The 57,671-nt window shown below is 65.8% G+C and carries 52 protein-coding genes and 1 pseudogene (1 of these 53 running past the window's edge); 32 read left to right on the forward strand and 21 right to left on the reverse strand.

The features are described from left to right. From NN4_RS26990 to NN4_RS27030, 9 genes are all read left to right on the forward strand, one after another. A partial coding sequence (locus NN4_RS26990) for a helicase-related protein (protein WP_186818657.1) occupies positions 1-800 on the forward strand: 800 nt, incomplete at its 5' end. A 177-nt stretch (positions 801-977) separates the two neighbouring features. Then, positions 978-1,823 (forward strand): DMT family transporter, encoded by an 846-nt coding sequence (locus NN4_RS26995; protein ID WP_147137166.1) that lies wholly within the window; start codon positions 978-980, stop codon positions 1,821-1,823. Between the two features lie 9 nt (positions 1,824-1,832). Next, on the forward strand, positions 1,833-2,417 hold the full coding sequence (locus NN4_RS27000; RefSeq protein WP_147137169.1) for a hypothetical protein: 585 nt from the start codon (positions 1,833-1,835) through the stop codon (positions 2,415-2,417). Between the two features lie 188 nt (positions 2,418-2,605). Then, positions 2,606-4,042 (forward strand): GuaB1 family IMP dehydrogenase-related protein, encoded by a 1,437-nt coding sequence (locus tag NN4_RS27005; protein WP_147137172.1) that lies wholly within the window; start codon positions 2,606-2,608, stop codon positions 4,040-4,042. Between the two features lie 240 nt (positions 4,043-4,282). Continuing rightward, a complete protein-coding gene (locus NN4_RS27010) occupies positions 4,283-5,689 on the forward strand; it encodes a hemolysin family protein (RefSeq protein ID WP_147137175.1) in 1,407 nt (468 codons plus the stop codon). Next, positions 5,682-6,746, forward strand: coding sequence for a hemolysin family protein (locus NN4_RS27015; protein WP_147137178.1), 1,065 nt, complete (start codon positions 5,682-5,684; stop codon positions 6,744-6,746). Before NN4_RS27010 ends, NN4_RS27015 begins: the two co-directional genes overlap by 8 nt. Continuing rightward, positions 6,743-7,642, forward strand: a complete 900-nt coding sequence (locus NN4_RS27020) for a 3-methyladenine DNA glycosylase (protein WP_246181104.1) — start codon at positions 6,743-6,745, stop codon at positions 7,640-7,642. The genes NN4_RS27015 and NN4_RS27020 overlap by 4 nt, the downstream gene beginning before the upstream one ends. A gap of 423 nt (positions 7,643-8,065) precedes the next feature. Continuing rightward, on the forward strand, positions 8,066-9,640 hold the full coding sequence (locus tag NN4_RS27025) for an LVIVD repeat-containing protein (protein WP_147137181.1): 1,575 nt from the start codon (positions 8,066-8,068) through the stop codon (positions 9,638-9,640). 2 nt (positions 9,641-9,642) lie between these two features. Next, positions 9,643-10,302 (forward strand): DUF305 domain-containing protein, encoded by a 660-nt coding sequence (locus tag NN4_RS27030; RefSeq protein WP_147137184.1) that lies wholly within the window; start codon positions 9,643-9,645, stop codon positions 10,300-10,302. A 6-nt stretch (positions 10,303-10,308) separates the two neighbouring features. Here the strand turns inward: NN4_RS27030 and NN4_RS27035 are convergent, their stop codons facing one another. Further along, on the reverse strand, positions 10,309-11,067 hold the full coding sequence (locus NN4_RS27035) for an NAD(P)H-dependent oxidoreductase (RefSeq protein WP_147137187.1): 759 nt from the start codon (positions 11,065-11,067) through the stop codon (positions 10,309-10,311). 137 nt (positions 11,068-11,204) lie between these two features. Here NN4_RS27035 and NN4_RS27040 point away from each other — a divergent pair, with 137 nt between their 5' ends. Next, a complete protein-coding gene (locus NN4_RS27040; RefSeq protein WP_147137190.1) occupies positions 11,205-11,582 on the forward strand; it encodes a hypothetical protein in 378 nt (125 codons plus the stop codon). 160 nt (positions 11,583-11,742) lie between these two features. On the opposite strand, the gene NN4_RS27045 is transcribed toward NN4_RS27040, so the two are convergent. Together NN4_RS27045 and NN4_RS27050 are read right to left on the reverse strand one after the other, a co-directional pair. Then, complete coding sequence (locus NN4_RS27045) at positions 11,743-12,306, reverse strand: hypothetical protein (protein ID WP_147137193.1); 564 nt, start codon at positions 12,304-12,306, stop codon at positions 11,743-11,745. A gap of 851 nt (positions 12,307-13,157) precedes the next feature. Continuing rightward, a complete protein-coding gene (locus NN4_RS27050) occupies positions 13,158-13,898 on the reverse strand; it encodes an SCO6745 family protein (RefSeq protein WP_147137196.1) in 741 nt (246 codons plus the stop codon). A gap of 900 nt (positions 13,899-14,798) precedes the next feature. On the opposite strand from NN4_RS27050, the gene NN4_RS27055 reads away from it, so the two are divergent. Further along, positions 14,799-15,236 (forward strand): DUF2000 domain-containing protein, encoded by a 438-nt coding sequence (locus NN4_RS27055; protein WP_147137199.1) that lies wholly within the window; start codon positions 14,799-14,801, stop codon positions 15,234-15,236. A gap of 355 nt (positions 15,237-15,591) precedes the next feature. On the opposite strand, the gene NN4_RS27060 is transcribed toward NN4_RS27055, so the two are convergent. Genes NN4_RS27060 through NN4_RS27070 form a run of 3 tightly spaced genes read right to left on the reverse strand, consistent with a single transcriptional unit; the run spans position 15,592 to position 18,652 of the window. Beyond that, on the reverse strand, positions 15,592-16,245 hold the full coding sequence (locus NN4_RS27060) for a response regulator (protein WP_147137202.1): 654 nt from the start codon (positions 16,243-16,245) through the stop codon (positions 15,592-15,594). Further along, on the reverse strand, positions 16,242-17,291 hold the full coding sequence (locus NN4_RS27065) for a sensor histidine kinase (RefSeq protein WP_147137205.1): 1,050 nt from the start codon (positions 17,289-17,291) through the stop codon (positions 16,242-16,244). The genes NN4_RS27060 and NN4_RS27065 overlap by 4 nt, the downstream gene beginning before the upstream one ends. Next, positions 17,288-18,652 (reverse strand): serine hydrolase domain-containing protein, encoded by a 1,365-nt coding sequence (locus tag NN4_RS27070; RefSeq protein WP_222595175.1) that lies wholly within the window; start codon positions 18,650-18,652, stop codon positions 17,288-17,290. Before NN4_RS27070 ends, NN4_RS27065 begins: the two co-directional genes overlap by 4 nt. Positions 18,653-18,978: 326 nt before the next feature. On the opposite strand from NN4_RS27070, the gene NN4_RS27075 reads away from it, so the two are divergent. Next, on the forward strand, positions 18,979-20,013 hold the full coding sequence (locus NN4_RS27075; RefSeq protein ID WP_147137211.1) for an AraC family transcriptional regulator: 1,035 nt from the start codon (positions 18,979-18,981) through the stop codon (positions 20,011-20,013). Between the two features lie 248 nt (positions 20,014-20,261). Here NN4_RS27075 and NN4_RS27080 read toward each other — a convergent pair whose 3' ends face one another. After that, positions 20,262-22,349 carry an acyltransferase family protein gene (locus tag NN4_RS27080; RefSeq protein ID WP_147137214.1) on the reverse strand — a complete coding sequence of 696 codons (2,088 nt, stop codon included), beginning with the start codon at positions 22,347-22,349 and terminating at the stop codon, positions 20,262-20,264. Between the two features lie 573 nt (positions 22,350-22,922). Here NN4_RS27080 and NN4_RS27085 point away from each other — a divergent pair. Further along, positions 22,923-23,288 carry a hypothetical protein gene (locus NN4_RS27085; protein WP_246181105.1) on the forward strand — a complete coding sequence of 122 codons (366 nt, stop codon included), beginning with the start codon at positions 22,923-22,925 and terminating at the stop codon, positions 23,286-23,288. Between the two features lie 46 nt (positions 23,289-23,334). Here NN4_RS27085 and NN4_RS27090 read toward each other — a convergent pair whose 3' ends face one another. Then, positions 23,335-23,829 carry a hypothetical protein gene (locus NN4_RS27090; protein WP_246181106.1) on the reverse strand — a complete coding sequence of 165 codons (495 nt, stop codon included), beginning with the start codon at positions 23,827-23,829 and terminating at the stop codon, positions 23,335-23,337. A gap of 379 nt (positions 23,830-24,208) precedes the next feature. Between NN4_RS27090 and NN4_RS27095 the strand changes: the two genes are divergently transcribed. The 3 genes from NN4_RS27095 to NN4_RS27105 all read left to right on the forward strand — a co-directional run bounded on the left by NN4_RS27095 (position 24,209) and on the right by NN4_RS27105 (position 26,919). Next, entirely contained in the window at positions 24,209-25,192 is a 984-nt protein-coding gene (locus NN4_RS27095; protein WP_147137217.1) for a hypothetical protein, read from the forward strand. A gap of 114 nt (positions 25,193-25,306) precedes the next feature. Continuing rightward, positions 25,307-26,170, forward strand: coding sequence for a hypothetical protein (locus NN4_RS27100; protein ID WP_147137220.1), 864 nt, complete (start codon positions 25,307-25,309; stop codon positions 26,168-26,170). A 242-nt stretch (positions 26,171-26,412) separates the two neighbouring features. After that, complete coding sequence (locus tag NN4_RS27105; RefSeq protein WP_147137223.1) at positions 26,413-26,919, forward strand: hypothetical protein; 507 nt, start codon at positions 26,413-26,415, stop codon at positions 26,917-26,919. Positions 26,920-27,075: 156 nt separating this feature from the next. On the opposite strand, the gene NN4_RS27110 is transcribed toward NN4_RS27105, so the two are convergent. Then, positions 27,076-27,774, reverse strand: a complete 699-nt coding sequence (locus NN4_RS27110) for a TetR/AcrR family transcriptional regulator (RefSeq protein WP_147137226.1) — start codon at positions 27,772-27,774, stop codon at positions 27,076-27,078. 103 nt (positions 27,775-27,877) lie between these two features. Between NN4_RS27110 and NN4_RS27115 the strand changes: the two genes are divergently transcribed. Then, the gene (locus NN4_RS27115) at positions 27,878-28,855 is read left to right on the forward strand and encodes an SDR family NAD(P)-dependent oxidoreductase (protein WP_186818658.1); all 978 of its coding nucleotides are present in this window, start codon (positions 27,878-27,880) and stop codon (positions 28,853-28,855) included. Between the two features lie 357 nt (positions 28,856-29,212). Here NN4_RS27115 and mug read toward each other — a convergent pair whose 3' ends face one another. The 5 genes from mug to NN4_RS27140 all read right to left on the reverse strand — a co-directional run bounded on the left by mug (position 29,213) and on the right by NN4_RS27140 (position 33,171). After that, positions 29,213-29,776 carry a G/U mismatch-specific DNA glycosylase gene (mug, locus tag NN4_RS27120; protein WP_147137232.1) on the reverse strand — a complete coding sequence of 188 codons (564 nt, stop codon included), beginning with the start codon at positions 29,774-29,776 and terminating at the stop codon, positions 29,213-29,215. Positions 29,777-30,149: 373 nt separating this feature from the next. Then, the gene (locus NN4_RS27125) at positions 30,150-31,103 is read right to left on the reverse strand and encodes an NAD(P)-dependent alcohol dehydrogenase (protein WP_147137235.1); all 954 of its coding nucleotides are present in this window, start codon (positions 31,101-31,103) and stop codon (positions 30,150-30,152) included. Positions 31,104-31,151: 48 nt separating this feature from the next. Continuing rightward, complete coding sequence (locus NN4_RS27130; RefSeq protein ID WP_222595176.1) at positions 31,152-31,547, reverse strand: hypothetical protein; 396 nt, start codon at positions 31,545-31,547, stop codon at positions 31,152-31,154. Positions 31,548-31,687: 140 nt separating this feature from the next. Further along, the gene (locus NN4_RS27135; RefSeq protein WP_147137241.1) at positions 31,688-32,551 is read right to left on the reverse strand and encodes an alpha/beta fold hydrolase; all 864 of its coding nucleotides are present in this window, start codon (positions 32,549-32,551) and stop codon (positions 31,688-31,690) included. Between the two features lie 146 nt (positions 32,552-32,697). Further along, on the reverse strand, positions 32,698-33,171 hold the full coding sequence (locus NN4_RS27140; protein WP_186818659.1) for a GNAT family N-acetyltransferase: 474 nt from the start codon (positions 33,169-33,171) through the stop codon (positions 32,698-32,700). 362 nt (positions 33,172-33,533) lie between these two features. On the opposite strand from NN4_RS27140, the gene add reads away from it, so the two are divergent. Further along, positions 33,534-34,628, forward strand: a complete 1,095-nt coding sequence (add, locus tag NN4_RS27145) for an adenosine deaminase (protein ID WP_222595178.1) — start codon at positions 33,534-33,536, stop codon at positions 34,626-34,628. A gap of 43 nt (positions 34,629-34,671) precedes the next feature. On the opposite strand, the pseudogene NN4_RS46975 reads toward add, so the two are convergent. Together NN4_RS46975 and NN4_RS27155 are read right to left on the reverse strand one after the other, a co-directional pair. After that, positions 34,672-35,022, reverse strand: a pseudogene (locus tag NN4_RS46975) (ATP dependent DNA ligase); the annotation flags it as partial. An 866-nt stretch (positions 35,023-35,888) separates the two neighbouring features. Next, positions 35,889-36,896, reverse strand: coding sequence for a GlxA family transcriptional regulator (locus tag NN4_RS27155; RefSeq protein WP_246181108.1), 1,008 nt, complete (start codon positions 36,894-36,896; stop codon positions 35,889-35,891). Between the two features lie 1,092 nt (positions 36,897-37,988). On the opposite strand from NN4_RS27155, the gene NN4_RS45205 reads away from it, so the two are divergent. From NN4_RS45205 to NN4_RS27165, 4 genes are all read left to right on the forward strand, one after another. Continuing rightward, the gene (locus NN4_RS45205; RefSeq protein WP_186818660.1) at positions 37,989-38,147 is read left to right on the forward strand and encodes a hypothetical protein; all 159 of its coding nucleotides are present in this window, start codon (positions 37,989-37,991) and stop codon (positions 38,145-38,147) included. A 223-nt stretch (positions 38,148-38,370) separates the two neighbouring features. Beyond that, positions 38,371-38,862, forward strand: a complete 492-nt coding sequence (locus NN4_RS45805; RefSeq protein ID WP_222595179.1) for a hypothetical protein — start codon at positions 38,371-38,373, stop codon at positions 38,860-38,862. A 78-nt stretch (positions 38,863-38,940) separates the two neighbouring features. Continuing rightward, positions 38,941-40,176: a tyrosine-type recombinase/integrase gene (locus NN4_RS45810; protein ID WP_281289410.1), complete on the forward strand. Its 1,236-nt coding sequence runs from the start codon at positions 38,941-38,943 to the stop codon at positions 40,174-40,176. An 81-nt stretch (positions 40,177-40,257) separates the two neighbouring features. Then, a complete protein-coding gene (locus NN4_RS27165; protein ID WP_077121924.1) occupies positions 40,258-40,908 on the forward strand; it encodes a class I SAM-dependent methyltransferase in 651 nt (216 codons plus the stop codon). A 254-nt stretch (positions 40,909-41,162) separates the two neighbouring features. Here NN4_RS27165 and NN4_RS46285 read toward each other — a convergent pair whose 3' ends face one another. From NN4_RS46285 to NN4_RS27175, 3 genes are all read right to left on the reverse strand, one after another. Beyond that, a complete protein-coding gene (locus NN4_RS46285) occupies positions 41,163-41,369 on the reverse strand; it encodes a hypothetical protein (protein ID WP_246181109.1) in 207 nt (68 codons plus the stop codon). Between the two features lie 5 nt (positions 41,370-41,374). Beyond that, positions 41,375-42,151: a hypothetical protein gene (locus NN4_RS46290; protein ID WP_246181110.1), complete on the reverse strand. Its 777-nt coding sequence runs from the start codon at positions 42,149-42,151 to the stop codon at positions 41,375-41,377. Between the two features lie 236 nt (positions 42,152-42,387). After that, entirely contained in the window at positions 42,388-42,945 is a 558-nt protein-coding gene (locus NN4_RS27175; RefSeq protein ID WP_147137247.1) for an RICIN domain-containing protein, read from the reverse strand. A gap of 1,448 nt (positions 42,946-44,393) precedes the next feature. On the opposite strand from NN4_RS27175, the gene NN4_RS27180 reads away from it, so the two are divergent. Then, complete coding sequence (locus NN4_RS27180) at positions 44,394-45,281, forward strand: hypothetical protein (protein WP_147137251.1); 888 nt, start codon at positions 44,394-44,396, stop codon at positions 45,279-45,281. 1,098 nt (positions 45,282-46,379) lie between these two features. On the opposite strand, the gene NN4_RS27185 is transcribed toward NN4_RS27180, so the two are convergent. Next, entirely contained in the window at positions 46,380-48,557 is a 2,178-nt protein-coding gene (locus NN4_RS27185; RefSeq protein WP_147137254.1) for a malate synthase G, read from the reverse strand. 247 nt (positions 48,558-48,804) lie between these two features. Here NN4_RS27185 and NN4_RS27190 point away from each other — a divergent pair, with 247 nt between their 5' ends. The 4 genes from NN4_RS27190 to NN4_RS27205 all read left to right on the forward strand — a co-directional run bounded on the left by NN4_RS27190 (position 48,805) and on the right by NN4_RS27205 (position 52,616). Continuing rightward, on the forward strand, positions 48,805-49,545 hold the full coding sequence (locus tag NN4_RS27190) for an SDR family NAD(P)-dependent oxidoreductase (RefSeq protein WP_147137257.1): 741 nt from the start codon (positions 48,805-48,807) through the stop codon (positions 49,543-49,545). After that, positions 49,542-50,591, forward strand: a complete 1,050-nt coding sequence (locus NN4_RS27195) for an alcohol dehydrogenase catalytic domain-containing protein (protein WP_147137260.1) — start codon at positions 49,542-49,544, stop codon at positions 50,589-50,591. The genes NN4_RS27190 and NN4_RS27195 overlap by 4 nt, the downstream gene beginning before the upstream one ends. Positions 50,592-50,670: 79 nt before the next feature. After that, positions 50,671-51,324, forward strand: coding sequence for a TetR/AcrR family transcriptional regulator (locus NN4_RS27200; protein ID WP_147137263.1), 654 nt, complete (start codon positions 50,671-50,673; stop codon positions 51,322-51,324). Positions 51,325-51,326: 2 nt separating this feature from the next. Continuing rightward, positions 51,327-52,616 (forward strand): acyl-CoA dehydrogenase family protein, encoded by a 1,290-nt coding sequence (locus tag NN4_RS27205; RefSeq protein ID WP_135237076.1) that lies wholly within the window; start codon positions 51,327-51,329, stop codon positions 52,614-52,616. 51 nt (positions 52,617-52,667) lie between these two features. Here the strand turns inward: NN4_RS27205 and NN4_RS27210 are convergent, their stop codons facing one another. Next, positions 52,668-53,357 carry a winged helix-turn-helix transcriptional regulator gene (locus tag NN4_RS27210; RefSeq protein WP_147137266.1) on the reverse strand — a complete coding sequence of 230 codons (690 nt, stop codon included), beginning with the start codon at positions 53,355-53,357 and terminating at the stop codon, positions 52,668-52,670. Between the two features lie 91 nt (positions 53,358-53,448). On the opposite strand from NN4_RS27210, the gene NN4_RS27215 reads away from it, so the two are divergent. From NN4_RS27215 to NN4_RS27235, 5 genes are all read left to right on the forward strand, one after another. Continuing rightward, on the forward strand, positions 53,449-54,579 hold the full coding sequence (locus NN4_RS27215) for an acyl-CoA dehydrogenase family protein (RefSeq protein WP_147137268.1): 1,131 nt from the start codon (positions 53,449-53,451) through the stop codon (positions 54,577-54,579). A gap of 93 nt (positions 54,580-54,672) precedes the next feature. Beyond that, entirely contained in the window at positions 54,673-55,206 is a 534-nt protein-coding gene (locus NN4_RS27220; protein WP_147137270.1) for a DM13 domain-containing protein, read from the forward strand. A gap of 289 nt (positions 55,207-55,495) precedes the next feature. Then, positions 55,496-56,041, forward strand: coding sequence for an HNH endonuclease (locus NN4_RS27225; protein ID WP_147137272.1), 546 nt, complete (start codon positions 55,496-55,498; stop codon positions 56,039-56,041). 24 nt (positions 56,042-56,065) lie between these two features. Then, a complete protein-coding gene (locus NN4_RS27230; RefSeq protein WP_147137274.1) occupies positions 56,066-56,341 on the forward strand; it encodes a WhiB family transcriptional regulator in 276 nt (91 codons plus the stop codon). Between the two features lie 100 nt (positions 56,342-56,441). Next, positions 56,442-57,671, forward strand: partial view of a VWA domain-containing protein gene (locus NN4_RS27235; protein WP_186818661.1) — the 5' portion only. Its footprint extends 438 nt past the window's final position; the window shows 1,230 of its 1,668 coding nt (coding positions 1-1,230); the start codon lies at positions 56,442-56,444; its stop codon lies off the right edge, out of view.

A 57,671-nucleotide genomic window follows, 5' to 3' on the forward strand; every position in this document is an offset into this window, starting at 1 on the left:
CCAAGCACGGTGCGGACCGGCTGGCCAAACAGTTGCGCGGGGCAGGCGTCGCGGCGGGCGCGCTGCACGGCGGCAAGGCGCAGAACAACCGGACGCGCACGCTGGCGGCGTTCGCGGACGGGTCGATTCCGGTGCTGGTCACCACCGATGTCGCGGCGCGCGGTATCCACGTCGACAACATCTCGCTTGTGGTGCACGTCGATCCGCCCGCGGAGTCCAAGGCGTATCTGCATCGCGCCGGGCGGACCGCGCGGGCGGGTGAGGACGGGGTGGTCGTCACGCTGGTGATGGACGAGGAACGGCGCGAGGTCGAAGCGATGACTCGCAAGGCGGGTGTCGAGATCGTCGGCATCGATGTTCGGCCCGGCGATCGTCGGCTGATCGAGATCACCGGGGCGCGGCAGCCTTCAGGCGTTCCGGTGGCCGCGCCCGCGCCGCCCAAGCAGCCTGTGGCGGAGAGTAATTCGGGGACTGGTCGGCGACGCTCCGGAGCCCGGCGGCGGTCGGGTGAGACGCGCGGCGGGGGTGCGCCGGTGCGGGCGGAGCATGCGGCGGCCGATCGGCGCAAGGATGGTTCGGCGAAAGGGTCGTCGCGCGATCAGGGTTCGAAGGGCCGGTCCGGCGCGGGCGGCTCGGGTGGGCGCGCTACGGGCTCATCGAGTGGCACTGGATCGAGCGCGCGTGGGGCCGGCTCGGCCAAAGTCGGGGGCGGCGCGGGCGGACGTGGGCGCGGGTCCGGTTCGGGTGGACGCGGGTCCGGCTCGGCGAAAGCGCCGGGTAGCTCGGGCGGTCGCGGATAGTTTGGATGGTCGCGGGCAGCTCGCACGATCGCAGGGAGCTCGCGAGCTGGGGCGAGCGGCGAGAATCGGGCGTTCCGACGGGACTACCGGCGGCGACACGCCCGGGAATGCACGGCGACGCGCCGTGCGCCCGGAGCACTCGCCGGGGACTCGCAACCGTGGGGCAAACTGACGGTTGTGACCAACCATCCAGTGGGTGCTGTGGCTTGCGCACTGCTGGCGGCGCTGTTCTTCGCGGTGGCTGCGGTCGCGCAGCAACAGGCGGCGGCCGCGGTTCCCGAGGGTGATTCGCTCGTCCGGGCGCTGCTGCGCAGTCCGCGCTGGTGGGCTGGAATAGCCGGCGATGTCGGTGGTTATGCGATGCAGGTCGCCGCGCTCGCGTTGGGCGCGGTGCTGCTCGTGCAGCCGATCCTGGTGAGCGCGTTGGTGTTCGCGCTACCGCTGGCGGCCAAACTCAACGGCCGCCGCATCAGCGGGCGCACCTGGGCGACCGCGCTCGTGCTCACCGCGGCCCTGGCCTGCTTCCTTCTTGTCGGTAATCCGTCGGCGGGCAATACCGATGCGCCCCTACATCATTGGCTATTGCCGCTATTTGCCTTGGCCACGCTCATCGGCGCAGCCACCATCATCGGCCTCCGCAGTGCCGCCCCCGGCCGCCGCGCCCTGCTCCTCGGTGCAGCAAGCGGATCCCTCTACGGCGTGGCCGCCGCCCTCACCTCCTACGTCACCACACTGTTCGAACACGGACTCGCGGACGTACTCGGCAGCTGGCAGACCTGGACGCTCGCCGCCGCCGGAATCACCGGTGTCTACTTGCAGCAGCGAGCATTCCAAGCCGGCCCCCTCGCCGCGTCCCTACCCGCCGTCACCATCGCCGAGCCCCTCGCCGCAGCCTTCATCGGCGTCACAGTCCTCGACGAACGCTTCCGCACCAACACCTTCGGACTCGTCGTCACCGCCCTCGCAGTGGTCGTCATGTGCGCCACCACAATCCGTCTATCGAGCGCCCAAGCCGCCGCCTGATCCGGCATCATGAGTAGCGGGCTGTCAGCGATAGCCGAGGATCAGGGGGAACGCATGCAAGGGTTTCTGGTCGCCGCGCTCGGGGCCTTCGTCGGCGGATTGGCCGGTTTCCTGTCCTCGCTGCTGCTGACCCGGCAGGAAAGGCGAGCCACCATCACCAGTGAGCTCATGGCCACGTTCTTCTCGGATGCGTTTCTCGCGCATCGCATTTCGATCTCCGACCTCTGGTACAAATTCAGGGCCGGTGAGGTACTGGCCGAGGATATCGCCGGTGGGTTCTGGTTCCCCGGCGTCTCCCCGCACTACGTCGGGGACACCTTCGGCACCCTCAACACCCATCAGCACCTCACGGCCTACATCGGCTTCATCGTGCGCCTCGATCACGAGATGACGCACCGTCGGCTGCATCGAGACGAGATCCGCAGCGCATTCGGGATGCAGTTGCACTACGCCGACGAACTGCTGACCCGAGTCGCGCAGGCGACAGCCGCGCAAGCCGAGCGCCACAACGCCCTCGCACCCGCGTGGATCGAAGCGGTGCAGCGCGTCCACGATGCCCTTGTCGTCTCCACCACCTCGATGAACCGCCGCTGAATCCGGTGCGCGGGCCGCACCGCAGTCAGGTTCGCTATGAGCGCGCCGGGACGTTGCGGTAGACCGGTCCGGGGGTGTGGGTTGCGCCGTCCTCCCAGCCAGCGTGCCCGCGCAACGCTGTGAGGTACATCTCCACCGAGTGCTGGAGAATTGCGCGCTACCGACCGGACTTGGTTATCATCGGTTAAGTGCAGTTTCTCCCTGGCCATCAGCCGCCGTATGACCTGACCTACGACGACCTCTTCCTCGTCCCTAATCGGACGGATGTCGCCTCACGGTTCGATGTCGACCTCTCCACCGTCGACGGGTCCGGCACCACCATTCCCATCGTCGTGGCCAATATGACCGCGGTCGCGGGTCGTCGGATGGCCGAGACGGTGGCCCGCCGCGGCGGCATCGTCGTGCTTCCGCAGGATCTGCCGATCAGCGCGGCCGCCGACACCATCGCGTTCGTCAAGAGCCGCTCGCTCACCGCCGACACCCCGGTCACCCTCGACCCGGAACGTTCGGTGTCCGAGGCCGTCGCCCTGATGCACAAGCGCGCCCACGGCGCCGTCATCGTGATCGACGCGGGCCGGCCGGTCGGCGTCGTCACCGAGGCGTCCTGCACCGATGTGGACCGGTTCGCCCGGCTGCGCGACGTCGCGGTCACCGATTTCGTGCAGGCCCCCGCCAGCACCTCCCCGCGCGACATCTTCGAACTGCTGGACGCCAAGCACGCCCAGCTCGCGGTGCTCACCGCCGAGGACGGCACGCTGGCCGGCGTGATGACCCGCACCGGCGCGGTCCGCGCAGGCATCTACCAGCCCGCCGTCGACAACCAGAACCAGTTGCGTGTCGCCGCCGCGGTCGGCATCAACGGTGACGTGGTCGCCAAGGCGAAGGCTCTGGTCGACGCCGGTGCCGACGTGCTGGTGATGGACACCGCGCACGGCCACCAGGCCAAGATGCTCGAATCCCTCAGCGCCGTGCGCGATCTCGGCCTCGGCGTGCCGCTGGTGGCGGGCAATGTGGTGTCCGCGCAGGGCACTCGCGATCTGGCCGCCGCGGGCGCCGACATCATCAAGGTCGGTGTCGGCCCCGGCGCCATGTGCACCACCCGCATGATGACCGGCGTCGGTCGCCCGCAGTTCTCCGCGGTCGCCGAATGCGCCGCGGCAGCCAAGGAACTCGGCGTGCACATCTGGGCCGACGGCGGCGTCCGGCACCCCCGCGACGTCGCTCTCGCGCTGGCCGCAGGCGCGTCCAACGTGATGATCGGCTCCTGGTTCGCAGGCACCTACGAATCCCCCGGCGACCTGCGCCTGGACCGTGACGGCAACGCCTACAAGGAAAGTTTCGGCATGGCGTCCAAGCGCGCCGTCGCGGCCCGCACCGCCACCGACAGCGCCTTCGACCGGGCTCGTAAGGCCCTGTTCGAGGAGGGCATCTCCAGCTCGCGCATGCGCCTGGACCCCGAACGCCCCGGCGTGGAGGACCTCATCGACCACATCTGCTCCGGCGTGCGCAGCGCGTGCACCTACGCGGGTGCCCGCAGCCTGGCCGAGTTGCACGACAAGGCGGTGCTCGGCGTGCAGTCGGCCGCCGGTTTCGCCGAGGGACGCCCGCTGCCCAGCGGTTGGTGAGACACGCCGACACGGCACGACCACCGGCCCACGCGACTCGACGCGTGGGCCGGTAACATAGTGGTTGCCGGTCTCCGGCAGCACATCTTCGGCTTGCGAAAGGATCCAGTTGTCACCCGCGTCCGAGGGCGCAGCACAGGAGGGCTCCTCTACCGAGCCGGGTGACAAACCCGGCGTCCTCCTTCCCCCAGCCCCATTCCCCACCGTGCAGTTCCCAGTCCCGTTCGGCGGGTGCTGACGATGTCCGTCGCACTCACGGTGCTCAGCCTGCTGGGGTTCATCGCTCTCACGGCAGGCACCGCCCTCTTCGTCGCCGCCGAATTCTCGCTCACCGCGCTGGAACGCAGCACCGTAGAAGCGCACGCGCGCGACGGTGACGTTCGCGCCAGGATGGTCCGCCAAGCCCATCGGACGCTGTCGTTCCAGCTGTCCGGCGCGCAGCTCGGCATCACCATCACCACGCTGATCACCGGTTATATCGCCGAGCCCGTGCTCGCGCGGCTGCTAAATCCGGTGTTCACCGGAGTCGGGCTGAGCGACACCGCCGCCCGCGGCGTCTCGCTCGCCCTCGCCCTGGTGCTGGCCACCTCGCTGTCGATGATCTACGGCGAGCTGGTGCCGAAGAACATCGCCATCGCCAAGCCGCTGGCCACCGCGCGCACCACCGCACCGCCGATGGTCGCGTTCTCCGTGATCTTCAAGTGGCTGATCCATTTCCTCAACAACACCGCGAACTGGGTCGTCCGCAGGCTCGGTGTCGAGCCGGCTGAGGAACTGCGTTCGGCGCGGTCGCCGCAGGAACTCGGGTCGCTGGTGCGCACGTCCGCGCTGCGCGGCTCGCTGGACCAGCGCACCGCCCTGGTGATCGACCGCTCGCTGCAGTTCGGCGAGCGCAGCGCCGAGGAACTGATGACGCCGCGGGTGAAGATCGAGGCGCTGGACAAGCTGGACACCATCGCCGACCTCATCGACGCCGCCCGCCGCACCGGCTACTCCCGTTTCCCGGTGATCGACGGCGACCTGGACAACACCCTGGGCGTCGTGCACATCAAGCAGGCGTTCACCCATCCCGCGAACGTGCGCCGCACCATCCCGCTGCAGATGCTGGCCCACCCGGTGCCGATCGTGCCCGCCAGCCTGGACGGCGACGAGGTGCTCGAACGAATCCGCGCCGACGGCATGCAGGTCGCGCTGGTCGTCGACGAATACGGCGGCACCGCGGGCATTGTCACGATGGAGGACATCATCGAGGAGATCCTCGGCGACGTCCGCGACGAGCACGACGAGGAAGAACTCGACGTGCGCCGAGTGGCCGACGGCTGGGACTGCTCCGGCCTGCTGCGCATCGACGAGGTCTCCCGCGCCACCGGATACGACGCCCCCGAGGGCGAATACGAGACGCTCGGCGGGCTCGTGCTCACCCGGCTCGGCCGCATCCCCGAAGCCGGTGACGAGGTCGTGCTGCCCAATCCGCGTTCCCAGCAATGGTCTTCGGGCGAGCAGCCGAGCACCGGCGGCTGGATCGCGCGGGTAGAGCGCATGGACGGCCGCCGGATCGACCGGGTTCGGCTACTTCCGGTCGCCCCCGACGACCTCGCGTTCCGGCAGCTGCAAGCCGAACCAGAGCAGGAGCACAGTCATGGGTGACCTCTTCGGTGTGCTGCTCACCGTGGTGCTGCTCGCGAGCAACGGCTTCTTCGTCGCGGCCGAGTTCGCCCTGATCTCCGCGCGCCGCGATCGCCTGGAAGCACTCGCAGCGCAGGGAAAGCGCAACGCCGACATCGTGATTCGGGCGGGCGAGAACCTGTCGATGATGCTCGCCGCCGCCCAGCTCGGCATCACCATCTGCTCGATCCTGCTTGGTCGCGTCGGCGAACCGGCGGTGGCGCACCTGCTGGAGGGGCCGTTCGATTTCCTCGGCATGCCCGACCAGCTGCTGCATCCGGTGGCGTTCGCCATCGCGCTCGCCATCGTGGTGGTGCTGCACATCCTGTTCGGCGAGATGATCCCGAAGAACATCGCGCTGGCCGGGCCGGAACGCAGTGCGCTGCTGCTTGTTCCGGTGCACCTGATGTGGTTGCGGGTGGCCCGTCCACTCATCGCCTTCTACAACCTCTGCGCGAATCTCACGCTGCGGATGTTTCGGATCGAGCCGAAGGACGAGCTGCAGGCGACCGTCTCCTCGGTGGAACTCGCCGAGATGATCGGCGAGTCCCGCTCGGAGGGCCTGCTCGACGAGGAAGAACACCGCAGGCTCACCCAGGCGCTGGGCACCAGCGAGCGAGTGGTCGCCGATGTGATGGTGTCGCTGGCTACCACCAGGACAGTTCCGTTGCGCGGCAACGGAACCACGCTCGGTGACATCGAAAGCGCGGTCGCCGAGACCGGCTTCTCCCGCTACCCCGTGCGCGCGAGCGACGGGTCGCTGGTCGGCTACATGCATGTGAAGGATGTGCTGGACAAGGTCGCCGACGAGAACGCGGGGCCGACGACACCCATCCCGCGCACCGACATTCGGCCGTTGCCGACGTTGAGCGTGCACACACCGCTGTACGAAGCGCTGGCCAGGTTGCGCCGGACGAACAGTCACCTGGGTCGTGTCGTCGATGCCCGCGGAAATACGACGGGCATTGTGGCGCTGGAGGATCTGGTGGAAGAGTTCGTCGGCACCGTCCGCGACGGGACGCACCGGATCGTCGAATGAACGGGTCGGAAGTCGCCGTCCTAGCCGAAGCGCGGTGGCGCGCACAGGCTGCGGAGCACCTGGATCGGGTGGATCGACTGGTCGGTCCGTATATCGAACGGCGGGCCGCCGGGTCGTCGCATCCGGTGATCGACTTCCTGTTCACCTATTACGGGCACAAGCCTGCCCAGTTGCGGCGCTGGCATCCGGGATTCGGCGTCGGACTGGCGGGGGCTCGCGAATACGACGGCGCGCGGGGCTATCACCGGCTCGCGGCGGATTTTCCGATTTTTACGGCGGACCCCGGCTATCTCGCGCGCCGTCGCGACACCATCCAGTTCGTCGCGAACCTGTTGCGTGCCACCGCATCCCGGCCCGCACAGCTGTCCTGTTTCGGGTTGCACGAATGGGCGATGGTGTATCGCACCGACGATGTCAGGCATCAGCAGGTGCCGCTGCGGTTGGGCCGGGCCGGCACCGACGAAGTCGTCGAGTCGATGTCGCTGCGCTGCACGCATTTCGACGCGTTCCGGTTCTTCACCCCCGACGCAGTGGGTCGGAATATCGAGCCGCTGACTCGTGCCGATCAGGTCAGCCGGGAACAGCCAGGGTGCCTGCACGCGAATATGGATCTGTACAAATGGGGGTTCAAGCTGGTCCCGCTCGTCCCGTCCGCGCTGATACTGGACTGCTTCGAACTGGCCTGTGCGGCACGGGAACTCGACATGCGTGCCAGTCCGTACGATCTGGCCGAATACGGGTACGAGCCGGTACGCATCGAAACACCTTCCGGGCGTGCGGAATACGTGCGGTCCCAGTCCGCGCTGGCAGAGCGATCGGCGGAGCTGCGGCGGGTGCTGCTCGAGGTGTGCGAAGACCTGCTTGCATACGACGTGGCGAAGCTTCCAACGGACTGAACCCCGCACCACACAACGAGTGGCCAGTGATCCCCGCTCGCACTTCCCGCCCCGCTCGCCGCCTATACCCACGCCTCGCATCCCACGCCCCTCGCCGCACCGCGCCGCGCGCCCAGCACCCCCGCCGCGCACTCCACGTCTCGCGTCGTCCAAGCGCCCCTCGCCCCCACGTCCTGCGCTCCATATCCCGCGCCCCAACGCTCCGCGCCCCACGCTCCTCGCCCGCGTCCCAAGTTCCACGTCATGCACCTCAGACGGTGCGCCATGCCGACGACACCGCCCTGATCAGCTAGTTCATCGAATTTCCGCAAAACCTCCCGCATAAGTTAACGGTAGTTACTACTATTCAGTCAGTTCCCCGAGCTGTCCCAGTCAGCGGAGGGATGACAGAGCAACACCTTGATGAAGGTTGGGGAGTCGACGATGCGCTCATTGGCGAGCCTGCGGCGTTTCAAACCATTGGCCCTGGTCACGGTCGGCCTTGCCGCCGTGTTGATGCTGCCCACCAGCGCATCGGCCGACCTGCAATCCGACATCCAGAACGCGGTCCAGGAGTTCCTGGACGTCGGCCGCACCTCGGTTCCTCGGGCCGACTGCGGGCCGGGCTCGCTACCCGAGAACGGCATGCAAGGCGACGTCACGGCGGCCGACCGAGACAGTGGCCGCAGCACCCAGGGCTATCGCTGCAACATGTCGTTCGTGGGCGGCTTCGCCGGTCGCGGTGCGGGCATCACCTCGACCAGCTTCGAGCACTGCTCTTATATGGGTTCCTTCTTCCCGGGCGACCTGATCAGCGAGGGGCGCGGCGTCCAGGTCGTCGACGCGTCGGATCCCGCGAAGCCGCGACCGACCGCCAACCTGACCGAACCCGCGATGCTCGCGGGCACCTGGGAGAGCTTGAAGGTCAACACCGCGCGCAAGCTGCTGGTCGGCACCGGGGTCCCGGTCGGCACGGGCGTCGGCTACCTGTCGGTCTACGACATCTCCGACTGCGCGCATCCGCGTCTGCTCAATCCCGGGCCCGGCACGAATATGCTGATGCCGCTCCCGATCACGACGCACGAAGGCGGCTTCTCCCCGGACGGCAACACCTACTGGGCCTCGGGCATCGCGCCTGGCTTCGTCAGCGCCATCGATCTGTCCGATCCCAGCAACCCGCACGTCGTCTGGCAAGGCCTGACCGGGATCGAGGCGCACGGCTTCGGCATCAGCGCGGACGGCAACCGGATGTACATCTCCGCACTCGGCGGCTTCACCGTGCTCGATATCAGCGCGGTGCAGCGCCGCGATCCGAACCCGCAGGTGTCCCACATCGGCCGGGTGTTCTGGACCGACGGCTGGGCGACCCAGCACAGCATTCCGGTGACCTACAACGGCAAGCCATACCTCTACACCGTCGACGAAGGCGGTTCGGGCGGTGTGAAACTCATCGATATCTCCGATGACACCAATCCGAAGGTCGCCGCGAAGATCAAGCTGGAAATCAACCTGCCGCAGAACCTCGACAGCAATATCGGTTCGTCCATGGGCGGTTCGGCCTTCGCTTACGAGTCGCACTATTGCACCGCGGACCGCCGGGACAATCCGACGGCGCTCGCCTGCGGCTGGATCTCTTCCGGCATCAGGGTTTTCGATGTGCGCGACCCGTTCGACATTCGTGAGATCGCCTACTTCAACCCACCGGCCCGCACCGGCCAGAACCTGAGCCTGTGGAATTCACCGCACGCGCTCGCGTCGATCATCGGGGTGCCGTTGATGAGCGCGCCGCCTGCGATTCGCGCGGTGCTGGAGGGGCAGTTCAATCCGTCGGACGCGCTCACTCCGCGTACCGGCAGGCTCGCCTTCGGCGACGTCTCCACCGACTGGTGCCTCTCGCCGCCGGAATGGCGTGGCTCGCAACTGTATGTCACCTGCTCCGACAACGGGTTCATGGTGTTGCAGCTGGAGAACGACGTGTATTCGCCGCCGGCGGACCAAGAGTCGATCGTCGGGTCGTAGCGATGCCACGCTGGATGCGCGGCGCCGCGCTCGCCTCCCTGGCCTTCGCGCTACTGGTGCTCGGTGCCGCGCTGCGCCCGCTCGTCCTGCCGGAATCACACACGGCCGCACCGGTTCTCAATGCTGTCGAGATCGGTTTCGTGCAGGACATGACCGCGCACCATCAGCAGGCGCTGATCATGGCGCAACGCCTCGACCGCGCCGTCGATCCTGCGGTGTTGCGACTGACCCAACAGCTCGACGACACCCAGCGGCTGGAGATCGGCACCATGCTCGGCTGGTTGCGTTTGGCCAACGCCTCGCCGCTGCCCGCGCGGCCGATGGCGTGGATGCACACCGATGAGGCTCTGCCGCATCAGCATTCGGCGCCGGTCGCGCAATCCGAGGGGAAGAAGTCATCGGATAGCGTGATGCCCGGGATGGCGACCATGGCGGAACTCGATGCGCTCGCCGGCGCGCGCGGTCGTGATGCCGAGATCCTGTTCTTGCAGCTCATGTTTCGCCATCATCAAGGCGGGATTCTGATGGCGCAGGCCGCCGATCATCTGCTGCCGTCCGGGCCGGTGAAGGAGACGGCGCGTTCGATGATCCACGCTCAGGGACAAGAGGCCGGGCTGATGGGTGTACTGCTCTCCCAACGAGGTGCCGCGCCGCTGCCCTGACCCGATTCACTGGGCGACATGCAAGCCGAATCCGGTGGACCCTGGCGCTTCCCGGCCGTGCTCCAATCGCAGGCTTCGGTCGTAGTCGCCGCCACCTTGCGGCCGATACCGAATCGGTTCGAGCTTTTCCAGTTCCGACATCCGCCGACGCAGATCGTCAGCGATCTCACCGAACCGCTCGTCGTCGACCCGAATCGTCCCGTGCACCACGAACGGCGGCAGCACATCCATGCCCGGGTAGTACAAGATTCCGTGCTGAATCGGAAACAACAGATCCTCGATCGGCCCGTTGATGCCCCGATCGGAATAGGACGGTTCTTTCCCGCCAACCGAAACCACCACCATCGCCCGCCGACCCGCTAACACCCCCGCACCGTATCGCGGTATCGCGTCACCACCCGCCCCGTAAGCGAACCCACAGGTGAGGACCCGATCCACCCACCCCTTCATGATCGCGGGCATGCTGAACCACCACAGCGGGAAATGCAGCAGAACAGTATCGGCCCACAGCAACTTCTCCTGCTCAGCGCGAATATCTGCGCTCAGCGTTCCATTTCGATACGCCTCCCCGGAGGCCAACATGAAGTTCGACTCCCCCACCGCCCCGAAGTCCTCAGCATCCGCCTGCGCCTTCCACCCCATTCCATACAGATCAGTTATCCGGACCTCATGCCCATCCGCCCGCAACTGTTCCACCGCAACGTCTTTCAACGCCCCGGTCAATGAGCCGGGCTCAGGGTGCGCGTACACGACAAGTACGTTCATTCCAGCTTCCGTCACACCCCCCTCGCAACACCCCACCCACCACAGGAATTCCAACCCATATTCGCACCCCGAATACTGTTGCAGCGGAACATTTTCCACCCAACCAGGTTGCGATAGCCGATGAACATAAGTTGTCGGTGGGTGCCGGTAACGTGCGGCGCATGCCCTCCTCGGTGCACGAAGCCATGCACTGCCTACCCGCACGCAACGAGTACATTGACGTAATAATGGCCGCACTCCCCGCAGGAGCGGCCCGGCACTTCTTGGAGATGCTGATGATGACCAAATCCGGCCCGTACGTGAGCGCACACTTCAATGAGCTCTACGCCGAAGGCAAGTCCGAGGGCGTCGCCCAAGGCAAGGCCCAATCCTTGCTGATACTGGCCGTCAAACATTTCCCTACGGGCCCTCAGATAGAAGCCAAGGTCAACAGCTGTACCGACCCGGCCCAGCTCGACCAGTGGACCAGACGAGCCATCACAGCAGACTCGATCGAGGAAGTGTTCGCCGACTAGCCGCAGTGCTGCGGATCCAGGGCTCCGGTCGGCCGTCCCCGCTGAGGTGGCGGCCGACCACACGGTTGAGGTCGAGAAGCCAGGATTCTCGCGGAACGACGACCGATACCGACCAAGCGTCGCCCAGAACCGAAGGTGACCGGGGCGAGAGGCGCAGGCGCTAGGACTCTTCGGTGAAGCGGTACCAGTTTCCCTGGAAGGTTTCGTATCCGATGCCGGAGGTGGGGGTGCCGAGGTAGGGCGGGGCGGTGTCGGGGAAGTAGGCGAAACCCTTGGCGGAGTTGGATTCTTCGCCTTGGGTGTAGAAGAGGCAGCCGCCGTCTCGGCGGGTGATGTAGGTGATGGTGTAGACGCCCAGGCGGGTGCGGTTGCCGGGGTTGGCGCAGTCGGCGGCTTGGTTTTGCAGGATGTTGCGGGACAGTTTCCAGCCGGTGGTTTCGGGGACGTCGTACCAGACGAGCGCGACGAAGATGCCGATCACAAGGGGGGCGATGAGGCTGTAGAAGAAGGAGCGGTAGCGGAACAGGCCGATCAGCGCGAACAGCAGCGCGACCGCGCCGAGGATGCCGATGGCCGACCACAGGACCACCTGGACGGGGAAGGTGCCGTCGGCCGCCAACTGCCAGAACAAGGCTAGGCAGCACAACACGATCAGGGCTGTCAGGAGCCCCATCCAGAGAATGAACCAACTCGGGGTGCGGCGCGTGGTTCCGGTGGTGTTCACGGTGCTCAACATACGGGGGGTATACCCGGATGGACCGCGAAATCCCGTTAACCCAACGGCGTTCAGCACACGCCGGGCAGATTCCTGCGCCGCGGGAGGTACGCACCGGAGCTATGCCGGACCGAAGAACGAACACCTCGGCCGCAAAGACTACGGCTGCCAGATACCTGCGCCGAAACGACGCGGGGACGTACACATCAGAATTACGCCGGACCGAAGAACGAACACCTCGGCCGAGAAGACTACGGCTGCCAGATTTCCGCGCCGAGCGATGCGGGACGCCGCACCGGAGCTACCGGGCCGACGAGCGAACCGCTCAGTCGAGAAGACTATGGCAGCCAGATTTCCGCGCCGAGCGAAGCCGGGAAGTATGCCCCGAATCTGCGCCGCGCTGAGGAGTCGGCGAATACACGAACGCCCCGGTCAAAAGACCAGGGCGTTCGCAAATTATCCGTTCAGCGCGCAATCAGAGCGGCGGAAACCCCGACGACCCGGTGGCCATCCAATTCCAGAACATCGCTGCACGATTGGCGAGCAACGCGACAACGTCGAGGACAACGCTTCCCATAAATCTTCCTCACATCCGACAATCTCCAGTGCAGCGCCCAGGGTAGCCGATCCAGCCTGCGCCGACCTGGCCGCCAACGACAATCCCGCCGCCCCATCGCAGTGGACCAGGGATTCCTTGCCGCCTAACGCTTCGCAGGGAGCGCAGCGCTTTGGCCGCGCGGCGACGACGGTGCACAAATCATCGCCGCGCTGGGCGTGACCATCCGCTGCCGCACCCCAGGTCCTGGAAACGGCCGCTGGACGCAGATGAGCGTCGATGGTGCCCTGACGACCCGAGAGGCTCAGCGAGCCAGGGCAACCTGGTGCGCGGCGGAGAGCAAGGCGGCCAGTTCCTGCTGCTCGGACTCGTCGAGAACCTCGAAGTAGGGCTGGATCATTCGATCGGTCAACGCCTCCGCTGCCACCCAGCGATCGCGCTGTTCGGCCGTGATCTCCTCGAACGGTTCCGGCCAACCGAGCAGCCGAGCCTGATCAGGCCCGTCGAGTATGGGCGACCCGGCGATGAGGATCGCCTGCAATGGTGTCAGCAGGTTCGCTGTCAAAGCCATGAAGTGCAGCCCACCACGCAGTTCGCGAAGGAGGTGAACCAACTGCAAAACTCTGGCAGAGCCGTTCTGCGGCAACGGCATTGCGCGCCACCCCGCGAACAGCGCCAACCCGGCGGGCGATGCCGCGGTCACGACCGCCTGCAGCAGTTCCGCCAGCCTGTCCGCCTCCGGGAACGCGACGAGCTTGCGCCGGCCGAAGTCCTGGCATGCCACAAGGTAACCGCGGGCGGCGTCGGCGGGCGGGATCGGTACGGATTCCCAGGCCGACCGGACCCGGTCCGGCGCGAAGAACCCGAACGCCGCGGTGACCACGTCGGCATCCACCTCACCGAGCACGCCGCCGCGACCGCGGGTGTAGGGGCCGTGGAATCCGTCCACCCCGGTTGCACGCCCGAATTCTTTTGCCTCGCGCGACATCATGAACGCCCCACCCAACTCGAGGACGTGCTTCTTGACCGTAACCGCGGTTGCCATATCCGTCATTCCTGCGTCCGATTCGCTCAATCTCACAGGCTATAGTTAACCATAGTCAGAGTGATCAGTCATTACCCAGCGAACAGTGGGTGCCGACGCCGACCGAGGTCGGCAGCGCCGCCGAGTTCGGACTCCGGGAGCGAATCGCCATCTCCCAGTACCGATCCGGCCGATTGCGCTGGGCTGCGAATCGCCGAGTCCTCGACGAGCCACGACACGCACACGGAACGGTTCACCGCCCACAGCGCGACACCACCGTAGGTCGCAGCTCGACCGATGCCGTCGTGCGCCATTCAACGAGCAGGACCCACCGCACCGATGGCCTGCCTGCCGAATGAGTACGCAAGCCCCGAATACCAGGGTGATATCCCTACTCGGCAACGCAACCCTTATTGGAATCCCCCGAAATTGGAAACCCCGAGGGCAGGGTGGTCAGCTTCGACCGCGTCGACATCGGCAATCCGCATGCCGTCGCCTTCGTTCCGGACGCCACCGAGGAGTCGGCCCGCAGGGGTCGGCGCCTGGGCGGCCCGCCACCCCGGCATTCGGTCCGGACGGCACCAACGTGCAACTCTGCATTGCCGTCGACAGGCAAACGTTGAAACTCCAGATCTGGGAACGCGGCGCCGGCTAGACGCTGCTGGCATCGGGCAGCAGCAGCTGCGCGGCCGCGTATAGTGCCTTCCGCGCTGGATACGTCGACAGGTCGGTCACGGTTACTATGCCAGGCGGCGAGTCACGGTGCTCATCGATAACGACCGAATTCATTTACCGGGGCGCTGCGAGTTCGTCGCCCACGGCAGCACGTTCGACAGCTGACACGCAAGGTGATCATCCGGGCGACGGCACCGTCGCCGTAGCGAAAGGGGCGCTCAGATTTCGGATACCGGTGGGGTTTCGGTGGCAAGCGAAATGAAGCTGTATGTCGTGATCAATCGGTTGCTCCGCGAGGACCCCGGCCGGGCGATCAACGTCGCGGCCCACGCGATGGCGGGACTCGTCGCCAAAGCAGCATGCAAGGCGCCCGACTTGCTCCAAGCGATGGCATTCATCGACTACCCCGACGCGTCGGGCACCTCGCACGACTTCATCTCCGCCCACGGCCTGATCGTCCTGTCGGCCAAAACCGGTCAGCTGAAGACGCTTCGGCGCACCTTCACCGAGCAGGATGTCCACTCGATCGACTTCTGCGACGGCATGCTCGACGGATCGACCGACGAACAACTCGCCCGCGTCGCGGCAACTCCCGAGGAAGACATCGTCCCGCTGTGTGTCGCGGCGTTCGGACCGGTGGACACCATCGACCCGCATACCCGCCGACTGTCGCTATGGCGATAGCGCAAGCTCGTCTGCGCGTTTTGATTGTGACGGAACGGCATTCGAACTGATCCAGCAACCGAAGTAGCCCCCGCCGGGTGTCGCCGGCGCGGGGCGTCGAGCTGACAATTGCTGATAGGCGCTTCTTTTCAAGCGCTGGGGTCACTCTCCTTGCAAGGTCACCTTGACCTCGCGGTGACGCCCATGCATCACCGGCCTGGTCTATCCGACCGACCGCGAAGAGAAGTCCAGGGTGCCGGAGCCGATTACGACGCCCGGAATATGCCGGGCGGAGGAGGCATTGGCATGCCTCCCCACCCACTGTCGCGCCCGCCGAAACTGCCGCCGCCCGAACACACCACGCACAGCATCGGCGTCAATAGTCGACGAGCTGGGCTTGGTGCGCGAAGATGGCGGCTTGGACACGGTTGCCCGCCCCGATGCGCTGCAGAATCGCGCTGACGTGTGCTTTCACTGTTCCCTCTGCGATGAAGAGCTGCTTGGCGATCTCTCGGTTGGACAGGCCCTGACCGAGGAGGGTCAGTACGTCGCGTTCCCGTTGCGTCAGACTTGACACTCGCTCGCGCGCGGCGTTCTTGCGTTCGAGGGTAGTGCCGCTGAGCTCGGTGATCACGCGATGGGCGATGCGCGGCGAGAGGAAAGCAGCCCCGTTCGCCGCCGCGTGGACGCCCATGAGTAGTTCACGAGGATCGGAGGCCTTGAGCAGGAACCCTTTTACACCGGCGGCGAGCGCACGCGCGACATAGTCGCCCTCGTCGAACGTGGTCACGATGACCACCGCGACCTCGGGGTGGGTTTCGCGTAGCTCGGCGGCGGCACCCAGCCCGTCAAGCACTGGCATCCTGATGTCGAGCAGCGCGACGTCGGGCTGGTGCACCTGCGTCAGTGCGACGGCCTCCCGCCCGTCCGCGGCTTCCGCGACCACTTCGATGCCGGGATCGCTGGCCAGAATCGCACGCACCCCCGCCCGAATCATGGCCTCGTCATCGGCCAGCAGAACCCGGATCACTCCGCCCCCGCCCGAACCGGCATGCGGGCGGTGACTGTGAAAACCGATCCGTCGTCGTCGACCTGAAGCGTCCCACCCAGCAGCTGAACTCGTTCGGCGAGACCGAGCAGCCCACTGCCCCGCCCATCGCCGGTTCCCACGCTGCGCCCAGCACCGCCGGACTTCACGTCACGACTGTTACGGCCGCCGGTTGCCTCGGTACCGATGCCGACTGCCTGCGCAGTGATCGGGTTGGTGACTACGAGGCCGAATTCGTCTCCGTGCTGCTCGATTTCGATCCGCACGCCGGCGCCGGGCGCGTGTCGGGCGGCGTTGGTCAGCGTTTCCTGCACGACGCGGCGGAGAGCCGATTCGACCAGGGGTGGCAGATGGTCGCGTAGCTCGCTCTGGACCAGGTCAACTGTCATGCCGACGGTCCGGGCGCGGGCAATCAGCGCCTCGACGGACATGCTCGGTGGCTCGACGGCCACGGTGTGGTCGGCTCGGAGCATGCTGACGGTTCGGCGTAGCTCGTCGGAGGCGGTCACTGCGGAGGCTCGTAAGAGACTCGCAGCCTGGCGGTTCGATTCGTTCAGGTCGGCGCTGAGCTCCAGGGCGCCTGCCTGCACAGCGATCAAGGCCAGTTCATGGCCGAGGGCGTCGTGCATGTCGGTGGCGATGCGGGCCCGTTCGCGTAGGCGTGCGCTTTCTTCGGCCAGCACCTGGGTCTGCTCCAGGTGGCGGATTCGTTCCTGACCGACTGCGAGCAGTTCGGCCTGTTGCCGCCGGAACCTGCCGATCACCCACGGCAGCGCCACGAACAGCGCCAGCGACATGACCGCGCCGACGGCCTCGGCGACATCGACCACCGCGATCAGCGCCGCCGCGGCGAGAGCGACCAGTAGCACCGGCCCACCGTGCCGCTCCGGCAGGCGCCGGCCCTGTATGTAGGCGGCGGCGAAGAGCGCCACGAACAGCAACTGCCGCCAGCCTGGAAGCCCCTCTGTCGCAAGTCCGTTCAGCGCGCCACCCACCGCCGTGACCGCGAGCAGAGCGCTGTACCTCATTCCGCCGACCTTACCGAGCGCAGCCGGACCAATCGCAACGCCACTGTCGCCGTCCCGGCAGCCGCGACCACGAACAACGTGATGGTCAGCGGCGCAGCGAAGTACGTGAGCTGAGACCAGGTGACCGTCCTGCCTCCGCTGATGAAAGAGATGATGGCCGGATAAACGGCGAACACCAGAACCGGAACTGCCAGGGGCAGCAACCGGAGCGCGACCCGCCACCACGCGCGGCCGCCGTGCCGCCAAGCCCATCGGCGTGACCGCAGGGCTCCGAGCATGCCGAGTCCGATGGCGCCGAGTGCGATCAGGCCGAGAACCAGCTCGAAAATCTGCCGCCGACCACCGACCTCGCCGGGCGCTTCTCCCCTGCTGAGCGCCACCAGTCCCTTGACGATGTCGTAGGTGTCGTCGTGCAGCGCGGCGCTGTTGGCCAGCACCGCGAACCCGTAACCGCTCACGGGATCGATGGCTTGAAACGCGGAGTAGGTGAACAGGTTCCCGCTGTGCACGAGCATGGCAGGATCGGCCCCCATAGGCTCCGGCGACCAGCCCATCGCATATTCCGCGACCGGTGACGAGGTGTGCGTGACGTCGAGGCCCGCCTGACTCAGCAGCCGCGGACCGCGGCCATTGTGGGCGATCAACCACTTCCCCATGTCCGCGACCGTGGTGATGACACCTCCGCTACCACTGCCGTCGAGAAACTCGGACAACTCGGGGCGGGACACCCAGGCGCCGAACACCGAGTTGTAACCGTCCGCCGGTGTGATCCTCCCGGCGCTCACGGCACTGTGCGCCATCCCGAGCGGCCCGAACACCCGCTCGGCGAGGAAGTCCCCGAAACTCTGACCACTCGCGACCTCGACCAGCCGAGCCGCGACGTTGTAGTTCACATTGCAGTACTTGAATCGCGTGCCGGGATCCGTCGCGAGCGAGGCAGTATCCAGCAGGGACACATACTGTTCGAGCGAACGGGCCTGCCCCAGCCTGCCGATATCGACGGTCGAATCGGTCAGCCCCGAGGTCTGATTCAACAGCTGGCGCACCGTCACCGAGCCGCCCCGCGAGTCACCCGGAGCGAACCCGGGCAACTGCTCGGAAACGGGGCGATCCAGCGACAGTCGCCCCTGCTCCACCAACACCAGCACGGCCGTCGCGGTGAACGATTTGCTGAGCGAGGCGACCCGCATCGGCGTATCCGCGGTGACCGGCCCGCCGCCGGACTCATGGCCGTAGCCACCCGCATGCACAACCCGATCACCGCGCGTCACAACGGCTGCCAAGCCAGGCAGCCCGGTGCGCTCGAGCGCGTCCTCGAGATATTTGTCGATAACAGCCGGAGTCAATGGAGTATCAGGCATGGCATGCGCCGTAGCACCAGGTGCCAGAACGACACCGGCTACGAGAGCGAGGGCGGCAATAAATCTGACCATGCCCACGACGCTAGGGATCGGCGCCGCCTGGCGGATCTGTCGATCGACCGCACCTACCCCTGACGAAAGTTATAGACCCCGAGCGCTATCGGTCCCCGATTCGCAGCTTGCAATGGCGACTGCCCGCCCCGGGCCCGCGCGGCGGAACCTGTTGAAACAACAGGTTATCGACCGAGTTCCGGCTATCATGAATCGGCCGGAGACGCTCCGGCAGATACAGCGATGCGCTTCGCCGACGACGTGCGAGGAGTCATGTGGCGGAAGAACTGGCAACCCTGCGCTCCACGACCAGCGTCGCGCTTCTGGCCGAATACGCTATGCGACGGGGTTTGCCGCGGTCGGTGATCCTGCGCGATACCGGCATCAAAGAAGGCCAGCTCGACGATCCCGCAGGCGAGATCACGCTCGGCCAGGAACTGGCCCTGATGAGCAACCTCACGGCGGCGATCGACGACGAACCCGGGCAAGGGTTCATGGCCGGTCTGCTCTGCCACCCACCGAGCTTCGGAGTTCTGGGCTTCGCGTTGATGACCAGCCCAAATCTGCGGCACGCCTTGGAAATCGGACTGCGCTACGTCGATCTGTCGTTCACCGCCGCTCGCCTGGACGTGTGCGACCACGGTGCCGAGGTGTGGATCACGCGCGACGATCGAGCGCTACCGGTGCATATCCGCCGCTTTGCGCTGGAACGTGATCTGGCGGCGATCTCCACCATTCAGCAAGATCTACTGTCCACGCGGATCCCGGTAACCCGAGTGGAAGTGCCCTACGAACCGCATCCGATCTATGAAACGTTCGCCGCCATGCTCGGCGTGGAGAAAGTCGTGTACGGCGCCTCAGGCACGACATTGGTCGTCCAGTCGAGTGCGCTGCAATTGCCGCTGCCGCAGGCCAATATCGCCACCGCGCGATTCTACGAACAACAATGCGCCGAGCTCATCGACCGCAGGCGCAGCCGCATGGGCATCAGCAAGCAAGTCCGGCAGCTACTCCTGCGCCAGGGCACCCTGGCCGATCAAGCGCGCGTCGCTGCCGCCCTCAACCTCAGCGTGCGCACCTTGCGACGCCGATTGGCCGAGGAAGGCACCACATTTCGCGAATTGAGCAACGAAACACTCGGCCTCCTCGCCGAAGAACTCCTCATGGCGGGCCTGACCGTGGAAAACGTTGCCGACCGCCTCGGCTACGCGAGCCCCTCTGCCTTCACCACAGCATTCCGCGGCTGGCGCGGACTGTCCCCGGGAAACTTCGCCCGCGTAAAGCGCGGACTCGCACCCGTCGGCGCTTGAACGCAACCGATGTCGAGTTCCGCGCACAGGGGTCGGCCCCCGCTCTCCGCGGTCCTGCTCTACGCCATCCTCATGGGACTACGTCTGCCGCTGCTCGCAGGAACCGATCCCGACCCCGTACAGACCACCACGCCGACCGCACCCGTCTAATGCACTGGGTCACTCAACCGATAGCAAATGCTGCCTGTTTCGGGGACGATCTCCGGCGACGTCGATATGAACGGGCACGAGAAGGCTTAGCTTAATTTTCACCACCATTGAGTGATCTCGCCGATTCGGCGGCCGAGTTCAGGTGCCAGGGACCTGGCGTAGCTGGCAGTGAGGTGGTGCTCGTCGCGGTAGATCAGCACGTTGCCCTCGGCGGCGAGACAACGGTCGGGGCGGCAGATGGCGTCGGACAGATCCAGCGGGAAGATGTTGGGATGTCGCGATGCCGGTAGCTCGGCGGGGTTCTCCGGATCGAGCGCGGCCGCTCGGTCCATCCCGCAACTGTAGGGAGTCCCCCGCTGTGCCAGGCAGTCGACGGCACGGTAGTGCACCTCGCCTCGACGCAGCCACGGGACATCGCGGATCGCGAGGACGTTGAGTCCGCGGTCTGCCAGTGCAATCCAGGTATCGATGAATTCCGTTGGTACGTAGTCTCCTTCGCCCCAGCGGGGGCGTGTGCCGATGGTGAACAGCCACTCCGGGCGGTGTTCGGCGAGCAGGTCGAGGACCTCGATGGACCATTCGCGGCATTCGGGGAACGGTGCGAGGGCATAGGAGGGCTGGTCGGCCAGGGTGAGCGGACAGTTTTCCTTCAGATATGTCACGATGCGGAATTGATGCTCGCTCGCAAGGAGTTCCAAGGCCGGCAGCCAGTGTTCGGAGTGTGAACCGCCGACCAAGGCGATGGTGCGGGCGGCGTTCACGTCACCATAGGTGCAGACACGGACTTCTCGGCTCGAGGTGATACAGCCGTCGGAGGTCGGTGCCGGCGCGTCGAGCGGGCCTTCGAACACGGTCGGCCGCATCGGCTCCGGTGCGACGGCCAGCTCCTCGAAAAGCGCTGCCGCACCGGGATATCGGTTGACGGCCAGCTCAGTCGCCGGGTGCGCGGGGTTCGCCCGGACCACCGCTTGCCAGCTGAGCGCGGCAACCAGCACGCCGACGCCCAGTACCGATACCGCCGCCCCGATTCCGCGCTTATAACGCGCCGCCACACCGGACCCGGTACTGGTCGGGCGCAGGCGCAGCGGTGTCTCGATCAGCCGCTGCGTCGCCACCGCGAGGACGAGCGAGACGGCGATGACGAGAATTCCGCCACCGATGCCGGGACTACTCTCGCCGTATTCGGTCAGGTAGAAGATCAGCACCGGCCAATGCCACAGGTAGAGCGAGTAGGCCAGCGCGCCGAGTTCGACGAGCAGCGGTGCCGCCAGCAGCCGGTTGATCCACGGCCGCGGTGCGGTTCCGGTGTTCATACCGGACACGATCAGCGCGGCAGTGGCGAGGACGGGATAAAGCGCGGCGGGGCCGGGGAATTCGGTGCCACCATCGATGAGCAGCCCACAGGAGATCACCATGCCCAGACCGACGACCGCGAGTATCGCGCGCACCGGCTTGGAAATCGAAATCCATGGTGCGGCAACGGCCAATGCCGCACCGACGAGCAGTTCCCAGGCGCGGGCGCCGCTGTCGTAGTACGTCCACGCCTGATGCTGTGCCGATCCGGAGGCCGCGTAGCAGAACGAGACCACGCCGAACCCGGCCAGCCAGGTCAGCAACCGCCCACGAAATCGTAGAGTCCACGACCAGATCCCGACGATCAGCAGCATCAGTAGATAGAACTGACCGAGTACCGCCATCGACCACAGATGTTGCAGCGGACTGACCGAGGGATCGGGTGCGAGGTAGTCCAATTCCGCCCCTGCCAGATACCAGTTCTGGTAGTACAGCGCCGAGGCGAGAGTCTGGGCCGAGATATCAGCCCAGCGCGTATAGGGCTGGGCGATCACCGTGGCGGCCAGCACTGCGGCGAGGACCAGACACAGCGCGGGCAACAGCCTGCGTACGGTCCGGCGCACGGTGTATCCGAGACCGATCGCATCGGTGGTCTCGATGCGGCGCAACAACATTGCGGTGAAGAAGAATCCCGACAGGACCAGGAACACGTCCACCCCGCCGGAGACCCGGCCCATCCACACGTGGAACACCACGACCAGCACTATCGCCAGGCCACGCAGACCGTCGAGGTCGCGTCGATACCCGGTGCCGGCCGCCGCCCCGGTCCGGTCCGCCTCGATCTCGTTCGACACCGACCTCAGGCGCACGGCGCCATGAACCCAAGTCAACATGCGCCGCCACCTCGTACACCGTCCACCGGCTTCGCCGACCTCCGCGTGAGCACCGTCCGACTCCCACCATCGCTGTGACCGACCCGCCGCCCGGGCCGGGTTGCCGACCAGACCTCCCGGCACTCCGCCCGCAAACCATGCCGCAGCAGGCACCGTCGAATCAAACCGGCAGCAGCACCCAGCGCTGGATGATGCGGTTCGGTTGCCTTGGCGCCGAGGATGTTCACGGTCTTCGATACCTGTCGGGTACTCCATCGCTGTCCGCGTCGTAGGCTTCTTGTTCGATGATGACGCGATAAACCCGGTTACGGAACCGCAGCAGCACGGTGGATGGCAGTGCGGGTGCCGGCTGTGGACCATCGTCGTCGCGGGCGTGCCGTGCCCGCTGCGATGAACCTCCGCAGTGAAATAGATCGTCCGCCGCACCTCCAATCGTGAGCGAAATCGGTGATTACCCCGATGTGGACACTGCCCGGGCGGCATAAAGTTTCTTCGCGGGGGCGCGAAACATCAACGCGCCAACGTTTTTCGAACAGTCCGGGGGGCGAGGTGACAGGTATTCGTCGGTGGTCGATGACCGCTGCCGCGCTGTACACCGTGTGGGGTGTGCTGCACATGGGGCTCGGCGTCTCCATGGTGATCGGTGACCTCGCCGACGGCGCGCCCGGCACCGAGTTGGCGGCCGAAAGTCTGCTGTACTTCATTTGCGTGACCACGCTTGGGGCGCAGGCCATCTTCGTCGCGGTGACCATGAACAGGGTCAACAGTCGCCTGGGTTTTTGGCTCAACGCCGTGGTACTCGGCGTGGTCGATCTGGCCTTCTCGGTGCTGCTCGCGGCGCCCGGTTACGTCGACCTGATCGGCGCGATCGTGGGACCGGTCGTCTGGCTGCTGGCCACCGCGTGCGCGGCCGTCGCATTGCGACAGCCCTCGACCTGACAGCGGCGTCCCCGGCGGCATACCTGCCGGGGACGCCGCCGCGTACTCAGCCGAGCGTGAACGTCGCGCGGCCCGCGATGTGCTCCAGATCGACATTCTGCGGATAGACCTTGGAGTACGTGTCGATCCACGCCTCCACCTTCCCGGCGCCCGGCCCCATGCCCATGCCGGTGATCACGTTGTCCGGCAGGCCGACCACCGAGGTGCCTTCGACACGTTGCGACTGCCCGCTGGTCCGGCCGGTGTCGAGGTTGCGCCAATGCACGGTGACGAAGTAGGCCCCGCAGAACTCCCCGGTCTGCGTGATCTTCACTCGAACACCGAACACACCGGACTGCGGCTGCGGCACCGTCTCGGCACTGATGATCGCGGCACAATCGGTCCCCGGCACCCGCGTGAGAGTCGAGGAGAACTGCGTAACCGGATCGTCGGGGTTGGCGGCGGCCGACCCGGCGAATCCGCTCACCGCGGCAACCATCGCCGTCGCGACCACACCCGTGCGGAACATAAACCGTTGTAGGAAAACATTTTTCAGACTCATACCCCCTCTTTCGCCCGGCACAGCGGCGACGTTATCGATCTTCGAGCCCTCAAACTCAGGGGCTCGACAACACCGCCACTCGGTGATGGACGGGCCGAAGCGTTCGATTCCTCGAGGGGTCGGCGAATCCGATCGGTCGCGCTGGACCAGGCGAACTCCGCGCCCCGTCCCGCATGAGCGGCGTGCCGGTTCGGAGTCGAGTCTCTAACGAGTCCCTACCAGCCGCCTGCTGTTTCGTTCATGAGCTGTCGGAATCCGCTGTGTCGCACGGGGTTCGACGTGCGAATCTCGACCATTCAGCGGGTTTGGCGGTCGCGGATACCCGACAATGGTGAACACCGGCGTTTCGTTGCCGGTGGGTGGCCGATAGGAGAGCCCGATGACACAGCTCGAATCCCCTTCCACCGCACCCGATTCCCCCAAGCCCGAGCAGCCCGTAGCAACCAGCGTGTTCGTCAACGGATACATTCCGCGGCGGCGTGGGCTGATCCTACTGCTCGGTGTGCTCGCCGGGTTCCTGCTGACCGTGGTGTGGTCGGCGCCGTTCGTGGACACCACGATCGGTGGCACGGTAGCCGACGGGCTGCTCGGCCACGACGCCAAGGAAACCGCGATCACCGGCGTCGGAGCGGGCATTGTGTTCGCGTTCGTCTCCGGCCTGGCGGGCACGTTCACCGCGTGCAATATCGCCGTCTTCGGCGCGGTGGCGCCGCTGGCGGGCAGCGCGGGCGGCTGGTGGAACCGGGTGCAGGCGGTGCTGCGGCCGCTGCTGTGGATGGCGGTCGGCATGATCGTCGTGTCCGCCGCCTACGGTGTCGTGGTCGGCATCTTCGGGACCGACATGCCGCAATTCGACACCGCGCCCAGCCAACCCGGCCAGATCTCGCCGCGGCTGATCCAGTCCATGGTGGTGTTCGGCGTGATCGGGGTGATCATGACCTACCTCGGGCTGGCCGTCCTGGGTCTGGTGCGCGACCCGTTCGCCCGCATCGCCGCCCGCTTCCCGAACGCACCGCTCGTCGTCTTCGGCGCCCTGATCGGCGCCTTCCTCATCGGACGCCCGTTCCCGTTGTTCCGCAAGCTGTTCCGCGACGCCGCCGAAGAGGGCAACATCCTCTACGCCGCCAGTGCCTTCGTCCTGCAGTCCATCGGCAACATCATCATCCTCGCCGTCCTGCTCATCCTGACCGTCGTCGTCGGTGGGCGCTTGCAACGCTGGTTCCAAACCGACCCTCGCCGCGTCAGCATTCTCAGCGCCACCGCCCTGCTCACCGTCGGCGTCTTCACCTTCCTCTACTGGGATGTCCGCCTGCTCGCCATGCGCGACATCATCCCGTGGTATCCGGTGGCGCCCTGGGTGTAGGCGCAGGAGGGACCACTGCGCCTCGACTGGTTGTCAGACCGAGTGGTTAGAATCGGCGGCTGAGTTCACGACTCGGCGGGGCGGCCCCGTCCAAGCCCGGGAGGGGTTCTAGGCATGACTGATCCGCCGCGCGAATCCAGCGATCAGCCGAGCGCGGGCAGCACTGATTCTGCTGCGCGACAACCGGATCCGCCGACAGCAGGCTGGGCACCCCTGGCCTCCGGCCAGCACCAGCACGGCAGTCAGGGGCATTGGCCACCGCCTCAACCGCTACCACCGGCGTATCCGTCGCCATCGGCCGGCCGCGGCAAACCGCTGCTGATCGTAGCCGGAGTCGCCGCATTGGTGGTGATGCTGTTGATCGGCGTCGCAATCGGTTTCGTCGCCAGGGGCCGAGACAGCGTCGGTATCCCCGCCGACGCCTCGCCTGCTACCCCACAGGGACCGAGCACTTATTCGATGAGCGGCATCACCAACGCATGCGATCTGGTCGATCCGACGCCATTGACCAAGTGGGCGTCGGCACCGCGACTCGATCCCGAACACGAGGAAACGTCGCAGTCCGGCACATTCGGCGTCCTGCGCTGCAGTGTCTACTACGGCAATTCGACCGGTGACAAATTTCCGATGAATATCGCCGAGATCAGCGTCCGGGCCGATGTCACGGACGGTTCGGCTGCCCGCAAGTACGACAATTGGAAACGCACCGCCGCCGACCTCGCCGACGACGGATCGGTGGTGACGTCCGGGGAGTTCACCGGCGTCGGCACCCAGGGCTACTGGCAGTTCGAAGCCGACAACTTCGGTGGCATCGTGGACTCGAAATACGTTGTGTGCGTATGGGACGGTGGCGTCGCGGTGCAGGTAACCATCGACCTCTCCCGGGAAAAGGAATCCCCGGTGGTAGACAGGGACGAACTCGATGCGGTCGCCAGGTCCCAAGCCCGCAAAGTGCTGGACGGACTGCGACAGAAATGACCGCTTCGCCACCACCCCAGCCTCTCGCACCGCAGCAGCCTTCCCCCGGTAAGCCAGTTTTGGTCGCGGCCGGTGCCGCCGGGCTTGTCGTAGCGCTGGGCGCTGGTGTGGTGATCGGAATCCTCATCGCCGACGGCGACGGCGGCGATCAGTCCCCCGCTGTGGCGGCCTCCTCGAGTGCGCCGACGACGTCATCCACGACCACGACTCCACGCCCAGAACCTGCACCAGGAATCTATTCGATGGATGGGATCTCCAATGCGTGCGACCTGGTCGACCCCACCCCGCTGCACAAGTGGTCGTCCACACCGGACCAACCGCCCTACCATCACGAAACCGCACCGAGCGCCCATTCCCCCGGTCGCCTGTCATGCCAATTCAGCTACAAGAGCCTCGCCGGCGACGGCGCCCACTGGAATCAAGCGGCCATCGACCTCAGCGTCGAGTTCACAGCGACTGGAGCCGAACCGACCTACAACCAATGGAAACACAAGGACACCAACGGATCTGGGGTGGACTTCGGCGACATCACCGGCATCGGCACCCAAGGTTACTGGCACACCGCGGTATCGGATTCCAGCCACACAACGGGAACCGACTACGTCGTAGGTGTGCAGGACAGCAATGTTTCGGTGCGAGTACGAATTCCCATCCTGCGCCAGCACGGCGAGCCCCCGGTAAATTTGGATGAGCTCGGCGCAATCGCCAGGAACCAAGCCCAGCTGGCCCTGGACGGACTGAAGAAATAGCCGCCACCGGTCACGTTGAGATCCTCGGATCGCCGCCCTGCGCTCGGCGCCCGCGGTTCGGGTGGCAGACGTCGAAAGCTTCCGGGTTGGTGTCCTAACCGCGTTCGGTCGCCACCGCAAAGCAGTCGCCCGCGGTCGTGAGCCCATCGACTGGCCCTAACCGCCCGATGTCGGTCCTCGGCGGTCGCGGACTGCGTCGGCTCTGTGGGAAGCCGGTGAAGCGGAGTGGCCGGTGGACTCGGGTATGTCCAGTGATTCCACGCAGCGCAATGCGATCTCAGCCGCGTGTTGCATTGCGGCATGGGTCCGTTCGGGCGGCTCGCCGCATTGCAGGCTGGCGACGGCGGCGGCGCTTATCGCGCCCATCAGCGCGCCGACGACGCCGGCCGCGGTGACCTCGTCGAGTGCGTCCGGGTACGCCTTGCGCAGTGCTGCGGCGATTCGGGTCTGGCCGGTGAACATGGTGTGCAGCACGCGTGACTGAACGGCGGGTGTGGTGACTACCAGCCGGGCACGAAGCGCCGCAAGTCCTTTCGGCAGGTCACCGGTGGCGGTGTTGGCGATCATGTTCTGCATGGCTTCGGCCAATGCGTCACTGATCGGCGTGTCGGGTCGCCGTTCCTCGATGGCCCGCACTGCCAGGTCGACCCGCGTGTGGCTATCGGCCAGCAGCACGTCTTCCTTCGTGGGGAAGTGCAGGAAGAACGTGCGCTTGCTGACGTCGGCGGCCTCGGCGATATCGGCCACGCTCGTCTGGTCGTAGCCCTGTTCGGTGAACAGGCGGACGGCCGCGTCCACGAGCGCCTGCCGGGTGAGCTGCTTTTTTCGTTCGCGACGTCCGACTTCATCTGGCACTGGATGAGCATAATCACTATTCCTATCAGTGCACACGGTGTATTAGTATACTGAGTGCATTTATTTTCGGTAGTACGCGAGGCAAGAGGAGAGCGGCGTCGTGATGGGCGAGTTGACGGGACGAACGGTGTTGGTGACCGGTGCCGGACGCGGGATCGGCCGAGCCGAGGCGCTGTATCTGGCGGCCAGCGGGGCGAATGTAGTGGTGAACGACCCGGGGGTCGATATCGATGGGCACGGAGGCGACGAAAAGGTGGCCGCCACCGTGGTCGACGAGATCCGCGCCCGAGGCGGGCAGGCGGTCGCCGACACCGGCAGCGTCGCCGATTGGGCGGATGCTCAGCGCATGATCGAGCTGGCCGTCACAGCGTTCGGCGATCTGCACGCGGTGGTCAACAACGCTGCGATCGAAGTCAACAAGGGGCTCGAGCGGCTGACCGAAGCGGAGTTCGATGATGTAATCGCGGTAAAACTGAAAGGGACCTTCGCGCTGAGTCGCTGGGCCGCCGCGTACTGGCGGGGCCGGGTGGCCGACGGAACGCGCACCGACCGCGCCATCGTCAACACCGCCTCAGGCTCCGGCCTGCTCAACCCACTGCCCACGCAGACGAACTATGCGTCAGCGAACGCCGGAGTCGCGGCCATGACCACCGTGCACGCGCTGGAACTGCGGCGGTTGGGGGTTCGGGTGAACTGCATCAGCCCATCGATGGTTCGCACTCGACTGACGAACCCGGTGCCCGGCATGGACCAGGCAGTGCTGGACGGAGAACTGGACCCCAAGGACCCTTCCGTGGTCGCTCCCCTCGTCGCATACCTGGTCAGCGAGGATTGTCCACTGACCGGACAGGTCTTGTCGGTGCGCGGCGGCTCGATCCAGGTCAACCACGGTTGGTCGCGTGGCGCGCAGGTCAACAAGGAGGGTCAACTCTGGACCGTTCCCGAACTCGCGGAAACACTGGCGGCTATGCAACTGGAGGACCCGTTCGACCGGCTTGCGACCGCGCTCGGTGGCGCGCTGGGCATCCACGGCCGCGATGAATTCGAGACGATGATCAACGCGGAACTCGATAAGAACTGAGCGGTTCAGCCTATGCAAGTGCATCCTCGACGGGCCGAGAAAGGCGGAGGCACGTCCTCTTCCCCTCAACCCGCCGAGCTTGAATCACAAAACGACCCAGAAACCCACAGCCCGACAAGACACACACCTGTCAACCTTGCTGCCTGTCTGGCGAGTATGTCGGCGTCGCTTTCCAGTTCCAAGGGTTAGTACGGACCGTTCGCCGCCACGCCATTCCACTGTTCGCCGGGCGGTCCGGCCAACCGCTGATCGTGGTCGTCCGAACGCGCGTCCAGCGACTAGGACACGCAATCGACAAAATTCGCCTGCACCTGCTCGAATTCGCGCAGAGGCGATGGCACTACCGCCGAGTACGGGTCAACCGGTTTCGACCACCTCACGCAGCGCGCGGAATTCCGCGGCGAGGGCGTCGAGTGTGTAGTGGGCGTTGAGCCCGCTGGGGTTGGGCAGGACCCATATCGCGGTCTCACCGATCCGCTCGGTTTGCGGGCCGATTGTGGTGCGCGGGCGACCGAAAGCCGTGCGGTAGGCGCCGATACCGAGTACGGCCAGTACTCGGGGGCGATACTGCTCGACCCGATCGACCAGGGCGCGTCCACCGGCGCGCAGTTCGTCGGCGGTCAGTTGCTCGGCTTTGGCGGTCGTGCGGGCGGCCACATTCGTGATCCCCAAGCCCAGCCCGAGCATTTCTTGCTGTTCGTCGGGCCGCAACTGACGCGGTGTAAAGCCGGACCGATGCAAGGCCGGCCAGAACCTATTTCCCGGACGAGCAAAGTGATATCCGGTCGCCCCGGACCACAGGCCCGGATTGATCCCGCAGAACAGCACATGCAAGCCGGGTCCGATCACATCGGGAACAGTCTTGTCCTGCGCCGCGGCCAGATCCGCGGGCGTCGGCCGCGCTGACGAACCAGAACCCATTCCCTCAGTCTGCCGAGTGCCCGGCCGACCACCCGCTGCAGGGGGACATTCCACCGCGTTTCCAGCAAGCCGGATCGCGGGTCAGCTTCGACAACCGACTTCCACCTCGTCAGCGACTCCAGTAATGGAAGAGGCCCCGCGCCGGGCGTCTCCGGTGCGGGGCCTCAAGCTGAAAAGAGCTGCTAGGCGCTACTTTTCAGCAGTGAACGTCACTCTACTTCAGACCTCCTTGGCCTCGCGCCGAGGCCGATGCAGAATCGGATCGGTGTCACAGCCCAATCCAATCAACCCAGCTGACCTGCATGGACACGTGGAACCTCACGCTGTGTGACCGCTTTCAGCAGGCCAGCCCTGAAGCACCAGGACCCGCAAATCAGCGGATCTGGACCACCACTTTGCCCAGGGCGCGTCCTGTACCAACGTGGGACAGCGCTTTCGCGGTCTCGTCGAGCGGGAAGGTGTGGTCGACGTGGATTCCGATCCTGCCTGCGACACACGCCCCCGCGAGGGGTGTGAAGTGCGCGGGCCCTTCCTGCACCGCGAGGACTCCGAGAGAACGCCCGGTCACCAATCCGGTGAGCACGCCGACCGTCGCCATCCGGAGCAACGCGCTTGTGGTGCCGCCGACGCAGCGGTACCGGCCGCCGCGGGCGACCGACCTGCGGTAGGCGAAGACCGACCGGTAAGCGACGAGGTCGAGTACTCGGTCGTATGGTCCGGTTCGGGTGAAGTTCTCGACGCGATAGTCGATAACCTCGTCGGCGCCGAGCGTGCGCATGAACGTCAGCTTGTCGGCGTTGTCGACCGCGGTCACGTGCGCCCCGGCGTTCTTAGCCAACTGGATCGCGAACGCTCCGGATCCGCCGCCCGCTCCGTTGATCAACACCGACATTCCGGCAGCGATATCGGCCGTGCCCTGTAGGGCGATCGCCCCGGCTTGGGGCAGGGTCGACGCTTCGGCGAAGCTCAGCGACGCCGGTTTGTGGGCCAGCGCCGATGCAGCAGCCACGGCATATTCAGCGAATCCGCCCTTGAGCATCAGATTGTCGCCGTAGACCTCGTCACCGGGCGCGAACTGGGTGACCTCGGTGCCGACGGCTTCGACCCGTCCGGCGATATCGGATCCGAGAACCCGGCGACCGGGAGTCCGGAGCCCGCCGATGCGCGAATACAGCGGCGTCCCCCGCAATGTCTCCCAGTCGGAGAGGTTGATCGACGTCGCATACACCTGGACGAGCACCTGTTTCGGCGCCGGCGACGGCGTCGGGATATCCGCGATCGACAGCACCTCGGGGCCGCCGTAGCGGTCGTACACGACGGCCCTCATGCGATACCGGAGCGGAGGATCGAGCGACAGCCTGACACGTGACAAAGCCTAGTCGGCGGGCCGCTCCGCGGGCGGCGAACTGTGCGCCCGCCTTACCGGGCCGAGCCCGACGTAATCGCTTGCGGCGACGGCGTATCCGGCGCCAAGGAAACGAGGCAGGTCCGGCGTGTGATCAACCGGCCCGACGGCACCGCCGTTCCGGCTCGCCACGCAATCCTCGGTCATCCCGGAGATACCGTCCCCAGTAAACGACCGGCCAGCCACGTTGCGGCTTCCCTCGGGCACGTAGACCATGCCCCCGCTGATCACCGACCCTTCGCTCTGCCCGGTCGTGCGATAGACGAGCCGAAAACCGCTGCCCGCGTGCGGAATCAACTCGGAACCTTGCAGTAGCGCAGGGTCGACCACAGTTCCCGGCGCCATCAGATCGCGCAGGCCCAACACACTTACATGGCCCTGAGGCCAGTGTCGAGTAGCCGCTGGGCGCGCTGACCGAAGCGGTCACGTGGAAGTCGCCGGCGTGCCAGAGCCGTTGCGGCTCAGGACATCCGATGGTGCCGACGACAGCATGGGTACCGCGACACCTATCCGAGGAATCGGATAAGGGTTTCGGCGAGTTGAGCGGGGTTTTCCTCGGCCATGTGGTGACCGGATTCGATGCGAGCGGATGTCAGCTCGCCGCTGACCCAGGATCGCCAGATGTCGGCGGGGTCGCCGTAGAGATCTTCCATGTCGTCCCTGGTGGACCAGGCGACCAGGGTGGCGCAAGTGATCGTGCGTCGTGCCGCTCGGTCCGCCTCGTCGTTTGCGCGATCGATGGTCAGTCCGGCTCGATAGTCCTCCAGCATGGCGCGCACGGTGGCCGGATCGCTGACCGCGCGTGCCATATCGCGGTAGTTCTCGTGCCCCATGGTATTCGCGTCGGGCCGATACCAGGCGAGGGGATCGGCGGTGATCACACGCTCGGCGTGCGGGGCGGCACCGAAGAAGAACCAGTGCCACCATTTCGCGGCGAACCGGGCGTCGGCGCGTTCGAGTGCCTCGAGGATCGGCACACTGTCCAAGACGACAAGGCGGGTGACGGAGTCGGGATGATCGAGCGCGGTTCGGTAGGCGACGTAACTGCCGCGGTCATGGCCTACCACGGCGAATCGGTGATGACCCCGGCTGCGCATCAGGGCGACGATGTCGGCTGCCATGGTGCGGTCGCAGTAGACCTCGTGCCTTTCGTCGGGGGCAGGTTTGGACGAGCGGCCGTAGCCGCGCAGGTCGGGACACACGACGGTGAAACCCGCCAGAGCAAGCTGCGGGGCCACTCGGTACCAGGTTGTGTGGGTCCGGGGATGTCCGTGCAACAACACCACCGCCGGCCCCTGACCCCCGCTTCTCCCATGAATGGTCACGGAGCCACCAACGGAGACGTCCCACTCCTCGAAGCTGTCGAACACCGCACCATGGTCTCACCGTCGAGAACCGACCGCTCGAGCCGCGCTCAGTGGTGAGATCCGGTGCGGCGCACAATATCCGCAAGCCGACACGCGCCCCGTCTGGGTGAGACGAGAGCACCCCGCGTGGGGACACCGAATCGAGCAGGTCAGAGCATCATTTCGAGGATCAGTTCGTCATGGATCTCGATGCCGTAGTTACCGATATCGGGAATGCTGGATTTGAGGGTGCGGGCGCTGTCGACGGCGCCCGGCGTTACTGCGGTGATCCGCATGCCACGGCGTTGATAGAAACGCAGGGCGTCGAGGTTGTCGTTGGTGGTGACCAGCCAGACCCGTCGAGCGGCGGCCTCGCGTGCGCACTCGGCGGCCGCGGTGAACAGGGCGGTGCCAATTCCAGAGTGCTGTTCGCTCGCGTCCAAGGTGATTATCTCGAGGCTGTCGCCGTCGAGGGTGTAGGTCAGCAAGCCGACGGCGCGACCGTCTCGTTCGGCGAGTAGCGCCGGTAGCCGAGAGGCATCGTAGCTGGTGCCGTGGGCGATCACGGTTGTGCTACTCCAGGACTCGGTCAGCAGAGTGGCGACGGTGTCCAGATCGGTAGCGATGGCGGGGCGAACGAGCATGCGTGTCATCGTGACGTCGGTCGGGGTTTGTGGTCACCTGAATTTCGGTGTCCCCACCATAACCGGCGATCGCCGCCGAGCCGAACGCACTCTCTTGCCGCTGTGCGCGCTGAGCGAACCGGCCACGCGGTGGGGGCCGACGGGCCAGACCCCGGTGCGGCTCAGAACATCCGATAGTGCCGACGAGCGGAAGTCCGCCGGGCGCGGAACTCGGTTGTGCGCGAAGAACTCCGCTGCGTCGCCGTCTGTGGGCGATACCGCAGCACGGATATGGTCCTGAATCAGACATCCTCTACGGATACGAGCAGGGCGACAACTTCACCGCAAACTGATGGAAATGGATTCGATCTAGGTTCGGGACCATGACATCGCCGCATCGCGTGCCGGGCGCGACACCCAACCGCCGAACTGTGCTTCGTTACTCTGGGATGGCCGGTGCGGCGTTGGGCGTGGGTTTGTTCGCCGGTTGCGCCGAGGACTCGCCGGCCGGCTCGGACACAAATGCTTCCCGGGAGGCCACGATCACGATTCCGCGCTACGAGTTGCACTGTCACCTCGACGGTTCCGTTCGTCCTGACACCGTCGCCGCGCTCGCGCGCGAGCAGGGTATCGCGCTGGACAAGCCGGTCGAACAGTTGGTGACCGCCCCGCCGCGCTGCGATAGTTTGAAGACTTTCTTGGGCTATATCGATTTTCCGCTACAAGTTCTCCAGACTCCGGACGCGCTGACCCGCACCGCCAGGGAGCTGGTTCAGGACTGGCACGCAGACGGTGTCGTGTACGGGGAAGTGCGATTCGCCCCGCAACTGCACGGCCGCAACGGTATGAGCATCGACGACGCCGTGCGGGCTGTGGCTGCGGGCTTGGCTCAGGGGCGTACGGACACGAGCGTGCGGACCGGTTTGCTGTTGTGCTGCCTGCGTCACCAGAGTCCGGATCAGAGCCTGGCCGTCGCTGAGGCCGCGGTCGGTAACCGCGGGGTGGTCGCCGGGCTCGATCTCGCCGGTGACGAGGCCGCCTATCGCGCCGGAATCCACCGGGAGGCCTTCGATCTCGTGCATCGGGCGGGCGTGCCCGCCACCGTGCACGCCGGTGAGGCCGCCGGCGCGGAAAGCATGTGGGAAGCCATCGATGTGCTGGGCGCGCGGCGTATCGGTCACGGGGTGCGCTGTGTCAGCGACCGAGCGCTCGTCGAGCGGCTCCGCACCGAGCGGATCGCGCTGGAGATGTGCCCGACGAGCAACGTGCAGACCGGAGCCGTGGCCGGTCTCGACGCCCACCCTGCCGTCCCACTGCTCGGCGAAGGGCTCACCATCACCATCAGCACCGATACCCGGACCACCTCGGCGACCACCCTGAGAGGTGAATTCCAGGCGTTGCGCGCCAACCCGAAATGGGCCGAGCCGTACGAGGCTCTCGCTCAGGACAACGCGGCCTACGCCGCCTTCGATCACTGATCCCACACTGGTGTGCGACATTTCCGACGACTGTCGTGCCGGAGAACTCCCGATACTCCACGGACCCGACGAGGAGGGGCGTGACCCAGCGGACGCCGCGGGCCCGGGCCGGCGCGAGATCGAAGGGGCTGTCGGGTCGAGCGAGCTCGTCGAGCTGTTCGCGCAGCGCCTGGCGCATCGCACGAGTGAAACCCGTGCCTACATGGCCCACATAGACGAATGCCGAATCCTCGGCGTAGGCTCCCAGCACCAACGATCCGACGCTTTCGCGTAGGCCGCCGCTGGTTGGAATCCAGCCTGCCACAACAACTTCCGTCGTCTTGCGCAGCACCGATTTGATCCACAGCCGGCAGCGGCGGCCGGGTTGACAAGCGGAATCGAGGCGCTTGGACACGATGCCCTCGAGTCGTGCTGGCGGGCCACGTCGAGCATGGTGTCGCGTCCACGGTCCAGTAGGGCGGGGTCAGCACCAGCCGCCCGGACAGTGCGAGATCGTCGAGGATCTCGCGGCGGGCAACGTAGGGCATGCCGATCAACGACCGGCCTTGATACTCCAGCACATCGAAGGCAACCAGCTGCACGCCGACGCTGCGGATCAGCGCGGCGGCTACCTCGGGAAACGAGCCGGTCACCTCGTTGCCGTTTCGCGAGATCAATTTCAGTGTGTCGGAAACGTATGCGGCAGCGCGGATTCCGTCGTATTTCACCTCATAGTCCCTTCTCTGAACTAACGGGCCAGCGACGGCGTCGAGCGCACCCACGCGCTCAACCACCCACGCCCCCACACCGGCACCGGATATCCACGATTGACCACCTCGCCCAACGACCCGAAGCGGCCTCATCCGAGCGCGGCTGTTCAATCCGGTCGCTGTGGTTCGCGGATGAGTAGCGGAGGACGCCCTGTCGGGCCGCAGGTCTCGCCAGCTGGTGCCGGTAACGCCCACGCCGCCAGAGTTGACGAAGCCAAGCTCGTCAGCCTCGGCTGTAGTCGAACCGAATGCATGGACCTGAAGAACTACAACACAGGCACCCCGGTAACTCTGGAGGGTTGCGACCACTCCACCAACGGAAGTAACAAATGGGGACGGGCGTACTAATAGTCGAAGGCCCCCACCTCGGCAGGCCAGATTGAGCCAGCGAGTTCCTGTTCGGGCGTCGTTACGGTGCGGCGCTCGGTCCCGCACGCCCGTATCAGGACGGGTGGCATCGGTCTGACCGAGCGCCGCTGCACCACTCGATGACGCATTCCACGTTACGCATTCAGATGTAGTGCTCCGGAGTGTCTGATCCGGTAGCAAAAGTGCGGCGGTAGGAGGTCGGTGTCACCCCGAGGTGCTGGCGGAACTTCGCGCGCAGATTGGCGGCGGTGCCGAGACCGCAGTGATGGGCGATGCGGTCGACGGGCAGGTCGGTGGTCTCGAGCAGTCGCTGGGCATGGGTGATACGTTCCCGCGAGAGCCACTGCTGCGGGGTCATCGAGGTAGTGGCTTTGAACCGGCGGATCAGGGTGCGATGACTCAGTCCGGCACGGCGCGCCAAATCCGCCACGGTGAGATCCTCGGCGAGACGTTCACGCGCCCACCGCAGCAGCTCAGGCTCCGACGGCCCGTGGTCGCCCTGTCGTGCTGAAGCCGGCACAAATTGGGCTTGCCCACCGGAACGATGCGGCGGCACCACCATGCGCCGCGCCACTTCCGCCGCGACCCCGCCGCCGTGGTCGCGGCGGATCAATTCCAGGCACAAGTCGATTCCCGCGGCAGTTCCCGCGGAGGTCCAGATGTTGCCTTCCTGGTGGTAGAGGACATCGGCGGCGACACTAACATCGGGGTATCTCTGGGCCAGCGCGGTGGCGTGCATCCAGTGGGTGGTCGCGGTGCGGCCGTCGAGCAGCCCAGCCTCGGCCAACACGAAAGCACCGGAGCAGATCGAGGCGATGCGAACGCCGCGCCGGTCGGCCTCGCGCAGCACGGCGAGCAGCGCCGACGGTGCGCCGATCCCATCGAGGGGGTTCGCGCGCCCGGTCACGATGATGGTGTCCAGGTCAGCGAGGTCTTCGAGGGCGCTGGCGTGCGCGGCCATGAAACCCACGGTCAGCGGGGTGCTGGGCTCGGTGGGGTGCACGCTGAACCGATACCACGGATCAACCAGATCACGACGATGAATGCCGAAGACCTCACACACCAGCGCGGCCTCGAAGATCGGGGTTTCCGGTACGACAGCCAACCCGATCGAATGCCCACCATCAGTCATGGCGAATTCGTGACGCATCGTGTCAAATCCTCCACTCGCCCACAGTGATTCGGGTCGTCAAGCTAGAACGTGTGAACTTCCTGCCGGTCCGGCCCCGACGTACCGCCATCGCGACGGATCCAGTGACGAGAAGGAACTCGAGCTCTCGCACGAGACCTGCGCTCGGCATGATCCCTGAGCCAGCAAGGCAGGCGCATCGAGGATCTCGCGGTCAGTCGTGCCTCCACGATGTGCAACGAATCGCGACATTCAACCCCCCAGCGTCCGGTCGTTACCCATCAACGTGACAGTACGAGTACGAGATCGCAACCACACGCAACTGGGGTCTTGCTCCCCACCCGCAGCAATCAAAACTCGTCGAATACTGACCTGGCCGACCGCCGAAAAGTCCTGTGCCACCGCATCCCAACAGGGGCATGGGCCGCGAACCCTTTGCCGTGAACGTCAATGAAACATGGAGAAACTCATGTCGAACCCCATATCGAATTCCAGCGACAAGCCCGAACTGTCCCGTAGAGCCGCGCTTCGCGGAATCGGTGCCACGGGCGCAATCGCTCTGGGCGGTGCCGTCGTTCTCAGCGGGACGAGCACGGCCCACGCTACCCAGAATTGGTGGGGCTGGTGCAAATTCTGCGAAGGCTTGTGGTACTCCAGAGGCGGTTCGGGAAGACCCTGCCCCGGCAGCTCTACGGGACACACCGCCGAAGGCAGCGGCAACTACACACTCAAGTACAGCTCCGACGGCGGCGGTGGACAGAACGGCTGGCGCTGGTGCTCGAAATGCCACGGCCTCTGGTACAGCGGCAACGTCGCTGGCAAAATCGTCTGCCCCGACGGCGGGGGCGCTCACTACGCGCGTGGAAGCGGCGACTATCTGCTCGACTACAGCCCCAACGGTGGCGGGCAGGGCGGCTGGTACTGGTGCAGATTCTGCTCAGGCTTGTGGAGTGGCCTCAGCCTCGGCAGAAATGTCTGCCCTGCTGGCTACTCCCACAGTGCCAAAGGCAGCGGCGAGTACATGATTCGCATCGGCCCCCAGTAGAAGGTGACTCCGCCTCGTCGGCTTCACGATTCCGACTGCCAACGGCCTCGCCGCGGCGAGGCGCGGCAATGGTGCTCGTCGCGGGCACTGATCAGGTCGGAGCGACGGCGCCCCTGGACGTGGCGAAGCCTGTACGGATCGAGGACCACGATCTCACCATCGACAGCGAAGGGCTGATCCGCAGGCGCGAGCCCAGCCAGTTCAGGCCACACGGCATCGGCGCGTAACGCGGCAGCCCGCTCACGCCAGTCTCGCCGCCGCCATGGTCGCCCTTCCGATGAGGTGAGGCCGGTTTCTGGCAATTAGCTGGATAATTCCGATTGGCTGCCCGATGTCATCGATCCGGCCAACGCAGTCCGCGACCGGTCAATCCCGTGTGCCGGTTGTCGCCCCGTCGGCGACGCGACGGGGCGGGGCTGGAGGCGGGAAGCAGGGCAGTGCGGGGCGCTCATGTCGGGAAAGCTCGGCAGCCTCAGATCCACCGTCGTGGCGCGGCGGGGGCGCTGGTCAAGCTGGTTGAGTTTGTCCTGGGCAGCGGCCAGGCTCACCCGCAGGCCCTCGACCTCGCCGATCCAGCCCGCCTTTTCGGCCTCGGTGACGCGTGCGGTGAGGTTGTCGCGGATTTCGACCAGCCGCGGCCTGCGTGAACGCCAGCCGTCCCTGGACTTCGCCAGCATCGACGCGGTCTCGAGGACGCTGGCCGGCCTGTTCTGGGCCCGCATCGAGACACTGTCTCCCGGCATCGACACCCTGCAGATCCCTCCGGAGGTGATGCGTTCCTGGAAGGACGCCCTCGGCACCATCGAACGCACCACGATCAGCAGCAACGGCGAGCGGATCAAGGTGCCGGTGCCGCGGCTGAACCTGAAAGATGAACTGATGCGAGTGCGGGCCCTCTACCTCGACATCGCGCACTGGGCTGTCGAGGACCCAGCTTGTTGAGGACCATGGGTTGCGCCCTGCCCAATCACCAACGCCGAAATTCAGAAGGCCAAGGAACGCAAGCACCGCAAGGCACGCATGGACCAGCGCACCCGGGAACGGCTGCCCGTCCTGCCTGTCCTCGTGCGCACCGTCAACGACCGGCGTCTCGCTGCGGCCCGAGTACTGGCCTCAGCCCAGGCGGCAGAACCTGGGGCGATCGTCGACGGCACCGACGGAAAGTGGCGAAAAGCTGTTGTTCCCCATGCGATCGGGCGATTCGTCTGGGCCGAGGACGTCGCTACTGGCAAACGCCGCAACCTGTCCTACGAGGAAGAGGAGGCGTTCTGGGCGTTCGCGACCATCGAGGTCTTGCGCCTGACCGGCATCCGCTGCGAGGAACTGCTCGAACTGACCCACCACAGCATCACCGAATACCGGCTGCCCAGCACAGGCGAGCTGGTGCCGCTGCTGCAGATCGCACCGTCCAAGACCGACACCGAGCGCCTGCTCCTGGTCAGCCCCGAGCCGGCCGACATTCTCAGCACCATCGTCCAGCGCTTACGCAACCCGGACGGCTCCATCCCGCTAATCGTCTCCTACGACGTCAGGGAGAGAATCTGGAACCCGCCGATGCCCGTGCTGTTCCAGCGCGGCATCGGCAACGAACGCCGCGCTTACACCCCGACCGCGATCCGCAAGCTGCTCATCAACACCCTCGCCGCAACCCGGCTCACCGACCCGAACGGCGACCCACTGATTTTCAGCCCCCACGACTTCCGCAGGATCTTCGTCACCGACGCCATCATGAACGGCCTGCCACCGCACATCGCACAGGTCATTTGCGGGCACAAAAGCATCGACACAACCACGGGTTACAAGGCCGTCTACCCTGCAGAAACCATTGAGGCGCACCGGGCGTTCATCGCGCGCCGCCGGTCCGTTCGGCCCGGCGAGGAATACCGCACTCCGACCGACGAAGAGTGGGACGCATTTCTGTCCCACTTCGAGAAGCGGAAAGTGTCGGTCGGGACATGCGCGCGGGCATTTTCGACGCCGTGTATTCATGAGCACGCATGTGTCCGATGTTCACTCCTGAGGCCGGACCCGGCCCAACGAGCCAGGCTCGAAGAGATCCGCGTCAATCTCGAAGCCCGCATCATCGAGGCCAGACGCGAGGGCTGGCTCGGCGAAGTCGAGAGCCTGCAGGTCAGCTACAGCGGCGTCAACGACAAACTCGCCCAGATCGACGCCACGCCCCAGCGAACCACAGCAGGGACCGAACTCGGCATCCCCGGATTCGATGCGATTTTCGGAAGGACTGCTGCCCCATAGGGATTAGCTCAGATGCTCCTCAATCCAGCCGCCGCAGCGTCGGTCAACGGCGATTGATGGTTACGGACTACCCTGCCGTTGATGAGCGCAGACGACTGGTTGACCGATACCCGAATCTCCTACGACACTGTCGCGCTGAGCTATGCCGACCAGGTGCGCGATGCCTTGGCTGGACACCCATACCTCCGTGCAGCTCTGGCATTGTTCGCGGACAGCGTGCGGGCCGCTGGCGGCGGGCTCGTAGCCGATGTCGGGTGCGGTCCCGGACACGTTACCGCCTACTTACACGAGCTGGGTGTTGATGCTTTCGGTGTCGATCTTTCCCCTGGGATGATCGAGGCAGCTCGGCGTGACCACCCCGGACTGCGGTTCGAGGTGGGTTCTATGACGGAGCTGGACTTCCCGGCAGCCTCGATGGCCGGCATGCTGGTTTGGCAGTCGTTGATCCACGTCCCCGACGACGAGGTCCCGGCCGTGCTGAGGCACTTTCATCGAGTACTGCGTCCCGGCGGACCACTGCAATTACTGTTCCACGTCGGCACCGAGTCGCAGTTGAAGACCCAAGGCTATGGCGGTCACCCGATGAATGTCCATGTCCACCGTCGGCAGCCGGACCTCATGACGACCTGGCTGCGTGATGCCGGATTCAAGGTCGAGGCTCACATGCTGCTCGCCCCGGAAGAGAAAGCTTCGCAAGCAATACTTTTCGCACGTCACCAGCCCTACCAGTAGTTCAGAGAAGCAGCTGTGCTCGTGCTGGCAACTTGTTCCATAAGCACGCCCGCAATCACCGAGAGCCAGTTTGCAACGTTCGAAATGGCCCGGGAACTCCTCCTACTCGGTATCGGTCGGGGTGCGGTACTCCTCGCCCGGGCGCAAGGCGCGCCAGGCGGGCAATGAACGCTCGAAGGGCTTGGATCGTTTCCTATGGGTAGATCGCCTTGTTACCCGTGGTGGTGTTAATGTCCTTGTGCCCCGAAAAGAACTTATGCGCTATGCGGAGGCATGCCGTTCACGATCGCCTCGGTGACAAAGATCCGGCGCAGGTCATGCGGCTGGAAGTACAGCGGCTCGCCCGCAGCGTCGGTCATCGCGGTCTTGTCCAACAGCTCGATCGGCGCCGCGCGAACCAGCCCCGCGGAGACCCCGCGTCGCTGTGCGCCGGAGCGCCACTGGAACAGCAGCGGCGCCAAGGCGTTTAGGTCCGGTCGGCCAAATCGTAGAACGGCACCAGCGGCACCCGCCCGTCACGGTCGCGGACCCGGGATACGATCGTGGCCAGCACGTCGGCCAACTCCGGGCCCACCACCAGCAGTCGCGCCTCATCGCTCTTCGACGGCGCGATATGCAGCAGCGGCACGATCTCCCCGGTACCGGGCAGCCGGTACTGGATGATGCTGTGGTGGCTGATCTCGAGCATTTCCTCGATCCGAGCACCGGTATGGCGCAGCACCTCCACACTCGCCCACGCCCAGAACGCGCGATTCTCCAACTCGTGCAACCGAATCCGGCGACCATCAGAGTCGGAGATGTGCGGGATAGTCTCGGTGCAGGCCTCGGTCCACGGCTTGGAGCGGGTGTAGACGCGCTCACCGAACTCGAAACTGGCACCAGCGGGTGCGGCCACAGCCGCAGCGACCAATGCCTGGGCATCGCGCATCCGGTGCTCGGCCAGGCGCACTAGCTGTGGCCACACAGGCAGCCGCTCACGCGTGCGCTGATCCATGCGTTCCTTGCGTCGGCGTTCGAGCTTTTTCGCGCTCGTCTCCGCGGGGCTGGTCGGGCACGGTGCCACCCACGCAGCCCAGCGTGCCGGATCGGTAGCCGCCCATGCCGCCAGGTCCAGGTAGAAGCGGCGGACCGAGGTGAGCAGGTTGATGCTGATCAGATAGTTGCCGCTGCCGACGGCAGTGGCCCTCGCACATACGACACCAGCGCCAGTTGTCTTGGGCAGCGTGCGGCGTGTTCGATCCATCGAGGGCCTACGGTGCCGGCTAAGGCAATTGCACCCGTGGCTCCCATTCCCCGAAGCATCCCCTGCGAGACAGCTCAGGCGTGCCAGGTCAGGCATAAAGTTCGACATAGTTTCCCATGGCGTGAGTTCTATCCCGGCACCCTCCTATGGGCCGCCTGTTCATTGAAGTGGGACGACACCCGGCTTTCGGGTTTCAGGATCCATATTCAGCTTCCGAAACCGGCGGAAGTGAAGATTCATGGCTGGTATTTGTCATCCCAGAAAGCGTTGCGTTGACCTACGCAATCCCACTGTTGCGCCACCGCTCCGTTTGATTGGTTGGCGTCTGCGATTTCTAGGCACTTCCCGCTGTGAAGATTGACGAAGAAGGAGCGGTATACGCCGTCGATTCGATCGTCTTTCCATCTCCAGTATGCGTTTGCTTGCCCGACGCAATCCCATAGTTGAGCCTTGGCGCCGTTTTGCTTGCTGTAGTCGGCGATCTCCAGACACTTGGTGGGATGCGACACTGGCGTAAAGAAGTAGAGATTCTCTCCGGTGCTGTCGTCATAGTGACTGGTCCAATACGCCGAATCCTGATCTTCGCATTTCCACTGTTGGACTCGCGCACCGTTACGGCCATCATTGTTACTCACCTCCAGGCATTTACCGGTAGCGTGATTGACGAAATATAAACCACTGCCTAGGGATTCGGGAGGCCGGCTGACTCCATCTGATGCCTGAGCGGGAGCTGCCATCGCTGCGGTGCTCGCAACTGCCATTCCGACAACAATCGCTCGTAATCTATTGTTCACGATTCCAACCTTTACGTGGGTTTGAGACACATGTTCTTACCGGCGGGATTTGCTTCGGTGCGACCTTGGCCGAGTTGGGTGCGGCGAATCACTGACAGAGGTAGCGCTGACGCCTTGACTATGGTGCCGCCGAAACGTCACTCGACTCGGGCTCGAACGCGCCCGCAATATAGTCGTGACCGTCGCGTTGTCAACCGCAGTTGATTCGCTCCGAGCTTCTTCTAATGGGCGGAAATGCCGATGATTATTTCACATAGAAGTGTTACATCATGTCAAGTCTGACGGCAGCCCTGGTATCTGGGGCAATACCCAGATACCAGTAGGCTTGGGGTTGGCTCACCCGTCTGGGAACCTGACCCGCAGGGGCCTGATCGTTATGGGGTTGAATGTCACGAATGCATTCACCGTCGGCAGGCGCGCCGTCCGGGACATTGATGCGCCCGCCCGAGTCGCCGCTTGGGCGTTTCTGCCCCAACTGAGCAAGGATCGCGTGTCCTTTTGATCACCGCACACGAGCTCAGTGCAGATGCGCCTGCTCCCGCAGGGAGGAGTGTTGGGTTCATGTGCCCCAGTGTGCCGCGCTCAATACTGTTGGGCGAGTAGAGAATTTGACAAGGTGCGTAACAAATTCGCCACCGACGACCGGAGGAGATCCACCCGGCGATCGGAACGCCAGGCGGATCGACTGGGCATCCGAGGAAGAGGCGACTCCGACGATTGCCACAATGATCAACGTGGGGATCAACCGCAGTACACCCAGCACTGCCGGACCGATTAGCGACCTGACTGGCGGGCGGGCTTCGTCGCTGCTGCCAACGCTGCGGTCTGGGCATCAGTAGTGCTTGCGGTACCAATCACCGGGGTCACCGCGCCCGAGGGCCGATCCCGACGTCAGCGTATGTGCCCAGACCCGCGCGTCTGAAGGGTGAGCCGCTGTGCATGACGCAATCAAGGCTGCTCCCCACAGCGCGAATGCGGCGGGCAACCCGCGCAATGCGACTGCGAAGGCATCATTTGGGCGGAAATCGTCCTCGAAACGTGCCAGCGCTGCCGAGATCGCACAGCTCTTCGAGCGGCTGAACATCCGCCCTTGATCGTCCGGGTGCGACTCGGACCGACCTCCTGCCCCTCCGGAAGCGAACGACTGCGCGGTTGCGGCTGAACCGAGGGTCGGCCTCAGTTGACGACCGCAGCGAACTTCCTGACACAGTGAAGTCCCCTTCCCCTGACGTGGCGACCCACTATATGGCGCAACTGGAACGAGACTCGCATCCGCCTAAGCGAGGTCGGCGACGTCGTGGAGGGTCCAAGTCTGCGGGCCGCCGGACCACACCGAACTAGCGTTGTCTGATCTGATCGATCATCCGTGCCCAGCCTACGTTGCGGTCAGCCGGCGCAGAGGAAGCCAGTATCATAGTATTTCGATTGTCATGAATCGAGGGGTGCGGATGGCAGGTCAACGTGCGCGATTGCAGATCATTTCCCTGACCGCCGCCATTGTTATCGGCACCTTAGGAATAGTCGGAAATTCGGCGGACATTCTCTCTCTTTTTACAACGATTGGTCTCGTCGGTACCGCCGCAGTCCTGGCCGCAGCAGTCGGTATTGCGGCCTTCATCGATATTTTTCGCGCTCGACACTACCCCTCTCCGCAGGAGAGTCCTCGGTCCGAGCGGGCCATCGTTGCGGAGAAGGCGATCGGCGTGACGGCTACAGTGATGGCGGTCGTTTTGGCTACGCTCGCCATCTTGCAGGCACCGGCGGGACAGGGAAATGACAACCCCGGAGCGGCTGCTTCGACGACGAGTAACGACCAACGGCTGCCCATCGGTACTACGGCCGCTACCCCGGTTCTCGGTTTCGAGTTCTGGCAGGACGGTGCCCGCCCTCCAGTCCGAACCAGCCGTGACCCAGGCTACGATGTAGCCCAGGTCAGGCTGCAGCCGAAGCCGTTCGAGATCCACCTGCCTCGCCGTGGGGCGGACGTAGGAGTCCGTATTGTTGCCTGGCTCGACCGATCGATCTTCGATCTGGCAAATGGACGTAGAACCGCCGACACATCATATTTCCGACCAGGTACCGGTTACGCGGACCATTCTTATGGCGAGACCGGACTGTTCCTCGGCAAAGAAGGCCACAACCATTTCGCCCGTGACCGGATTGTCGATGCAGTGGGGAATTCGCCACAAATGGAGAAGTTTTTCGTCAAATCTATTCGCGCGCCCCAGAGCGAAATATTCCCTCCCGGCGTCGCGCTAACGATATTTATAGACAAAAACAGCAACACTACCATCGACGATGGCGAATACGAGTATGCCGAGCTCGAGTTCCAATGAAGGGCATCGTACTTCCGGGCACGACGTTTCTCTCCCGCTGTCGAAAGTGATGTTCATCGGAGAGCTCATCGTGTCGTCGGATTCCAGCTCAACCAGTCGATGACAACCCGGCATCCGCAGAGAACTCGCGCGGGTCGCTCAAAGATCGCGCTCGTCGGCGTACAGGACGATCTCGGCGGTATCGGCAGGGAATATCGGGGATAATCCGCTGCGGAATCGAACAAGGCCCCATACGGTCACAGGGCACCACGTTGACCAGCGAGGTGAAGCTGAGCCCCAACCCTCGGGTTCGCTGATTCTTTAGTCAACCGAGCACTCTCAGGGGCAGATTCGAACCGTAGTTGCCCCTGTATTCCCCTGCGGTACCGCCGTCCTGGTGCCCCGCAGAACCACCGCAGCCGAACTGCGACACCATCGCCCGCCATTCAGGGGTGGTGAGCGAGGAACACGATAACGGCGGGCTGTACAGATCGTCACCGCCTGCGACCGGTGACAGCATCGAAGGCCAGCACGCTGCGCAAGAACATCTACAGCGTGCCGTTTGCCGCGAGATTGCCAGACGCAAAAAGGGTCACTCGATCGCCAGGAACCTTTTCGCGAATGGACTGCGCCCAACGTCCAAGCAGCCGTCCGCAGCGACCAGCGCCGCAACTGCCGCCACAGGCATCGGGTATCGCCGCCGAGCCACCGACACCGAATCCGTGGTGTGGGGGCCCGGTAGCGCATAACCGCCGGAGGCGACCGAACCATTTGCATCTCATCCGCGCTGGGCCGGGGCGATGGACGTACATCCCGGCGCCCCTGGGCCAGCGGGTCACTGACTGACGCGAGCATTGCGTCCGACCCACCAGTTCGGTCATGAGACCTACGATTCGCACCACCGCAGGCGCAGCCCGAAGGGAGGGGCTACAAATCCGCTGGTAGGCAAGCTTTGGTGATTGTGGCGGCACACCCCGTTTTGTGACCGGTTTGGGCGTGACGAACCGGTATTTCCGCTGAGCTCCAGTAATGAAAGAGGCCCCGCGCCGGGTGTCCCCGGCGCGGGGCCTCAAGCCGAAAAGCGTTGCTAGGCGCTACTTTTCAGCACTGAACGTCACGCTACTTGCAGGCTTCCTTGGCCTCCCGCCGACGCCGATGCAAAATCGGCTCGGTGTACCCGTTGGGCTGCTTGGTGCCCTCGAGGATCAGTTCCTTGGCCGCCTGGAAGGCGATGCTGCCCGCGAAGTCCGGCGACAGCGGACGGTAGTTCGGGTCGCCGTCGTTCTGCCGGTCCACCACCGGTGCCATCCGCTCCAGGCTGGCCACTACCTCGTCGGCGGTGACGATGCCGTGGCGCAGCCAGTTCGCCATCAGCTGGCTCGAAATGCGCAGGGTGGCACGGTCTTCCATGAGGGCGACGTCTTCGATGTCGGGGACCTTGGAGCAGCCGACGCCCTGGTCGATCCAGCGCACCACGTAGCCGAGGATGGACTGGGAGTTGTTGTCCAGTTCCTGCTGCTTCTCCTCGGCGGACCAGTTCGGCGCCGCGGCGAGTGGGATCTCCAGGATCTGGTCGACGGTCGCGCGCGGGCCGCCCTTGATGATCTCCTGCTGCCGTTCCAGCACGTTCACCTGATGGTAGTGGGTGACGTGCAGGGTGGCGGCGGTCGGCGACGGCACCCACGCGGTGTTGGCGCCCGCCTTCGGGTGCCCGATCTTCTGCTCGAGCATGTCGTGCATCAGATCCGGCATCGCCCACATGCCCTTACCGATCTGTGCCTTGCCGGGCAGTCCGGTGGCCAGGCCGGTGTCGACGTTCCAGTCCTCGTAGGACTTGATCCACTGCTGGGCCTTCATGTCGGCCTTGCGGACCATCGGCCCGGCCTCCATGGAGGTGTGGATCTCGTCGCCGGTGCGGTCGAGGAAGCCGGTGTTGATGAACACGACGCGGTCGGCGGCGGCCTGAATGCAGGCCTTGAGGTTCACCGTGGTGCGACGCTCCTCGTCCATGATGCCGACCTTGAGGGTGTTGCGCGGCAGGCCGAGCACGTCCTCGATCCGGCCGAACAGTTCGTTGGTGAACGCGACCTCGTCGGGGCCGTGCATCTTCGGCTTCACGATGTAGACCGAGCCGGTGCGGCTGTTCTTCAGCTCGGTGTCGCCGCGCAGCGAGTGGGTGGCGACGAGCGAGGTGACCAGGCCGTCCATGATGCCTTCGGGCACCTCGTTGCCCTCGGCGTCGAGGATGGCATCGCTGGTCATCAGGTGACCGACGTTGCGCACGAACAGCAGCGAACGACCATGCAGCACAAGCTCGCTGCCGTCGAGCGCGGTGTAGACGCGGTCGGGGTTCATGGTGCGGGTGAAGGTCTTGTCGCCCTTGCTGACCTGCTCGGCGAGGTCGCCCTTCATCAGGCCCAGCCAGTTGCGGTAGCAGAGGACCTTGTCCTCGGCGTCCACGGCCGCCACCGAGTCCTCGAAGTCCATGATCGTGGTGATCGCGGACTCGAGCACCAGATCCTTGACGCCCGCGGTGTCGGTGCTGCCGACGGGCGACTCGGGGTCGATCTGGATCTCGATGTGCAAACCGTTGTGCTTCAACAACACTGCGGTCGGCGCGGCCGGGTCGCCGAGGTAGCCGACGAGCTGCGACGGATCGGCGAGGCCGATCTCGGTGCCGTCTTCCAGGCCGACCTCGAGCTCACCGTCGACGATCTTGTAGGAGGTCGAGCCGACGTGCGAGCCGGTGATCAGGGTCGCGGAGTCGTCGAGGAAGTTACGGGCCCACTCGATGACCTTGTCGCCGCGAACCTTGTTGTAGCCCTTGCCCTTCTCCGCGCCGTTGGCCTCGGAGATGGCGTCGGTGCCGTAGAGCGCGTCGTACAGCGAGCCCCACCGCGCGTTGGCGGCGTTGATCGCGAAGCGGGCGTTCATCACCGGCACCACGAGCTGCGGGCCCGCGGTGGTGGCGATCTCGGTATCCACGTTCTGGGTGGCGATCTGGAAATCGGCGGGTTCGGGGCGCAGGTAGCCGATTTCGCTCAGGAAGCTCTTGTAGGCGGCCTTGTCGTAGTTCGCGCCGGGGTGCTCGGCGTGCCAGGCGTCGACCTTGCCCTGGATCTCGTCGCGTTCGGCGAGCAGCGCGCGATTGCGCGGTGCGAGATCGTTGATGACCTGCTCGGCTCCGGCCCAGAACGCGGCGGAATCTACGCCGGTTCCGGGGAGCGCCTGGTTCTCGATGAACTCGTGGAGAACGCTGGCCACCTGAAGCCCGCCGACCTGAATCCGCTCTGTCATCTACTGCCTCACTTCTGAGAAAGCCGGGTGGGAAAGACGCATCCATGTTACCCGTGGGTAGTGATAACACCCCGTACCGGGTCGAACGCGGCCTCTCGCCGTGGGAATTTCGGCACGCCGATCGTGAGGGGATCGATCAGTCGGCGCGTCGCGGGGTGTCGGCGGTCGGCCGGACAACCCCTTGATTGTATCGCCGCCGGGATTTAATGTACTGATCGGAACATTTTCTGATCTGGCGGGAGTGTGCGTGTCGCTCAGGGACAAGGTCGTCGTGGTGACCGGCGGGAGCCGTGGCCTCGGCAAAGAGATGGTGCTGGCGTTCGCCGCGGCGGGTGCGGACGTGGTGATCGCCAGCCGCAAACTCGACAGTTGCGTGGCACTGGCAGAGGAGGTGCGGAGCACCCACGGCCGGCGTGCGCTGCCGGTGGCGTGCAATGTCAGCGACTGGGCGCAGTGCGACGCACTGGTGGAGACCGCTTACGCCGAATTCGGCCGGGTCGACGTGCTGGTGAACAACGCGGGCCTCTCACCCCTCTACCCGAGCCTGGATCAGGTCTCGGAGGCCCTGTTCGACAAGGTGATCGGTGTGAACCTCAAAGGGCCGTTCCGGCTCTCCTCGCTCATCGGCACCCGGATGGCGGCCGACGGCGGCGGGTCGATCATCAACATCTCCTCGATCGAGGCGGTCCGGCCTGCGCCGTTCGCGCTGCCCTATGCCGCCGCGAAGGCCGGATTGAACACGCTCACCGCGGGTCTCGCGCAGAGCTTCGGACCGACGGTGCGGGTCAACACGATTCAGTGCGGCGCCTTCGCTACGGACATCTCGAAGGCCTGGACCGAGGAGATGCGCACGCACCTCGACACTCTCAACGCCCAGCAACGAGTCGGTCAACCACACGAGATCGTGGGCGCCGCAATATTCTTCGCCACGGACGCCGCTGCCTTCTGCACCGGCGCCACCCTCGCACTGGACGGCGGTTGGCGATGAAAGCACTGACTTACCAAGGCCCGCGGCAGATCTCGTACTCCGACGTGCCCGACCCCACCCTCACCGCGCCGGACAGCGCGATCATCCGGGTCACCGCGACCGGCATCTGCGGCAGCGACCTGCACATATACGGCGGGCACGGCTTCACCGACAAGACCGGCTACAGCGTCGGCCACGAAGCCGTCGGCGAGATCGTCGAACTCGGCCCGGAGGTGCGTCGCCTCGCGGTCGGCGACCGGGTGCTGGTGGCCGCGTCCGCCGGATGCGACCGCTGCGCCAAGTGCCGGGTCGGCATCGTGGCCGCCTGCGAGCGCACGCCCCTGGCGATCGATGCCTGCTACGGGCTCGGTGGCGCACTGCCCGGCGGGCAGGCCGAGCTGCTCGCCGTCCCGCACGCCGACGGAAACCTGGTGCGGCTGCCCGAGGAAGTCAGCGACGCCGCCGCGGTGGTGCTCACCGACAACGCGCCCACCGCGTGGTACGGCGCCCGGCGTGCGCGCATCGCGCCCGGCGAGACCGTCGTGGTGATCGGCCTCGGCCCGGTCGGGCTGATGGCGATCCAGTCGGCGTTCGCGATGGGTGCCGCGCGGGTGCTCGGCGTCGACCTGATCCCCGAGCGCCGCAAACAGGCCGCCGAACTCGGCGCCGAGCCGATCGAGGCCGAGGACCCCAAGCTCGCGATCCGCGACATGCTCGACGGCGGCGCCGATGTCGCGATCGAAGCCGTCGGCGCCGACGCCACCATCAAGCTGGCCACCAGCGCGGTCGGCCATCGCGGCCGGGTCAGCGTCATCGGTGTCAACCAGAACCGGGCCTACCCGTTCCATATGCCGCTGGCTCAGGTCAAGGAGCTCGAGTTCCATATCGGACTGTGCTCGATCCAGTACGAGCTACCCACCTTGCTGAAGCTCACCGCGGCGGGCCGGTTGCGCCCGGAAGCTATTGTCACCCATCCGCTTCCGATGTCCGAGGGCGCGGACGCCTATCGACTGTTCGCCGAGCGCGCAGACGGGGTGAGCAAGGTCGTGTTGGACCCGGCCCGATGAGTCCCGCATCGTGCTCCACGCGGGGGGAATGAGGCGCCCCCGACATCGCGCGGACGCGACCGAGCGCGGTGGTGAGCCGATGACCCGGTTACCCGATGTCGCACCGACCCGCCGTCGCGGCCGCCCGCCGGCCGCCGAATCGACGGCGGGCGACACCCGGCAACGCATCGTGCGCGCCGCAGTGGAACTGTTCGCGGAGAAGGGCTTCCACGGCACCGGTGTCGCGGAGATCGGTGACCGCGCCGACGTGCAGCGCGGCGCGCTGTACTACCACATCGGCTCCAAAGAGGAACTGCTCTGGCAGATCCTGCACGACTACATTCAGCTGATGCTGGTCGACGCCGAACGCATCACCGCGAGCGCCGACGACCCGATCACCAAGCTGCGCAAGCTGATCCACAGCCACGTCGGCCTGATCATCGATCACCGCCGCGAGGTCGCGATCCAGCTGCGCGATGTCACCGCGCTCAGCGGTGAACGCGGTGCGCAGCTACAGGAACTTCGCGACCAGGTACAGCAATGCTGGCAGCGGGTGATCGACGCGGGTCACGCCGCCGGTCTGTTGCGCACCGACGACCACGTGGTCACCAACAGCGTGCTCGGCATGCTGAACATGGTGACCTTCTGGTATCGGCCGCACGGCGAGCACTCCCCCGCCGAGATCGCCGACATCCTCGCGACCACCTTCCTCGACGGCGTGGTGAGCACGTCCGACAAACACACGAAAGGCTGACCATGGCTTGGGATTTCGAGACCGACCCGGACTTCCAGCAGAAGCTGGACTGGGCGGCGGAATTCGTCCGCACCGAGGTGGAGCCGCTCGACCTGCTCTACCCGAACCCCTACGATCGCACCGACAAAGAGGCGATGGCGCTGATGCGCCCGCTCAAGGAGCAGGTCAAGGAGCAGGGACTGTGGGCCTGCCACCTCGGCCCGGAGCTCGGCGGCCAGGGCTACGGGCAGATGAAGCTGGCCCTGCTCAACGAGGTGCTCGGCACGTCGTTCTGGGCGCCGTCGGTCTTCGGTTGCCAGGCACCGGATTCCGGCAACGCCGAGATTCTGGCGCACTACGGCACCGCGGAGCAGAAGGCGAAATACCTGGAGCCGCTGCTGGCCGGCGAGATCGGCTCCTGTTACGTGATGACCGAACCCACCGGCGGCTCGGACCCGACGACGTTCAAGACGCGCGCCGTGCGCGACGGCGACCACTGGGTGATCAACGGCGAGAAGTGGTTCAACTCCAACGCCCAGTTCGCCAGCTTCCACATCGTCATGGTGGTCACCAACACCGAAGTCAGCCCGTACCAGGGCATGTCGATGTTCATCGTGCCCGCCGACACCCCCGGCCTGGAGATCGTCAAGAACTTCCACGTGCACGGGTTCAGCGAGCACGAGGGCCACCTGCGCTTCACCGATGTCCGCGTCCCCGCCGACCATCTGCTCGGCGCCGAAGGCCAGGGCTTCATCGTCGCGCAGACCCGCCTCGGCGGCGGCCGCGTGCACCACGCCATGCGCACGGTCGCGTTGGTGCGCAAGGCCTTCGACATGATGGCCGAACGCGCCGTCTCCCGCCCGATGCGCAAGGGCCCGCTGGCCGGCCTGCAGATGACCCAGGAACGCATCGCGGACAGCTGGATCGAGATGGAGCAGTTCCGCCTGCTCGTCCTGCGCACCGCGTGGCGCATCGACAAGGAACAGGACTATCTGAAGGTGCGCAAGGACATTGCCGCCATCAAGGTGGCCATGCCCAAGGTGATGCACGACATCGCCCAGCGCGCACTGCATCTGCACGGCGCGATCGGCGTCAGCACCGACCTGCCCTTCGTGGACATGATGAACTACGCCGAGGTGATGGCGATCGCCGACGGCCCCACCGAGGTGCACAAGATCACCCTCGCCAAGGAGGTTCTGAAGGACTACGCGCCAGGCGATCCCGTCTACCCGAGCGGCTACCGCCCGGCCCTGCGCGAAAAGGCCCGCGAGCTCGTCGCCCAGCGCCTCGAACACATCGTCGGCAACCTGTAGGACGCGCGGCCCGGACCTCGACCAGCCGGTTCGAGGTCCGGACCGACCCGCTCACGAAGCGCGCGAAGCAAAGTCGACGGGCACCGAACCGGTGTACGGCGCCATCGGGCTCAACCGGAGCACCGACGGCATCCGGCGGGTCAGCGCGGACGGTCCGGCGAAGGACAGCCGCCCGGTCCGAATCGCCTGTATCACCGGCAATCTGCCGAGCCACACCAGATACAACGAGCCGACGTCGGAGATGATGGTGACGTCGACCGGATAACCGGGATCGGCCGCGCACACCGACGGCACCCCGGACTCCACAACGATCCAGAATCGGTGCGGCACATCGGTGAAGCGGACGGCGAGGACGTGTCGCTTACCGGGAAACGACGAGGTGTCCAGGCGCGTGTGCATCCACCACACCAGCACCGCCGGATCCAGCTCGGCCTGCTGCGGATCACCGAAGGCCCACCGCGCGCCCCACTCGCCGAGACCGAACAGGATCGGCTCCAGTTCCCGGCCCGCCGCGGTGAGCAGATACGCCGAGCCGACCTTCTCGACCAATCCGGCCCGCTCGAACTGACGCAGCCGCTTGGCCAGCAGACTGCGCGACAGTCCCGGCAGGCCACGGGCGAGATCGTTGTAGCGCGCCGTGCCGAGCAGCAGATCACGCAGGATCAGCAGCGACCAGCGCTCACCGAGGACGTCGAGCGCCCGGGAGATCGGACAGTACTGGCCGTAGCCGGGTGTCGTCATGGTCACCTCGCGATCAGGGGTCCATTTCTTGGACCGGAAGAGTCCACTTTCTGGACTATTCGGTTATCGCGGCCGTTCCTACCTTCGAAACATGACGACAACATCCGCTCACCTCACCACCGACTGGGTCGCGCTCGCGCGGCAGGCTGGCGAAGCCCTGCGCCCCGAAGTGGCTGTCCGCGACCGCACAGGCGAGTTCTCCCCCACCGCGTTCGAGATGCTGCGCATCACCGGACTGTCGGCCGCGCTGGTGCCCGCCGAATTCGGTGGCGGCGGCGCCACGCACCGCGAGATGGGCGCGATCCTGCGCGAACTCGGCCGCCACGACCCGTCCACCGCGGTCGCGTTCGCGATGCATACGCACCTCGTTGCCGCGCAGGTCTGGCGGCACAACCACGGCATCGACGCCGCACCACTGTTCGGCAAGGTGGTCGACGGCGCGATCCTGATCAGCACCGGCGCCGCGGATTGGGTCGGTTCCAGCGGCCGCGCCGAGCAGGTCGAGGGCGGCTACCGGGTGCACGCCCGCAAGGCACCGGCCAGCGGCGTCGAGGCGGGCACCCTGCTGGTCACCAGTATTCGCTGGGACGACGCGCCCGACGGCGCGCAGGTGCTGCACTGTGCCATCCCGGTCGGCGCACCCGGTGTTCGTATCGAAAAGACCTGGGACACACTCGGATTGCGGGCCAGCGGCTCGCACACGGTGATTCTCGATGACGTCTTCGTGCCCGAGGCCGCCGTGTCCCTGCTGCGCCGCGCCGACGCCTGGCCACCGCTGTTGAACGTCGTGATGGGCGCGGCGATGCCGCTGGTGATGGCTGCCTACCTCGGCATCGCCGACGCGGCGGTCGACCTCGCCACCGCGCTGGTGGCCGACCGGGCCGACGCACCCACTTTCCAACTCGCCGGCGAGATGGCCAACGCGCACACCACCGCCGCCGACCTGATCGAGGCCATGTTCGCCGGCTCGGACAACCTGCACTTCGACAACACCGACAGCTACGCCAGCCGCACCCTGAGCCGCAAGACAGCGGCCGCGGACGCGCTCATCGCCACCGTCCGCCTCGCCATCGAAACCGTTGGCGGGCTCGGCTATTCGCGCGCCTGCGAGCTCGAGATGCGGTACCGGGATGTGCACGGCTGTCTGTTCCATCCGCTGCCGAGGGCCAAGCAGACCCGGTTCACCGGGCGAGTCCTGCTCGGACACTCGCCGATCGGTTAACAACGCGGCTGTCTGCCCCCATGACCAGGTGGGGGCAATATCCCCCGCAGCGGTGTTGAATGAGACACAACGGCCGTCCCGGAGGAGGAAACCATGGTGTCCGTCCGCAAGATCGCGCGGTCCCCGATCACCTGGACGCTGGCCGTGGTGCTGGTGATCGGGCTCGGCGTGGGGCTGGCACTGACCCAGCCGTGGCGACTGTTCACCAACACCACCGTCAACGAGGCCGCGCCCTCGGTCACCGCTCCGGCGGCGCCCGGCGAGCCCGCCCAGCCGCGCACGCTCGCGCGCGGCAGTCTCATCTCGCACGAGCACCAGACCTCCGGCACCGTGCTGATCGTGCAACTGCCCGACGGCACCCGGGTGCTGCGGCTCGAGGACCTCGACACCTCCGATGGCCCCGACCTGCATGTCTGGCTCACCGACGCCGAGGTGCTCGAGGGTAAGGCGGGCTGGTTCGTCTTCGACGACGGCAGCCACACCGATCTCGGCAGTCTCAAAGGCAACAAGGGCAGCCAGAACTATCCCATCGCCGCCGACACCGACCTGTCGGCGCTGACCAGTGTCTCGATCTGGTGCGAGCGATTCCGTGTCTCCTTCGGTGCCGCCCAGCTCCAGAGCGCCTGACCCGCTGAGCCGGTCCGGAAATAAATGACCCGACAGCGGTAGGTCCGTTATGTCACCATGGGATTCGACGATGATCACCAGGTAGCGGTGATCCACGAGCGTATGGAGAGGAGGAGGTGGCGATGATTCCGATCAAGGCGAATGACGCTGCGGTGCAACGATTGTCGACCGGCAAACCCGCATTCGACCGACAGCTGAGCTGCGGACATGAAGACGGCCACCTCCCGGCCGATAGCTGACCGCCCTCCTCGCCCGCCCGCTCGATCTCTCCCGAAACATGGTGATTCCCATGCCCTTTCGCCATGCCGCCGAACCTGCGGCGCTCACCCCCGACAACTGGATACGCACCGGGGTGCTGGTGCTGAACGCCTCCTACGAGGCGCTCGACATGGTCAGCGCCGACCGGGCCGTCGTGCTGCTGCTGGCGGGCGCCGCGGAGTCGATCGCCGACCGGGCGCCGCACTTCCCGGTCCGGTCGAAGCACTTCGAGGTGCTGCTGCCGGAGACCATTCGGCTGCTGCGCTACGTGTACATCGAGCACAGCGCGCGGGTACACGACGAGAGCAGGGCCACGCTGGCCGGCGTCCTGCGCCGCGACCGGAACCGGTGCGGCTACTGCGCCGCCTGGGCCCGCACCGTCGACCACATCCGGCCGCGCAGCCGGGGCGGACCGAACACCTGGAGCAACCTCGTCGCCTGCTGCGGGCCCTGCAACACGACCAAGGCCGACCGCACTCCCGAGGAAGCCGGCATGCGGCTGCTGTGGCAACCCAAGGCACCCAACCACCACCTCAAGCAACAGCGGCAGATCTGGAAGCAGCTCGCCGCCACCTGACCCACCGAGAAAGGAGTAATCGCGATGACCGTTCGCAACCAGACCGCCGCGGTCGTGGAGCTGACCCTGGCCGAGCTGCTCCCGCTCTCGGACTCCCGAGAGTGGCATCGGGCGGCCTGCCGTGGTGATCCGCATCACGAGGCGTGGTTCCCGTACCCGTCGCAGGACTTCGACTACGCCCGCAGCGTCTGCGCGGGCTGCCCCATTCGCGCAGCCTGTGCCGAATTCGCCGCCCGCACCGGACAGTCCGGGGTTTGGGGTGGTCACGAGTTCGACCGCGGGCAGCTGATTCGCCCCTGAGCACCGCCGCCGTGCCGCCATGGCACGGCGGCGGGCGTTTCGCGGCGGCTCGCCGATCTCGGCGAGGCCGCAAACCGCAGGTGAACATACACTGTGCAGCGTGGGCACTCATCGCAGCGGAGCCAGATCCCGAGGCATCAGCAAAGGTCCGGTTATCGCAGTGGTCGCCATCGTGCTGCTGGTCGCCGGGGTCTTCGCGTGGTTCCAATTACGGGACCGGGCAGCCGACGAGGACAGCGCCGCGGCGGCGGAGTGCGTGTCCGGCCCCTCGACGCTGTATGTGACGGCCGATCCGGACATCGCCACGCTGGTCCGCGCCGCCGCGGACCACTACAACGCGACCAAACCTCGGGTGCGCGACCACTGCGCCCAGGTCGCGGTGACCGCGCAGCCCTCGGCCGCCGTCGTCGCCGCCTTCACCAGCGGTAAGCCGTGGGACCAGTCGCTCGGCCCGCAACCGGTGCTGTGGATCCCCGACTCGTCGCGCTCGATCGAGGCCATGCGGGTGCCCGGGCTGATCGAAGGCACGCCCGCGCCGATCGCGGTGAGCCCGATCGTGCTCGCGGTGCCCGACGAATTGCGTGGCGCGCTCGACCAAGCCAAGACCACCTGGGCGGATCTGCCACGCCTGCAACAGGGTTCGCTCAACGACGTCGGCCTGTCCGGCTGGGGTGGCCTACGCATGGCGTTGCCGCCCGGCGATGCCTCGCTGGCCGCGGCCGTCGCCGTCGGGTCCGCCATCTCCGGCGCCGAGCCGCTGACCGAGCAGGCCGCGCAGTCCGGTCAGGCCGTGTCCGCCGTCTCCGGACTCGCCGCCGGTGCACCCGAGACGCCGGACACCGCGGCGGCATTCGGCATCATCGCGACCGCGCCGCAGACCGCCACCGTGCACGCCGTCGCCACCACCGAACAGCAGGCGAAAACCCAACCGGGACTTACCGTCTACCAGCCGACCGGCGCCGCACCGGTCGCCGACCACCCCGCCGCGCTGATGTCCGGCCCTTGGGTGGACAAGACGCAGAACCTCATCGGCGGCCTCTTCGCCGACTTCCTGCGCGCCCCCGAGCAAGCCCGAACGTTCACCGCCGCAGGGTTCACCACCGCGCCGGCGACCACTCCGGTGCCGGCACGCGCCGCGCTCGACAAAGTGCGCGACACCATGGCCAATCCGGTGCTCGGCGTGCAATCCACTGTCCTGGTGGACGTCTCGGCGTCCATGACGACCACCGACGGTTCGATGACCCGGCTCGCGAATGTCCTTGCCGCCCTGAACTCCACGATGACCGTGATGCCGCCCGACTTCGGCCTCGGCGTCTGGACGTTCGGCAAA

The sequence above is a fragment of the Nocardia ninae NBRC 108245 genome, from assembly GCF_007990755.1.
In the GTDB taxonomy this organism is placed as follows: Bacteria; Actinomycetota; Actinomycetes; order Mycobacteriales; family Mycobacteriaceae; genus Nocardia; species Nocardia ninae.

What these genes read in the sequence shown, in the direction of transcription:
- NN4_RS27015 (WP_147137178.1), top strand. Translation starts at nt 5,682, where the DNA reads ATGGGTGACCTCTTCGGTGTGCTGCTCACCGTGGTGCTGCTCGCGAGC.
- NN4_RS27035 (WP_147137187.1), bottom strand. Translation starts at nt 11,067, where the DNA reads ATGAACGTACTTGTCGTGTACGCGCACCCTGAGCCCGGCTCATTGACC.
- NN4_RS27210 (WP_147137266.1), bottom strand. Translation starts at nt 53,357, where the DNA reads ATGACGACACCCGGCTACGGCCAGTACTGTCCGATCTCCCGGGCGCTC.
- NN4_RS27155 (WP_246181108.1), bottom strand. Translation starts at nt 36,896, where the DNA reads ATGCGTCACGAATTCGCCATGACTGATGGTGGGCATTCGATCGGGTTG.
- NN4_RS27200 (WP_147137263.1), top strand. Translation starts at nt 50,671, where the DNA reads ATGACCCGGTTACCCGATGTCGCACCGACCCGCCGTCGCGGCCGCCCG.
- NN4_RS27025 (WP_147137181.1), top strand. Translation starts at nt 8,066, where the DNA reads ATGCGCTCATTGGCGAGCCTGCGGCGTTTCAAACCATTGGCCCTGGTC.
- NN4_RS45810 (WP_281289410.1), top strand. Translation starts at nt 38,941, where the DNA reads ATGGACCAGCGCACCCGGGAACGGCTGCCCGTCCTGCCTGTCCTCGTG.
- NN4_RS27215 (WP_147137268.1), top strand. Translation starts at nt 53,449, where the DNA reads ATGACGACAACATCCGCTCACCTCACCACCGACTGGGTCGCGCTCGCG.
- add (WP_222595178.1), top strand. Translation starts at nt 33,534, where the DNA reads ATGACATCGCCGCATCGCGTGCCGGGCGCGACACCCAACCGCCGAACT.
- NN4_RS27100 (WP_147137220.1), top strand. Translation starts at nt 25,307, where the DNA reads ATGACTGATCCGCCGCGCGAATCCAGCGATCAGCCGAGCGCGGGCAGC.
- NN4_RS27050 (WP_147137196.1), bottom strand. Translation starts at nt 13,898, where the DNA reads ATGGCAACCGCGGTTACGGTCAAGAAGCACGTCCTCGAGTTGGGTGGG.
- NN4_RS27180 (WP_147137251.1), top strand. Translation starts at nt 44,394, where the DNA reads ATGGCAGGTCAACGTGCGCGATTGCAGATCATTTCCCTGACCGCCGCC.
- NN4_RS27185 (WP_147137254.1), bottom strand. Translation starts at nt 48,557, where the DNA reads ATGACAGAGCGGATTCAGGTCGGCGGGCTTCAGGTGGCCAGCGTTCTC.
- NN4_RS27070 (WP_222595175.1), bottom strand. Translation starts at nt 18,652, where the DNA reads ATGCCTGATACTCCATTGACTCCGGCTGTTATCGACAAATATCTCGAG.
- NN4_RS27000 (WP_147137169.1), top strand. Translation starts at nt 1,833, where the DNA reads ATGAGTAGCGGGCTGTCAGCGATAGCCGAGGATCAGGGGGAACGCATG.
- mug (WP_147137232.1), bottom strand. Translation starts at nt 29,776, where the DNA reads ATGGGTTCTGGTTCGTCAGCGCGGCCGACGCCCGCGGATCTGGCCGCG.
- NN4_RS27220 (WP_147137270.1), top strand. Translation starts at nt 54,673, where the DNA reads ATGGTGTCCGTCCGCAAGATCGCGCGGTCCCCGATCACCTGGACGCTG.
- NN4_RS27205 (WP_135237076.1), top strand. Translation starts at nt 51,327, where the DNA reads ATGGCTTGGGATTTCGAGACCGACCCGGACTTCCAGCAGAAGCTGGAC.
- NN4_RS27080 (WP_147137214.1), bottom strand. Translation starts at nt 22,349, where the DNA reads ATGTTGACTTGGGTTCATGGCGCCGTGCGCCTGAGGTCGGTGTCGAAC.
- NN4_RS27230 (WP_147137274.1), top strand. Translation starts at nt 56,066, where the DNA reads ATGACCGTTCGCAACCAGACCGCCGCGGTCGTGGAGCTGACCCTGGCC.
- NN4_RS27140 (WP_186818659.1), bottom strand. Translation starts at nt 33,171, where the DNA reads ATGCTCGTTCGCCCCGCCATCGCTACCGATCTGGACACCGTCGCCACT.
- NN4_RS27020 (WP_246181104.1), top strand. Translation starts at nt 6,743, where the DNA reads ATGAACGGGTCGGAAGTCGCCGTCCTAGCCGAAGCGCGGTGGCGCGCA.
- NN4_RS27165 (WP_077121924.1), top strand. Translation starts at nt 40,258, where the DNA reads ATGAGCGCAGACGACTGGTTGACCGATACCCGAATCTCCTACGACACT.
- NN4_RS46290 (WP_246181110.1), bottom strand. Translation starts at nt 42,151, where the DNA reads ATGGATCGAACACGCCGCACGCTGCCCAAGACAACTGGCGCTGGTGTC.
- NN4_RS27065 (WP_147137205.1), bottom strand. Translation starts at nt 17,291, where the DNA reads ATGAGGTACAGCGCTCTGCTCGCGGTCACGGCGGTGGGTGGCGCGCTG.
- NN4_RS27115 (WP_186818658.1), top strand. Translation starts at nt 27,878, where the DNA reads ATGGGCGAGTTGACGGGACGAACGGTGTTGGTGACCGGTGCCGGACGC.
- NN4_RS27105 (WP_147137223.1), top strand. Translation starts at nt 26,413, where the DNA reads ATGGATGGGATCTCCAATGCGTGCGACCTGGTCGACCCCACCCCGCTG.
- NN4_RS27095 (WP_147137217.1), top strand. Translation starts at nt 24,209, where the DNA reads ATGACACAGCTCGAATCCCCTTCCACCGCACCCGATTCCCCCAAGCCC.
- NN4_RS27010 (WP_147137175.1), top strand. Translation starts at nt 4,283, where the DNA reads ATGTCCGTCGCACTCACGGTGCTCAGCCTGCTGGGGTTCATCGCTCTC.
- NN4_RS27090 (WP_246181106.1), bottom strand. Translation starts at nt 23,829, where the DNA reads ATGAGTCTGAAAAATGTTTTCCTACAACGGTTTATGTTCCGCACGGGT.
- NN4_RS27030 (WP_147137184.1), top strand. Translation starts at nt 9,643, where the DNA reads ATGCCACGCTGGATGCGCGGCGCCGCGCTCGCCTCCCTGGCCTTCGCG.
- NN4_RS27085 (WP_246181105.1), top strand. Translation starts at nt 22,923, where the DNA reads ATGACCGCTGCCGCGCTGTACACCGTGTGGGGTGTGCTGCACATGGGG.
- NN4_RS45205 (WP_186818660.1), top strand. Translation starts at nt 37,989, where the DNA reads ATGGTGCTCGTCGCGGGCACTGATCAGGTCGGAGCGACGGCGCCCCTG.
- NN4_RS27225 (WP_147137272.1), top strand. Translation starts at nt 55,496, where the DNA reads ATGCCCTTTCGCCATGCCGCCGAACCTGCGGCGCTCACCCCCGACAAC.
- NN4_RS27125 (WP_147137235.1), bottom strand. Translation starts at nt 31,103, where the DNA reads ATGAGGGCCGTCGTGTACGACCGCTACGGCGGCCCCGAGGTGCTGTCG.
- NN4_RS45805 (WP_222595179.1), top strand. Translation starts at nt 38,371, where the DNA reads ATGTCGGGAAAGCTCGGCAGCCTCAGATCCACCGTCGTGGCGCGGCGG.
- NN4_RS27195 (WP_147137260.1), top strand. Translation starts at nt 49,542, where the DNA reads ATGAAAGCACTGACTTACCAAGGCCCGCGGCAGATCTCGTACTCCGAC.